Source organism: Cribrihabitans neustonicus, from assembly GCF_048820895.1.
GTDB lineage: Bacteria > Pseudomonadota > Alphaproteobacteria > Rhodobacterales > Rhodobacteraceae > Cribrihabitans_A > Cribrihabitans_A neustonicus.
This window is the reverse complement of the sequence record NZ_JBMERQ010000017.1, coordinates 1-46,655: the sequence shown is the minus strand read 5'-3', so window position 1 is coordinate 46,655 and position 46,655 is coordinate 1. Positions and strand designations below refer to the sequence as shown.

Below are 46,655 nucleotides of genomic sequence, written 5' to 3'. Positions count from 1 at the left end.
TAGCGCTGCGAAAGGCTGGGATGCAGCCGCAGGGCAGGGGGCTGCGGGCTTTCCTTGATGATGGCCTCCAATCCGGCTTTCTTCGCTTCCAGTTCCGACATCTTGGCCTTCAATGACGCATGGTACATTCCGTCTTCAATGACGCATGGTACATTCCGTCTTCAATGGCCGTCAGAATGCCCGCGATCTTTCCCTCCACCTTCTTCAGGGAGGCTACCGCCTTCTGGCGCTCCTGGCTGGCTCCGGCAGCGTGAGCTATGAGCTACCCCCCGAATTTCGGACACTGACCTAAGCTACGATTTGCTGTCTGCTGATCTTCGACGAAGAGGAGATCAGAGATGTCGAAACGGAAGAACCATTCGCCTGAGTTCAAGGCTAAAGTGTCGCTGGAAGCGCTGATGGGTGAACAGACGGCGGCCGAGTTGGCGAGCCGGTTTGGTGTTGACCCGACGATGATCCACAGCTGGAAGCGGGCGCTGCTGGAGGGGGCATCCGGTGTGTTCGAGCGTGGCAGCAAGAAAGGCCCGGAGATCGGCGAAGAGCGGGTCAAAGAACTGCATGCCAAGATCGGGCAGCTGGCAGTTGCCAACGATTTTTTGTCACGAAAGCTCAAGCCGTGGATCGGCAAGTGAGGCGCAAGATGGTCGAACCTGCCAATTCTGAGCTGTCTATCGGCAAGCAATGCAGGCTGCTGTCGATCCCGCGGTCGTCGTTCTATTACACGCCCAAGGGCGAAACGGCTCTGAACCTGATGCTGATGCGGCAGATCGATGAGCAGTTCCTGGAAACACCGTTCTCCGGTGTTCGCCAAATGACCTGGCACCTGCGCAATGAAGGTCATCTGGTGAACAAGAAACGCATCCGCCGTTTGATGCGGCTCATGGGCCTGATGCCGATCTATCAGAAGCCCGACACCAGCAAGGCGGCAAAAGGACACGAGACATACCCTTATCTGTTGCACGGTCTGCGCGTGACCCGCCCAAACCAGGTCTGGGCGGCCGACATCACCTACCTGCCGATGCGCAACGGGTTCCTGTATTTGGTGGCGGTCATTGACTGGCACACGCGCAAGGTGCTGGCCTGGCGCATCTCGAATCCGCTGGAAGCCGGCTTCTGCGTCGAGGCGGTGAACGAGGCAATCCACCGCTTCGGCCCGCCCGATATCATGAACACCGATCAGGGCTCGCAATTCACCTCCTTCGCCTGGACGGACAGACTGCGCCGAGCTGGCGTGCGCATCTCGATGGACGGCAAAGGCCGGTTCCTTGATAACATCTTCGTGGAACGGCTATGGCGGCCTCTGAAATACGAATGCGTCTACCTGCACGCTTGGGCAACCGGATCGGAGGCAAGGGCAGGCGTCGGAAAGTGGGTGGAATTCTACAATCGGAAGCGCCCACATTCCGCCCTTGGCGGCAGACCGCCAGCCGTGGTCTATTGGCTGAGAAAAGACGAAACCCAACCCGGTCAGCAGAGGCAGAGAGTAGTTCAAATTACGCCGGAAACTGTCCAACGATTGGGGACCACCTCAGTTTGACCGCAGAGAGGGCCATCAGTGACAAGAAACCGCCAAGCGGGAATTCGCTGGTGGCCAGCAGGAGCCCGCCGCAGCAGGCGAGTTTCAGTGCGGCCAGCGCAGCTAGAGGGCCTTTTCTGCCATCGTCCGCCATCATCGCTCCTTATGGTTGCTCAGAGATACTTGCCCCCGCGCTCCGTGACAGCGATGACACCCAAGGCGCCAATTCCGATCATTGCACCAAGCCATTTCCACCCCTGGCTTCCGAGGTCCGCAACCCCATACCCCTGTGTCAGCACAACCAGCGCCATCGCCAGAAAGATTGGCCCGGTCCGGAAGCAATGACGCCGCCCGCAGTTCCAAAGCCAGGCCGCCCCCACCCAGGCGAGGGCCCCGGCCCAAACCCATGTCTTGACCGGATGCGCTCTGCCGGACACGGCGAACAACATGGCTGCCTCCGGAGCCCTCCAACCTGCCAGCGCATCATGGCAACTGGAAAGAAGATCCGTGGTGTTCCCGCGCCTCACTTCGTCACCCGGCACAGCAGCTCAGTTTCGCCACATCCTTGTCGAAGGTCTGTGCCGCGAGTTTCAGCCCCTCGACCGTGGTCAGATAGGGAAAGAGCGTCTCGCCGAGCGCCTTGGTGGTCATGCCGAACTTGAGCGCCATGGCCAGCGTCTGAATCGTGTCGGAACCCTCCGGTGCTGCGATCTGACCACCCAGCAGACGGTCGGTCCTGGCATCCGCCACCAGCTTGATCACGCCGCGGGTATCGCGCGCTGCCGCAGCACGCGGAACGTTGCCGAGCGAAAGCACGCTGGTCTTAACCTCGTGCCCGGCCATTTTTGCCTCGGCCTCCGAGAGACCGGCGCCAGCTACTTGCGGATTGGTGAACACCACCCAGGGCATCGCGGCATTGTCGTAGTGCATTGGCTCCAGCCCCAGAGCGTTGCTGATCGCGACCTTGGCGCCATAGGCCGCCATGTAGACGAATTGGTCGCGGTCAGTGACATCGCCTGCCGCCCAGACGCCCTTCCGTGTGGTGGCCATGTCTGGGCCGACCTTGATCGACCCGCGCGCATCGGTTTCGATGCCCAGGTCTGCCAGTCCAAGCCCGTCGGCGTTGGCCACCCGGCCGGTGGTCACAACTAAACGTTCCGCTGTCCGCGTGTCGGTCTTGCCATCGCGTTCGATGGTCAGGGTGACACCGTCCGTTCCTTGCGCGACCGATTTGTAAGCCAAGCTGGTTTCGACCGCGATGCCTTCCGCCTTCAGCGCCTCGGTCAGCGCCTCGGCCACCTCTGGTTCCGCCCCGGGCAGTAGACGCGAACGGGTGACAAGCGTGACCTTCACCCCGAGCCTGGACGCCAGCTGCGCCAGTTCGCAGCCGATATAGCCCCCACCCAGCACCATGATGCTGGCAGGACGCGCGGGCAGGGTCAGAAGGCCGGTGGAGTCCAGTACGTCCACCTCGGCGAGGCCTTCGATTTCCGGCAGTTGAGGGCGCGACCCGGTGGCGATCAGGACGCGGGGAGCGGAAAGCAAACGGCTGCCCGCTTGAACCCCGCCCTCGACGAGACGTGCGGCACCTTCTTCTATGTAAGTCACATTGTCATAAGCTGGCAGCAGATCGAGGTATTTCTTCTGCCGCATTTCGACGACCAGATCGGCCGTGCCTTGCACCACCGCGCCCCAGTCGACTGCGTGGCTGCACGGCCCGACGCCTGGGAAACGTGCCGCCGATGTGCCGCCATGTACTGCTTCGGCGGCGCGGATCATCGCCTTCGACGGCACGCAGCCGACGTTCACGCAGGTGCCGCCGATCGTACCGTATCCTACAAGCGCCACTCGCTTGCCGGCCTCGGCCGCGGTGATCGAGGCGGAGAAACCTGCCGAACCCGCACCCACCACGATCAGGTCAAATGTCCTGCCATCAGTACCTGCCGGGCCGCAACAATCATGGGTTTCGACTTTTTGCTCCATCGTCATCTTCCTTATTTTCCTAAAAGAAGCCGCCACGTCTGTGCGCGGTGGCATGTACTGTCAGGTCACAGGTGACCGTTCCGGTGCTGGCGGGACGTTCCACAGTGACAACAATTTCGTTGCTCTTCTGCGGGACTTTCAAAACCTTGGCTTGTGTGCGCAGACCTGCGCCAGGGTCTTTGGCCGCCTCAACCAGCCACAGCCCATCATTTGCGGTGCCATCTGCATCATATCGCCTAAAGGGGGCCACCCTCGCCTAGTTCCTTTGCGATTGGGTATTGCGAGCTTTCTTTCGGCTCAGGGCGTAGACCGTCAGCAGGATGAAAATCCCGAGCGCAGGAAGCAGCACTAAATCTAAGGATCCGGCGACGGCGGCAAGACCGACGGCGCCGAAGAGGACGACAAGAACAGGTGTGAAGCAGCAAAGCGCCGCGATGACCGTACCGATGAGGCCGACCTTCAGGAGGCCATTCGAGGATTTTTCTTCAGTATTCATGTATCTTCTGTTTCCAAGCCTGCGGAAAACCCGCCTGGCGAAGAGGCTGTTTTCCTGATCAAATGGACACGGCCACTGCAGCGACGGCCTATGAAGTCCGTCCGCTTTGCTGCCGGTTCGCGTTTTCGGCAGAGTCGAGGCTGGCTTTCGCGTCATGCCGACAGCAAGTGTCTTCTGGCGCGCTGCCGGCGTGTGCCGGGCGTCTCCGTTTGAACTCTCGAAAGACCAGCATGGCACCGACGGCAGCGATCACAGTTGCAATCCAGCCGAGCCCCGACAGCCAGCCAGTCAGCCCGCCCAGTAAGCCAGAGAGGACAACGGCACCGCCTCCGCAACAGATCACCATAACCGGAGCGGCAATGACGAAGGCCAGAAGACCTCCCATGTGCCTGTCCCTCATGGCCTTCCCCTTCCTTCAAGCCTCAGGAACCGCCGGGCTGAAGGATTTCAGCCGGGTAGCCATTGGCCAGAACCGCGTTGACGATCATCTCAGGGGTCGCCGCCTCGTCGTCGTAGGCCACCACATAAGTTCCTTCGCCCCAGGACTGACCTTCAAGAAAGTCGACGATCTCGACGGAGGGAACGCCGCGCATGGCCGCCGCCACGGTGAAGGAACAGGAGGGACAAGTCAGTTTGCCGACCCCGACATTGATACGCTGTTCGCCGGCACTGGCGGGAGCCGCCGCGAGTACTCCCAGAGCTGAAAGAGTAAGAAAGATGTTCTTCATGATGCGGGCCCTTCAGTAAGACAGGATGTATGGGGTGAGGTAGGGAAAGATCACCGCAACGGCGATGATGACCGCCGCAATCCAAAGAATGGATCGCATGAGCGTCCGGTTCATGGGGCGCGCGCAGGTTCCATCGGCGCAGGCCTCTGCCGGTATTGGGCGGTAGGCCTTGTAAAAGCCGTAGCCAATGAACGCTGCGCTCAGCGCAAAGGTTATCCACTTGTACTGATAGAGCGCGCCCAACTGGGCAATGAAAACGCCGGTGACGCCGAAGCTGACCAGCACCAGTGGCAGAATGCAGCATGAAGTCATGGCCAATGCACCGAGTACCCCCAATCCGGTAGTCGCCCAAACCTTCCGGTCGGCATCCGGTTTTTCCTTGCGTGCCGTTGCCCGGCCTGCGGATGTGGTTTCAGTCATGTTTCGAGTTGTCCTTGCCTGGTTGATGACTTCAACCTAAGGTCTGTAGCTCATACAGGCTCAAGGGGGGGCGACGCGGAAACTCATCACAGAATGGTGAAGGTCATACGGCGCGGGGATTTGGCGCGAATGACAGGATGCAACTTGGAGACCACGCGGTATTACGAAAAAATATGGGGCATGCCGGAACCACCCCGAACATCCAAGAACTACCCCACCTGCGATGAAAGCCATCAGAATGATCGCGGCCGCAGGCAGCGCAACCCGGAGCCGCGATATTTCGCAGCTTCCTTCCAGGTTGAATGACCGCATCCCGGCATTCCCTCTTACCAGGCAGCGTTTCGCGTCATTAGCCTCATTACATAAGGGTTATGAGAAAGTCGTTGATCTGAGCTTCATTCACAACGATGATCCATGATATCGCGATTAATACTGTGCTGCCCGTCAACCACCACTTTAGGTGGGAAATCGAGCCCCTTCGGTACGAAACAGCCCATGCCGAAAGTAAGACTGCGGTTGAAATACCAAGGACGTAGTAGCTTGCGGCGGCGATTTTCCCGAATATTGCAAGCCAGCTTCCACCGAGTCCGAACAAAATCAGTGTCATCGGCAAGACGCAGCACGCCGCAACACCAAGTGATGAGAGCGATCCAATATAGCTGGCCCAGATTGATTTCTTCACGGATTCACCTCTCGCCAAAGAGCGGACATACCATGGGAACGCTTATGCACCCTGTAGCAGCCACAGGATCAAGGAGAGATTCTTCACGTGATCGCGACTGAAGAAACGGCACTAATCGGCGGCGGCGGAAAAGCCCGTGGCAGGTCAAAGGCTGTAACGGCCGCACTGCCGCAGGACGGGCCGAAGCGCGCCGCATCCTGCGCGTGAGCATGCCGACGCAGCTGGACGGACAATCGCCTCATGCCGTGCGCCTGTCAGGTTCGGTCACCCCTGCGTTGCCGGGACCGGAGCGGAAGAAACCGGGGATCATAGCTTCAATGGTTTCCCGTCGGGGCCAAAGCGGTGCAGATGCGCATCCATCGGGCGGATAGCGACCGTGCGGCCGAGCGCGTCCTGCAGCTTGCCGGGCTGACGGACCAGCACCGGCTCCTCCGCGCCGATGTCGACAAACAGGAAATGGTCGGACCCGAGGTCCTCCGCATGAACGATCTCGCCATGCCAGGTGCCCTCGCCGTCGGAAGCGATCTCCATGTGCTCGGCGCGGATGCCCAGCGTGGTGCAGCCGAAGGCGGCGGCGCGCTCGCCGTTGAGGAAGTTCATCTTGGGCGAGCCGATGAAGCCCGCCACGAAGACCGAATTGGGGCTGTCGTAGAGCTCGGCCGGGGTGCCGACCTGTTCCACCGCTCCATCGCGCAGCACGCAGATCCGGTCGGCGAGCGTCATCGCCTCGACCTGGTCATGGGTGACGTAGACCATCGTCACGTCCTGCATGTCGTGGTGCAGCTTGGCGATCTCCAGCCGGGTCGCCACCCGCAGCGCCGCGTCGAGGTTCGACAGCGGCTCGTCGAACAGGAACACCCGCGGGTCGCGCACGATGGCGCGGCCGATCGCGACGCGCTGGCGCTGGCCGCCGGAGAGCTGGCGGGGCAGGCGGTCCAGCAGGTGCTCAATCTGCAGCAGCTCGGCCGCCTTGCGCACCCGCTGGTCCATCTCCGCCTTGGAGGATTTCGACAGCTTCATGCCGAAGGCCATGTTGTCGTAGACATTCATGTGCGGGTAAAGCGCGTAGCTCTGGAACACCATGGCGATGCCGCGTTTCGACGGCACGATGTTGTTCACCCGCTCGCCGTCGAAGTTGAGATCCCCGCTGGTGATCTGCTCCAGCCCCGAGATCAGCCGCAGAAGCGTGGACTTGCCGCAGCCCGAGGGGCCGACGAAGACCATGAACTCGCCCTTGCGGATCTCCAGGTCGATGCCCTTGATCACCTCGACCGCGCCATAGGACTTGCGGACGGCTTTCAGTTCGATGTGGGCCATGAGTATTCTCCGATCAGCCTTTGACACCGCCCGCGGTGAGGCCCGCGACGATCTTGCGTTGGAAGATGAGCACCAGCACGATAAGCGGCACCGTCACGATGACGCTGGCCGCCATGATCGGCCCCCAGGGGATTTCCTGGACGCTGGCGCCGGACAGAAGCGCAATGGCCACGGGCACGGTGCGCTGGGTTTCCGAAATGGTGAAGGTGAGCGCGAAGAGGAATTCGTTCCACGCGCCGATGAAGGCCAGAAGCCCGGTGGTGACCAGCGCGGGCCACAGCAGCGGCATGAAGACCTTGGTGATGATGACCCAGGGGCTCGCCCCATCCACGATTGCGGCCTCTTCGATCTCCACCGGCAAGTCGCGCATGAAGGTCGTCAGCACCCAAACGGTGAAGGGCAGGGTGAAGATCGTGTAGCTGAGCACCAGCGCCCAGGGGCGGTTGTAAAGCCCCAGCCAGTTGACCAGTTCGTAGAGTCCCGAAAGCACCGCGATCTGCGGAAACATCGACACCCCGAGGATAGTCATAAGCAGCAGCCCCCGGCCCCGGAAGCGCACACGCGCCAGCGCATAGGAGGCGGTGACCGCAAGGAGCAGTGCGAACCCCACCGTGACCGAGGCGATGAACACCGAGTTCAGCACCGAGCGCAGGAAGCTCGACTGGCCCAGCACGTATTCGTAGTTCGCCAGCGAAAAGGCTTCGGGCAGGATGTTGGGCGAGAAGATCGCGGTGCCGGTCTCGAAGCTCGACATCACCGCGTAGTAAAACGGGAAGACCGCTGTCAAGACGATCAGCGCCACGCCGATGTAGAACATGACATTCCAGAAGGGTGAGCGTTCCATCAGTGTTTCTCCCCGGACAGGTCGACGCGGCCGAGCTTTATGTAGAGCAGCACGAACAGCGTGATGATGAGGAACAAGAGCGTCGACATGGCCGAGCCTTCGCCGTAATCGCCGAATTGCTGGAGTTCGCGGTAGCTGAGCACCGACATCGTGACGGTGGCGTCGGACTGCGGGGTCAGCAAGTAAATCAGGTCAAAGATCCGGAGCGCATCCAAGGCCCGGAAGATCACCGCCACCATAACCGCCGGCTTCAGCAGCGGCAGCGTCACGCGGAAGAAGACGCGGACCGGGTGGATGCCATCGATCTTCGCCGCCTCGTACATGTCGCGCGGGATCATCTGAAGCCCGGCCAGGATCAAGAGCGCCATGAAGGGCGTCGTCTTCCAGACATCGACAATCAGCACCGCGATCATTGCGGTATCGGCGGAAGCGGTCCAGGCAATGGGGCGGTCGATCAGTCCGAAGGTCAGCAGGATCGAGTTGATGATGCCGAACTGATCGTTCAGCATCCAGCCCCACATCCGCGCCGACACCACGGTGGGAATTGCCCAGGGGATCAGGATCGCCGCGCGCACCAGCCCGCGGCCCTTGAAGTTGGCGTTCAGCACCAGCGCCACCAGCAGGCCGAAAAACGTTTCCAAGGTGACCGAAATCACGGAAAAGCGCACCGTATTCCAGACCGCGTTCCACCAATCGCCATCCACCAGCACCCCGCGCCAGCGCACCTCGCCGTTGGAGCGCACCCGGCGTTCCAGGTAGTTTTCAAAGCCCACCCATTCGGACTGGCTGTTGAAGATGGTGTTGGCGGTGGCGTCGGTGAAGGAAAAGGCAATGGAGCGGAACAGCGGCCAGGCCGCAACCACAGCCAGCATGACCAGCATCGGCACCAGGAACATATAGGCCGCCCTGACCCTCTGCTGCTGGAGGTTCAGTTCTCTGGGAGGCGACGCGGACGGCTCAACAGCGGCGGCAGGAAGATTAGTAGGGTTCTTAGGATGCGGCATGCCGGGCCTCCTTGGAACGGGGCAGGAAAAGGCCTCCCGCCCGGCCGGATCGGAAGATGCCGGGCAGGGATTTGCCCGGCACTTGGGGGCGGGATTACTTGTCGAGGACGTCTTCGAGCTCGAGCTCAAGCTCTTCCAAAGCAACCGCCGCACTCTCCTCGCCCGAAAGCACAGAGTGCACGGCGGTGAAGAACAGGGTCGAGACCTCGTTGTAATCGCCCCGCGCCGGTGCCGAGGGGCGCGGCACAGCCTGCAGGAACACGTCCTTCCACCGCGGGATGATCGGCTGCGCGCTGGCGATGTCTTCGTCCTCGTAAAGGCTGATGATCGTCGGCAGGCTTGAGGCAATCAGGGCCCGGGTCTTCTGCGCCTCGGCTCCGGCGAGGTACGCCGCAAGGCTGATCGCGGCTTCCTGGTTGTCTGAATATTTCGACACCGCCACGTTCCATCCGCCCAGGGTGGCCGCCGAAGTGTCATGGCCCTGCCCGGTGGGCAGCGTGGTCACGTCGAAGAGGCCCTTCACCGCGGAATCTTCACTGTTTCCGAGGGTATACGCATAGGGCCAGTTGCGCATGAATACAGCGTTGCCGGTCTGCCAGACGCCGCGCGATTCCTCTTCCTGGTAGGCCAGCACTCCCTCCGGCGAAATTGTGCCCGGCCAGGTGGCGGCCAGTTCCAGCGCCGCCGCGGCTTTTTCGTTATTCACGGAAATGGTGCCGTCGGGCTCGATGATCTGGCCGCCGCCGGAGGATTTGATCCATTCCAGCGCATCGCAGGTCAGGCCTTCGTAGGCGTTGCCCTGCCAGACAAAGCCCCAGAGGTCGTCATTGCCCTCGGCGCGTTCAGCGTCCTGGATCATCTGCGCGGTTTCGGTCAGTTCCTCCCAGGTTTCGGGCACCGAAGCGCCGTGTTTTTCCAGAAGGTCCTTGCGGTAATAGAGCGCGGGAGCGTCGGTGAAGATCGGCAGCGCGACAAGGCGGCCATCGACGGTCTGGGATTCGATGATCGAGGGGAAGTGTTCCTTGACCAGATCCCCCGCGGACTCGCTCAGGTCGACGAAGTGATCGGCCAGCTGCGGCGCCCAGATGACGTCGGTCTGGTAAAGGTCGATATCACCGTTGCCGGCCGCCAGCCACAGCCGGTACTGGCCGAACTGGTCGGTGGTGGAGGCGGGCATCGGCACCAGCGTCACGGTGTGGCCGGTGGCCTCTTCCCAGGGCTTCACGATTTCCTTGAAATCCTCCACGGCGTTGCCAACCGCGCCGGACACATAGGTGACTTCGGCGGCGTGGGCTCCGGCGGCTGCCATCAGCGCCGCGGCGGCAGTGCCCATGAGTGCCGTCTTAAGTGTCTTTGTCATGTCTTGTGATCCTCCCTGTTATTGTGCCGCGCCTGCAACCAGGCGTAGAACATCAACGCATCCCGCCGCACGCTGCGCAGCCCGAAACGTTTCGGTAGGTTAGCGATAACAGCGGAATTGCGTCAATGAAATTATGCACAGCTCGGGGCGAAGCGGCCAGCTTCTTGAAAACGGGCCTAAATGCCGGCGACCGACTGGCCTTGTCTGAAGCGGTGGCGGCTGACTTTCTGCGCCTTCTTCGGCGATCCGCCCTTGATCACCGAATCCAGGCTGGCCGCAAGCTCGCCCCAGGCTTCATGCAGCGGCGCCACAGTCGAGGTGAGCGCGACCGGAAAGTCTTCGGCGCCCACCAGCGGGATGCAATCGTCATGCACGACCAGCGACAGGTCCTGCGGAATCCGGAGTCCCAGAAGCTGCGCCGCCTTCGTGACGCCTTTTGCAATCAGCATATGGCTGGCAATGATCGCGGTCGGCTTTGGGCCGGCGGACTGGAACAGCCGGATCGTCTCCAGCAGGCCAAGCTCCTGCGTCATGCGCCCGCCGACGTGGAATTCCGGGTGCTGTACAATGCCGTTTTCCCGCAGCGCCTGGATGTGGCCCTCATACCTGCGCTGTACGAACGACGCATCCAGCTGCCCGTTGATGAAGGCGATATCACGATGGCCGCGCCGGGCCAGATGCGTGGTCAGATCGTATGCCACCGCGTAATTGTCGATGTCGTAATAGGCATAATCCGGGTCATCCATGGTCTGGCCGTGCAGGACGAAGGGCACCTTGCGTCTGCGCAGGTAATCGACTCGCGGATCCTTGGCTTGCGGCAGGATTACCACGAATCCGTCGATCGACCGGCTGGTAATCAGCCGGTCGTAGACATCCAGTGCCGCCGTCTCGTTGTCCGCCATGTTGAGCATGAATTGCAGTCCGAGACGGTTGAATTCCGCTGACAGCCCGCTCACGAACTGGGTGAATATCCAGCTCTCCGACGGCTCCGGTACGCCTTGCCAGATCAGCCCGACACTGCCGGAACGCCCGGTCTTCAACCTGCGCGCCATGACATTTGGCTGATAATTCAGTGTTTTGGCAGCTTCCCGCACCCGCGCCTTGGTCTCCGCACTGACATCGTCATGGTCGTTCAGCGCCCGGCTGACCTGGGTCACGGACAGGCCAAGGTGCTGGCTGAGGTCTTTCAGAGTTGCCATAGGATGTCTGCAGTTCCGCGGTTGAGAAAAATCATATTGCCAACCCGAAACGTTTCGGGCAACCGTAAAGGGAACCGAAACGTTTCGGGGCAGGAATCACCCTGCCGAGACTTCCCCAAAGGAGATCATCATGGCACAGGCTCAGGACTGGTGGCGCGGCGCCGTCATCTATCAGATCTACCCGCGGTCCTTCATGGATGGCAATGGCGACGGGATCGGCGACATTCCCGGCATCACCGAGCGGCTCGGCCAGATCGCAGATCTTGGCGTGGACGCGATCTGGCTCAGCCCGGTCTTCACGTCCCCCATGGCCGATATGGGCTACGACGTTGAAAACTATACCGATATCGACCCGGTTTTCGGCACGATTGCGGATTTCGACGCGATGATCGCAAAGGCGCATGCGCTCGGCCTGAAGGTGATGATCGACCAGGTGCTTTCGCACTCTTCCGACCGCCACCCGATCTTCCAGCAGTCGCGCCAGTCCCGCGGCAACGACAAGGCCGACTGGTATGTCTGGGCCGATCCGAAACCCGACGGCTCCGCCCCCAACAACTGGCAAGCCGTATTCGGCGGCATCGCCTGGGAATGGGAAGCGCGGCGCGGGCAATATTACCTGCACAACTTCCTGAAGGAACAGCCGGACTGGAACTTCCACAACCCGGAGGTGCAGGAGTATCTGCTCGGGACAATGCGTTTCTGGCTCGAGCGCGGGGTGGACGGTTTCCGCCTCGACACCGCCAATTTCTATTTCCACGACAAGCTCCTGCGCGACGATGCCGCCAGCCCGCGCCCGGAAGATCGGAACGAGCCGGTTCCCTACCGCCGCCAGTATCACCTGTTTTCCAAGAATCAGCCGGAGAACCTTGTGTTCCTGCAGAAGATGCGCGCGTTGCTCGATGAGTTCGAGGGCCGCACCCTGGTGGGCGAAATCGGCGAGAGCCACCACCCGATCGAGATCATGGGGCAGTACACCAGTGATAACCGGCTGCACATGGCTTATTCCTTTGAGATGCTGGACAAGAAGTTCACCGCCAGGCATTTCCGCCAGCAGATTGAGGGCTTTTTCGGCGGCGCGCCCGCGGGATGGCCATGCTGGGCGTTTTCCAACCACGATGTGATCCGCCACGTGACGCGCTGGCAGGATCACGGCGCGGATCAGGACGCGCTGGCCAAGCTGTCCGCCGCCATGCTCTTGTCGCTGGAAGGCTCCATTTGCCTCTACCAGGGCGAGGAGCTGGGCCAGACCGAGACCGAGCTGGAGTACAGCGAGTTGACCGATCCCCAGGGGCTGCGGTTCTGGCCGGAGGACAAGGGCCGCGACGGCTGCCGCACACCGATGGTATGGGATGCGGACGCGCCCAATGGCGGCTTCTCCACCGCGGGCCGCACTTGGCTGCCGGTCAAAGACCCGCAACTTTCCCGCGCCGCAAACGGGCAGGACGTGCGGGCGTTCTACAGGAGGATGCTCGCTTTGCGCCGCGACGAACCCGCGCTGCGCCAGGGCAGGACAGAGTTTCTCGACACACCGGAGCCGGTGCTGGCTTTCCGCCGCGGCAAGAGCCTGCTCTGCGTGTTCAATCTTTCCCCCGCTGATACGGAACTGGAGCTTCCGTCGGGCGTCGAGGCGCTGGTGTCAGAACGCTCCGCAGTGAATGGGACCCGGCTGCATCTGCAGGGAAATGGCGTTCTGATCGGGAAACTGGCCGCCTGATGACAATCATGCCGCGCGGCCTCACCCGGCCGCGCGCAGATCCCGGAAAACCGCTGGATGGGGGTACGGCGAAAGTTTCATGTGCATACAGGCAGGTTAACTCAACTCAGAATTTTTTAAGGCGGCAGCGGATCTTTTTCGTTTTGGATTCGCATCCCGCCTTTGTAACGATCCCGCTGCAACAGAAGCTACAGGCAGGTCAGCGTGGCGGACTACGACTACATTATCATCGGCGCGGGATCCGCAGGCTGTGTGCTGGCGGAGCGGCTAAGCGCTTCGGGGCAGCACAAGGTGCTGGTGCTGGAGGCGGGCGGGCGCGGCTGGTCGCCGTGGATCGCGCTGCCGCTGGGCTACGGCAAGACTTTCTTTGACCCGGCGGTGAACTGGAAGTACCAGACCGAGCCGGAAGAGACTCTTGCCGGGCGCTGCGGTTACTGGCCGCGCGGCAAAGTAGTGGGCGGATCGGGTGCGATCAACGCGCTGGTCTATGCCCGCGGGCTGCCGCATGATTTCGAGGACTGGGCGGCATCCGGCGCCACCGGCTGGGGGTGGGACACGGTGCGCCTGACCTTTGAGGCCATGGAGACCCGGGTCAGCGCCCGCGGAGAGCGCGAGGGCAGCGGACCGCTGCAGGTGCAGGATGTCTCCGACCAGATCCACCCGGCCACCCGGCACTTCTTCGCCGCCGCGGATCAGCTCGGCCTGCCGCGCACCGATGACCTGAACGGCAGCACGGGCGAGGGCGCGGCGGTCTACCGGATCAACACCAGCCGCGGGCGCCGGATGCATTCGGCGCGAGCCTTCCTTGCGCCGGCGCTGAAACGGGCCAACATCACTCTGATGACCGGTGCGCTGGTGGAGCGGATTGCATTCGAGGGCCGCCGGGCCGCCGCCGTGCAACTGGTGCACCGGGGCAGGACGCTGACACTGCGGGCCGGCCGCGAGATTATCTTGTCGGCCGGGGCCGTGACCTCTCCGCGGCTGTTGCAGCTGTCGGGCATCGGCCCGGCGGAAATGCTGAAATCCCACGGTATCACGCCGCTCGTGGATGCGCCGCATGTGGGCGGCAACCTTCAGGATCACTTAGGAATAAACTACTACTTCCGCGCTACCGAGCCGACACTGAACAACGCGCTGCGGCCGTTTCTGGGAAAGGTGCGGGCGGCGCTGCAATACGGGCTCACCCGGCGCGGGCCGCTGGCGCTATCGGTGAACCAGTGCGGCGGATACTTCCGCTCGGCGCCGGATCTGGGCCGGCCGGACCAGCAGCTCTACTTCAACCCGGTCACCTACACGACTTCGCCCGATGGCAAGCGCACCGTGGTGCAGCCCGATCCCTTCCCGGGCTTCATCATCGGCTTCCAGCCGTCCCGTCCAACCAGCCGCGGCCGCATCGACATCAGCGCCGCTGACCCGGCGGCGCCGCCGCGCATCCGGCCGAACTCCCTGGCGACCGAGGAAGACCAAGCGCAAGTGGTGGCCGGCGGACGGCTGTGCCAGCGCCTGATCACCACCAAGGCGCTGGACGGGCTAGTGGAGTCGGCGATGGACCCGGATCTGCGCCAGATGGACGATGACGCGATCCTTGCTGACTTCCGTGTGCGCTGCGGCACCGTCTTCCACCCCTCTGGAACCTGCCGGATGGGTTCGGACCCGGCGGCCTCCGTGGTGTCTTCCCGGCTGAAGGTGCACGGGGTAGAGGGCATCCGGGTGGCCGATGCCTCGGTCTTTCCGAACATCACCTCGGGCAACACCAACGCCCCCACCATGATGCTGGCGCACCGCGCCGCCGATCTCATTCTGGAGGACGCATGAGCACGCCTTATTCCATGTCCGGCGCGGTGCCGGTTTCTCATGACCGCGGCAAGGACGATGCCGGGCCGCGCATCCGGGCGATCGAGACCTTCTGCACCCCGCTGATCGGCTTCGTGCGGGTCACCGCGGAGGACGGCTCCACCGGCTGGGGGCAGGTTTCGACCTACAATAGCGATCTGACGTGCGAGATCCTGCACCGTCAGGTGGCGCCCTGGGCGCTGGGCCGCGGGATGGACGCGCTGGAGGACGTGATCGTCGAAATCCCGCTGCGCGAGCACAAGTTCCCTGGCACCTACCTGCGCCGGGCGATGGCCGGGCTCGACACCGCGGTCTGGGACTGGCGCGGCAGAGTTGCGGAGAAGCCTGTGGCGGCACTCCTGGGCGGCTCGGCGGGGCCGGTGCGGGCCTATGCGTCCTCCATGCGGCGCGACATCACGCCCGGGGAGGAGGCTGCACGGATGCAGCGCCTGCGCGATGAATACGGCTTTGACGCTTTCAAGGTGCGCGTCGGCGCCGAATGCGGCCAGGACCGCGACGAGTGGGACGGCCGGACCGAGGCGATCATCCCGGAAATCCGCAACGCGCTGGGCCCGGAGGCCGCGCTGCTTGTCGACGGCAACTCCGGCTTCAGCCCTTCCCGCGCTATCAAGGTCGGGCGGATGCTGGAGGCGAACGGATACGAGCATTTCGAGGAGCCGTGCCCCTACTGGGAGCTGGGGCAGACCGCCGAGGTCACTCAGGCGCTCGAGATCGACGTGGCGGGCGGCGAGCAGGACTGGGACCTGCAGCAGTGGAAGCGGATGATCGCGATGCGCGCGGTCGACATCATCCAGCCCGATATCCTCTACCTCGGCGGCATGGCGCGCAGCATGGAGGTGGCCCGCATGGGCGATGCCGCGGGCCTGCCCTGCACGCCGCACTGCGCGAACCTCTCGCTGGTCACGCTCTTCACCATGCACATGCTGAGGGCCGTGCCGAACCCGGGCCGCTACCTGGAGTTCTCGATCGAGGGCGACGGCTACTACCCCTGGCAGCGCGGGCTGTTCCTGAACGATCCTTACACCATTTCCGGCGGCCAGGCCGTTGTGACCGAGGCCCCCGGCTGGGGCGTCGAGATCAGCCCCGAATGGCTTGCTAAATCCGCCTACAAATGCAGTGAAGGGGCCTGATGACCTCCGACTGCCGGGATTTCTCCTATTTATAGGCAGGCGCCCTGCCGGACCTGCCGGGGATCACTTTGCCGGCGGCCGGTTCGTGGCATCTGAATGCAGCAACCGGATGGCGAGCTTTGATCCTGGACCGGACATGGCTGCTGCGGCGTCTGCCGCAGGCACGGAGGCGACGCCGGTTGGGTCTTGACTAGCGCGGCGTACGTCACTGGCAGCAGGAAGTCAGGATTCGGCCGCGGGAAGGAGTTGAAAGGGCTTGCCGCCTGCACCCGTTCCAAGGCTGTCACGCTCGCCGTCCAAGCGGCTGGCGGTACGGCCGTTTCCGCCCGCGGGCGATGCGCATTGCGCCGACTGTACGGTCTGTGGGGGCAGAGTGATTGTTCCCCGCGCGGAACAAGGCCGAAAGCCGCCGCGCATTGCTGCCGTGCCCCCGACGCGGCAGCGATCTGGCTGGCGCTGGCCGGCCAGGAACTCGAAATGGAACCGGCCGCGGCCCCTCTGCCAGCCCGCGCAATAGGCAGGCTGGCAGAGGGAGCGCGGCCGTAAACCGGAGCCTTGAACAGGCCTTAGAAGTGCGCCGTGCGGGTTCCGGCGGGTTTTTCCACCGGCGGGGCGAACTTGGTCAGGTCGATGCCTTCCACGGCGGTTTTATACTCCTCCGTGCTCGGCGTCCGGCCCAGGATCGCGGAGAGAACCACCACCGGGGTCGAGGCGAGCAGCGATTCACCCTTCTTCTCGGCCGAATCCTCCACCACGCGGCCCTGGAAAAGGCGGGTCGAGGTGGCGAGAACCGTGTCACCCTTGGCGGCCTTCTCCTGGTTGCCCATGCAGAGGTTGCAGCCCGGACGCTCGAGGTAGAGAATATTCTCATACTCGGTGCGCGCCTTGGCTTTCGGCGCCAGATCGTCGAACTCGAAGCCCGAGTACTTCTGCAGGATCTCCCAGTCGCCCTCGGCCTTCAGCTCGTCGATGATGTTGTAGGTCGGCGCCGCAACCACGAGCGGGGCCTTGAACTCCACCTTGCCGGCGCCTTTCTCGAGGTTCTTCAGCATCTGGGCGACGATCTTGATGTCGCCCTTGTGCACCATGCAGGAGCCGACGAAGCCCAGGTCCACCTTCTTTTCCGCGCCGTAGTAGGACACGGGGCGGATGGTGTCGTGGGTGTAGCGGCGCGACGGATCGGCGTTGTTCACGTCCGGATCGGCGATCATCGGCTCGACGATCTGGTCCAGGTCGACCACCACTTCGGCCACGTATTTGGCGTTCGCATCCGGGGTCAGCGCGGGCTTCTCGCCCGACCTGATCTCGGCGATGCGCTTGTCGGCCTTGGCGATCAGCTTGGCGAGCATGCCGTTCTCATGCTCCATGCCCTTGTCGATCATCACCTGGATGCGGTCCTTTGCCAGCTCCAGCGAGCTGATCAGGGTTTCGTCGTTGGAGATGCAGATTGACGCCTTCGCCTTCATCTCGGCGGTCCAGTCGGTGAAGGTAAAGGCCTGGTCGGCCAGCAGCGTGCCGATATGCACCTCGATCACGCGGCCCTGGAAAACGTTGTCGCCGTGCTGCTGCAGCATCTGTGCCTGGGTGGCATGCACCACGTCGCGGAAGTCCATGTGATCGGCCATCTTGCCCTTGAACGTCACCTTGACGGACTCGGGGATCGGCATGGTCGCCTCGCCGGTCGCCAGCGCCAGCGCCACGGTGCCGGAATCGGCGCCGAAGGCCACGCCTTTGGACATGCGGGTATGGCTGTCGCCGCCGATGATGATGTCCCAGTCGCTGACGGTGAGGTCGTTCAGCACCTTGTGGATGACGTCGGTCATCGCGTGGTAGACGCCTTTCGGGTCGCGCGCGGTGACCAGGCCGAAGTCGTTCATGAACTTCATCAGGCGCGGGGTGTTGGCCTGTGCCTTGAGATCCCAGACGGAAGCGGTGTGGCAGCCCGACTGGTAGGCCCCGTCCAGCGAGGGTGACAGCACGGTGGCTGCCATCGCCTCGAGCTCCTGGCTGGTCATCAGGCCAGTGGTGTCCTGGCTGCCAACGATGTTCACCTTCACGCGCACGTCCGAACCCGCATGCAGGGTCTTGCCGGGGGTGGTGCCGACGGCGTTGGCGTTAAAGATCTTCTCCACCGCAGTCAGGCCCTGGCCCTCGTGACTGACTTCCTTGGAGGGCGCAAAGACCGGCGCCGGTTCGACGCCCAGCGTCTCGGCTGCGAACGTTTGCAGCTTCTTGCCAAAGACCACGGCGTAGGAGCTGCCGGCCTTCATGAATTCGACTTTTTGAGGCGTGAAGGAGGCCGACACATCGGTCAGCTCTTCGCCCTCTGCGGACTTCAGCTTCCTGGACTTTGTGTCGATCTTCAGCACTGTGCCGGTTTCAACGGAGTACTTCTGTTCGAGGATCGGGTTGCCCTCGTTGTTGAGCATCGGCTTGCCGTTCTCGTCGAGCTTCTTCACCCAGTTCTTCAGGTCGAGACCGATGCCGCCGGTCACGCCCACGGTGGTGAGGAAGATCGGCGAGATGCCGTTGGTGCCTGCGACGATCGGCGCGTAGTTGACGAAGGGCACGTAGGGGCTGGCCTTCTTGCCGGTCCACAATGCCACGTTGTTCACGCCCGACATCCGCGAGGAGCCCACGCCCATGGTGCCCTTTTCGGCGATCAGCATGACGCGTTTGCCCGGGTGCTGCAGCTTCAGCGCCTCGATTTCCTTCTGCGCCTGCTCAGAGATCATGCACTTGCCGTGCAGTTCGCGGTCCGCGCGCGAGTGCGCCTGGTTGCCGGGCGACAGCAAGTCGGTGGAGATGTCACCTTCGGCGGCGATATAGGTCACCACCTCGATCTCCTCGTCAAGGTCGGGCAGCTTGGTGAAGAACTCGGCCTCGGCGTAGCTCTCCAGAATGCCGGTGGCTACTGCGTTGCCGGACTTGTGCGCCTCGGCCAGCCGTTCCATATCCGCCTCGTAGAGGAAGACCTGCGTCTTCAGCACGTCGCCCGCCTGTCCCGCGATCGCGGCGTCGCCGCCCAGGGCCAGGTCCAGCAGCACCTTGACGGAGGGGCCGCCCTTCATGTGCGAGAGCAGCTCGAATGCGAAGCCGGGGGTAATTTCCGGCACAACCGCATCGCCGAGAATGATCTTCTTCAGAAACGCCGCCTTGACGCCCGCGGCGCTGGTGGTGCCGGGCAGGGTGTTGTAGATGAAGAAGTCGAGCGAGTCCTTGCGGTGCGCGTTGCCTTCATCCTCGATTTGCGCGATCAGCTCTGCAACCAGCGCGCCATCGTCGATCGGTTTCGGGTGCAGGCCCTCGGCTTTGCGCGCTTCGATTTCGGTCAGGTAGTCTGTGTAAAGGCTCATGGCTGTCCCGGCTAGTAAGCGTTAAAAGGCTGGCGCACCGGGCCTCAAAGACACCTGAAAACCCGGGATGCGTCGTTTGTATGCGGCGGTATACCAAACTGTTCTGCTTTGCAAGATGTTCAGCGATGGCAGTTTGCCACACCTGCTTGCACCCAAGCCGTTGTGCCAGCCCCGGGACAGAAGGGGCCGGCGCGGGCCGCGCGCTCAGTGACCCGCTGCCGCCATTCGCCCGATGGCGGTTTTCGGATAGGTCACGATGATGGCGGCGCAGCCCGCGACGGCTTGCCGTTCCATCGCCTCAGGCAGCTCTGCCAGGGGGCAGACCAGCGTACGCGCCGTAGGTTTGGAAACATCGGCGGCGACGGTCACAGGCGTGGAGGGCGGCAGGCCGGCGCGCAACAGCCCCTCCCGCAGGCGGGATGCCTGGCCTGCGGACATGTAAAAGACCGCGGTCGTGCCGGGCAGCACGTGCCGGGTGCAGTCGGGCAGCGGATCGCCCGCCCGGCAGACCGCGGTCGTGAGCACCAGCGTGTCCGCAACCCCCCGTTCGGTCAGCGAAATGCCGGTCTGCGCCGCGGCGGCGCAGGCGGCAGTGACGCCGGGCACGATCTCGGCTTCGATCCCGGCCGCGCGGGCGGCCTCCAGTTCCTCCGGCAGGCGGCCGAAGATGCCGGGATCGCCGGACTTCAGCCGCACCACCCTGCGGCCCTTCAGGGCCTCCGCGACGATCACCGCGCTGATCTTCTCCTGCGGCCACGCATGGGCGCCCACATGCTTGCCGACAAAGACCTTCTTGGCTGTTGCAGGCGCTAGCTCCAGCACCTCCGGGTCGACCAGCCGGTCATAATAGACGGTGTCGGCGGCTTGCAGCTTGCGGATGGCGCGCAGGGTAAGCAGGTCGCTCGCGCCCGGCCCGGCACCGACAAGGGCGAGGGAGCCGCGGGGGGTATCGCAGTTGGTCATGCGCAGGTCTCCTATTCCGCCGCCTGTTTCAGGCCCTGCCGGTCCACCAGTGCGGCGATTTCCGGCCGGCAGGAGCCGCAGTTGGTCCCGGCCTGCAGCGCCGCGCCGATCTCCGCCACGCTGTTTAGGCCGCCTGTTCCGATGGCCTGCAGGATCGTGTTCACCCCGACGTTGAAGCAGGCGCAGACCACCGGGCCGGGGTCGGGCTGATCCGCCGCGGGCAATCCGGTAAGCGCCGCGGGGGCGAAGGTGCCCGGCAGCCCGGCCACGTATTCCCGCCGCACCGCCACCGGCTCGGGCGCGGTGAACAGCGCCGCGGCAAGGGTACCGTCTTCGAACAGGGCCAGCCGGGCGCCGCCGCGGCTGTCGGCCACCGTCTGCACCTCGGCGTCTGGCAGCCCGAACATCTCTCGCGCGGCGGCCTCCAAATCGGTGACTAGGGACAAACCAGCAAGTTCTGCCCGGTAGCCCGCTGCGCTGCGCGCCACGGCCCAGTAGTCGGCCTGCGGCGCAATCGGAGTGCGGGAGACGGCAAACCCGTACCAGGCAGCCTCGAACCGCGCCGCGGCCACAACGCTGGCCTTGCTTTCGGGCTGGCCCGAAAGCGGATCGGTGGCCCCGGCAACCAGCGCGCTGATGCGCGCGCTGGGCGCGGTCTCGCCGGTCCAGTGGATCGGCGCGAAGAGGTCTCCGGGCTGCACATCCGTGGTGACCCGGGCGCGCAGGATCGCGGTGCCGTGCGGGCTTTCAAGGCGTAAGAGGTCCGCAGGTTTCACTCCCAGGCGCCGGGCGTCATCGGGGTGGATGTCGGCGAAGGGTTCCGCCAGATGCCCCGACAGGCGCGGCGCTAGCCCGGTGCGGGTCATCGTGTGCCACTGGTCGCGGATGCGCCCGGTGTTGAGGCGGAACGGGTAGCGGCGGCCCTGTACGGCGGCCGGGGGGCGGTGGCGCACGGGCAGCATCCGCGCCTTGCCATCGGCGTGAAAGAACCGCCCATCCGCAAAGAACCGCCCGCCCTCACGGGAGGCACTGACCGGCCAGCGCTGGGGCGCGAACGCGGCGTAGTCCGCATCGGAGAGATCAGCCAGGCCGGAAATGTCAAAGTCCAACCCGAACCCGCCTGCGATCCCCGACAGCGCGGCATGTTCGCGGAAGATGTCTGCCGGGCTGTGGAAGCCGAAGGCCTTCACCCAGCCCATGCGGCGGCCCGCTTCGGCCAGGATTGCCCAGTCAGGCCGCGCCTGCCCGGGGGCGGGCAGCAAGGCGCGCTGGCGGCTGATGGTGCGGTCGGAGTTGGTGACGGTGCCGTCCTTCTCGCCCCAGGCTGCGGCGGGCAGCAGCACATCGGCGAGCCGCGCGGTGTCGGTCGCGGCGGTGATGTCGCTCACCACGGTGAAGTCGCAGGCATCGATCGCGGCGCGCACGGCGTCGGCCTCGGGCAGGGTGGCGGCGGGGTTGGTGTGGATGATCCACAGCGCCTTGATCCGGCCGTCGCCCGCAGCGCGGAACATGTCGGCCGCCTTCAGCCCGGCCCGTTCCGGCATCCGCGGTGCTGCCCAGAAGCCCTGCACCGCGGTCCGGTGGGCGGGATTCTCGAGATCCATGTGGCAGGCCAGCATGTTGGCGAGCCCCCCCACTTCGCGCCCGCCCATCGCGTTGGGCTGGCCGGTGACAGAAAAAGGCCCGCAACCGGGCTTGCCAATGCGGCCGGTTGCCAGGTGGCAATTGAGGATCGCGTTCACCTTGTCTGTGCCGGAGGTGGACTGGTTCACGCCCTGGCTGAACACGGTCACCACTTTTTCGGTGCGCATCCACAGGTCGCAGAACGCCGCGATTTCGGCCTCCCCCAGCCCCGTCACCGCAGTGTCGGAGGCAAAGGCCGCTTCCAGCGTCTCGCCCAGCCCCTCCACATGGCGCAGATACTCCGCATCCAGTGCGCCGCCCTCGTAGAGCGCGGCCAGCAGGCGGTTGAACAGCGCCACATCGCTGCCCGCGCGTAAGCGCAGGTGCACGTCGGCCTGATCGCAGCTTGCCGTGCGGCGCGGGTCGATCACCACCAGCCTGGTGCCGCGCGCCGCGCGGGCCGCCAGAATGCGCTGGTGCAGCACCGGGTGGCACCAGGCGAGGTTGGAGCCGACCAGCACGATCAGATCCGCCTCGTCCAGATCCTTGTAGGTGCCGGGCACGGTGTCGGTGCCAAAGGCGCGCTTGTGGCCCGCCACCGTGGACGCCATGCAGAGCCGCGAATTGGTGTCGATGTTGGCCGTGCCGAGGAAGCCCTTCATCAGCTTGTTGGCGACGTAGTAGTCCTCGGTCAGCATCTGGCCCGACAGGTAGAAGGCGACACTGTCCGGGCCGTGGGTCTCAACCGCCTCGCGGAACTTGACGGCAACGAGGTCCAGTGCGCTGTCCCAATCGGTGTCCCGCCCGTGCACGCGCGGTGCCAGCAGGCGGCCCTCCAGCCCCAGCGTCTCCCCCAGCGCCAGCCCTTTGGAGCACAGCCGCCCGCGGTTGGCCGGATGCTCCGGGTCGCCGCGCACGTTCAGCCCGCCCTTGCCGTCGGGGCGCAGCAGCACGCCGCAGCCGGTCCCGCAATAGGGGCAGGCGGAGCGCACCTCTGCCGGAGTGCCGCCCGTCATCACGCCGCGCTCCGCTTGCCGATGGCCGCGCCGTCGATCAGCAGGCGCCCGGCTTCGATGCGCAGCGGATAGGTCTCGATCCGGCCCGCGTCGGCCCCCTGCGCCTCGCCCGTGTTAAGATCGAACACCCAGTTGTGCAGCGGGCAGGTCACGCTTTGCCCGTGGACGATGCCTTCGGACAGCGGGCCGCCCTTGTGCGGGCAGCGGTCGGAGGCGGCAAAGACCTCCGCCGCGCCGGTGCGGAACAGGCCGACGCAGCCCACGGGCGTCTTCACCACCCGCGCACCGTGCAGCGGGATGTCGTCGATGTGGCCAATGTCGATCCAGCTCATTCGGCAGCCTCCAGTGTGAGATTGGCAAGCGGCGCGTATTGCGCGCGCGTGGTGCTGTCCTGCGCGTGCTCTGCCCAGGGGTCCTTGCGGTAGACGGATTGCGACAGTTCGAACCGGGCGGCGAGCGCCTTGCGGTTTTCCACGTCATCGACGATCTGCGCCTTGACCCAGTCGAGCCCCACCTTGGCCAGCCATTTGTAGATCCGGTCCAGGTACTTGGCGTTCTCGCGGTAGATCTGGGTCATGGCCGAGATCACTTCGATCGCCTCTTCTTCGGTCGTGACTTTGCAGAGGAGTTCGGTGCCCTTGATCTCCATGCCCGCCGCGCCGCCGACGTGGATCTCATAGCCGCTGTCGACGCAGACCACGCCGATGTCCTTGCAGGTGGCCTCGGCGCAGTTGCGCGGGCAGCCGGAGACCGCAAGCTTCAGCTTGTGCGGTGTCCAGGAGCCCCAGAGGTGCTTTTCCAGTTTGATGCCAAGGCCGGTCGAGTCCTGGGTGCCGAAGCGGCAATGGTCGGTGCCGACGCAGGTCTTCACCGTGCGCAGGCCCTTGGAATAGGCATGGCCCGAGACGAGGCCCGCCTTGTTCAGGTCGGCCCAGATATCTGGCAGGTCCGCGCCCTTCACGCCCAAGAGGTCGATGCGCTGGCCGCCGGTGACCTTGACCGTCGGCACGTCGTATTTGTCGGCAGCATCGGCGATGGCGCGCAGCTCGTCGGGTGTGGTGATGCCGCCCCACATCCGCGGCACCACCGAGAAGGTGCCGTCCTTCTGGATGTTGGCGTGCTTGCGCTCGTTCACGAAGCGGCTTTGCGGGTCGTCGCGGTATTCCAGCGGCCAGTCGGCCAGGAGGTAGTAGTTCACCGCCGGGCGGCAGACGTGGCAGCCGTTCGGGGTGTTCCAGCCGAGCTCCTGCCAGACCGCGGCCTGGCTCTTCAGCTCCTGAGATTTGATCAGGCGTCGGACGTCCTCGTGGGTGAGATCGGTGCAGCCGCAGACCGGCTGCGCCTGCGGCATCTGGAAGTCGTCGCCCAGCGTCACTTGCAGCAGCTGTTCCACCAGCCCGGTGCAGGTGCCGCAGGAGGCGCTGGCCTTGGTTTCAGAGCGGATCGCGCCGAGGTCGGTTGCGCCGCCGTCGATGGCGCTGGTGATCTGTCCCTTGCAGACGCCGTTGCAGCCGCAGATCTCCGCCTCAGGCGGCAAGGCTGCAACGGCTGACAGAGGGTCCGCGGAGGCGCCCCCCTGGAAGGCCGGGCCGAAAATCAGCGTCTCGCGCATCTCTTCGATGCCGGTGCCGTCCTTGATCAGGCCGAAGAACCAGCTGCCGTCGGCAGTGTCGCCGTACATCACAGCGCCGACGAGCCGGTCGTCCTCGATCACCAGCCGCTTGTAAACCCCGCGGGAAGGGTCGCGGAAGACGATGTCTTCGCGCCCCTCGGCTTCGGCAAAATCCCCGGCGCTGAACAGGTCGCAGCCGGTGACCTTCAGCTTGGTCGCCAGTTCCTTGACCACGAAGGCGTTGGGCTGGCCCAAGAGGCTGTCCGCCAGCACCTTCGCCTGATCGTAGAGCGGCGCGACAAGTCCGAAGAGGTGGCCGCCGAACTCCACGCATTCGCCGACTGCATAGATGTCCGGGTCGGATGTCTGCATTTGCGCGTTCACCTCGATGCCGCGCGCCACCTCCAGATGCGCGTCCGTGGCGAGCCGGGTTTCCGGGCGGATGCCCACCGCCATCACCACCAGATCGGCGCCCAGCGTTTCGCCGCTTTCCAACAGCACTGCTTCGGCGCGGTCCGCGCCCAGGATTGCCTTGGTTGATGCCTGGGTCTTCACCGTGATACCGCGTGCCTCCAGATCCTTGCGCAGAAGGTATCCCGCGGCCTCATCCAGCTGGCGCTCCATCAGGTGGCCCATCAGGTGCAGCACGGTCACCTCCATGCCGCGCTCCTTGAGGCCCGCCGCGGCTTCCAGGCCCAAGAGCCCGCCGCCGATCACCACTGCCTTGCCGCCCTTGGCGGCGGCCTCGATCATCGCGTTGGTGTCGTCCAGGTCGCGGTAGGAGATCACCCCCGGCAGGTCGTGGCCGGGCACCGGGATGATAAAAGGGGCAGAGCCGGTGGCGATCACCAGCTTGTCGTAGGGCACATGACCGTTTTCGCCTTCGACCACCTTCATCTCGGGGTCGATCCTCACCACATGCTCTCCGAACCGGCATGTGATGCCGCGTTCCGCATACCACGCGTCCGAATGGGTGACGATTTCCTCGTAGGTTTTCTCGCCCGACAGCACCGGGCTCAGCATGATGCGGTTGTAGTTGCCGCGCGGCTCGGCGTTGAAAAGGGTGATGTCGTAGGCGCTGGGGTCCGCATCGAGCAGATGCTCGATCACCCGGCCGGAGGCCATGCCGGCGCCGATGATGACGAGTTTCTGGGTCATGTCCTTACTCCGCTGCAATCTTGTCTTCAGCCGGTTTCGGCTTGGGGGCTGCCCCGTGCTCATACTCCTCGAGGAAATCGAGCACCTCCTGCCGGTAGGCGTAGTAGTTCGGGTGCTCCAGCAGGGCCTTGCGGGTGCGCGGGCGCGGCAGCTTCACCTCGGTGATCTTGCCGAGGGTGGCCTGCGGGCCGTTGGTCATCATCACCACCCGGTCGGCGAGCAGGATCGCCTCGTCCACATCATGGGTGACGCAGATCGCGGTCACCTTGGTGCGGCTCCAGACCTCCATCAGCACTTCCTGCAGCTCCCATCGGGTGAGGCTGTCGAGCATGCCGAAAGGTTCATCCAGCAAGAGCAGCTTGGGCGACAGCGCAAAGGCGCGGGCGATGCCGACCCGCTGCTGCATGCCGTTCGACATGGCGTTTGCGGGCTTGTCCATGGCGTCTGCAAGGCCGACACGTTCGAGGTAGTATTCCACCACGTCCTGCCGCTCCGCCTGGGACGCCTTGGGGTAGACCTTGTCGACGCCGATGGCGCAGTTCTCCCGCGCGGTAAGCCAGGGGAAGAGGTTCGGCGACTGGAACACCACCGCGCGCTCCGGGTCGGCGCCCTCCACATGGCGGCGGTCCAGCTTGATCGCGCCCTTGGAGATCGCGTTCAGCCCTGCGGCCATGGTCAGCACCGTGGACTTGCCGCACCCGGAATGGCCGATCAGCGAGATGAACTCGCCCTTGTCGATCTTGAGGTTGAAATCCTCCACCACCGTGAGCGGCCCCTTGGGGGTGGGGTAGATCTTGTGCAATTGGGAAAAGTCCAGGTAGCGCTCGTCCACCATCGACTTGCCGGCCTCTGCCACGGCGCTGGGCAGCCCGTGCAGCGGGGTCACATCGGGCAGCAGTCGGCTGCCCTCCGCCCTGGCCTCGATGCCCGCGTCCATCAGGTAGCCGGTGACCGCGGCGCGCAGGCGCTTGAAGCCTTCGTCGTGGTTCATCGCGCTGCGGTCGCGGGGGCGGGGTAGGGTGACCTTGAATTCCTCACCCAGAGTGCCATCGGGGTTCAGCGCGATGATGCGGTCGGCGAGCAGGATGGCTTCATCCACGTCATTGGTGATCAGCACGCAGGTCTTCTTGTCGGCCTGCCAGATCTCCTCGATCTCCTCGGCCAGGTTGCCGCGGGTGAGCGCGTCGAGCGCCGAGAGCGGCTCGTCCAGCAGGAGCACCTCCGGGTCCATCGCCAGCGCCCGCGCCACGTTCACGCGCTGGCGCATCCCGCCCGACAGCTCCGCCGGGCGGCGGCTGGCGGCGTGGGAGAGGCCGACCATCTGGACATAGCGGCCGGCCTTTGCCGTACGCTCGGCCTTGGAGAGAGCGGGGAACACCGCCTCCACCGCCAGTTCGACATTGCCGGTCACGGTGAGCCAGGGCATCAGGGAATAGTTCTGGAAGATCACCCCGCGCTCGGGGCCCGGGCCAGTGATCTTCTTGCCCTTGAAGGTGACGCTGCCGGAGGAGGGGGCTTCAAGCCCCGCAATCAGGTTGATCAGCGTCGTCTTGCCGGTGCCGGAGAAGCCAAGCAGCACCAGAAACTCGCCTTCCTCCACGCTGAGGCTGATGTCCTTCAGCACTTCGCTGCGGTCCTTGCCTTCGCCGAAGCCCTTGCTGACATTGGTAAACTCAAGAATGCTCATGGCAGGTCACCGGTTGTTCGAGAAGGTGAAGAGCGATTGCAGCGCGTACATCACCCGGTCCAGGAGGAAGCCGATGATGCCGATGGTGAGCACCGCGACGATGATCTTGGCGAGCGAGGAGGAGGAGCCGTTCTGGAACTCGTCCCAGACGAATTTCCCGAGCCCTGGATTCTGCGCCAGCATTTCGGCGGCGATCAGCACCATCCAGCCCACGCCAAGCGACAGCCGCAGCCCGGTGAAGATCAGCGGCAGGGCGGCGGGCAGCACCAGCTTGGTGATCTTGGCGCGGGTGCTCATCTTCAGGACCTTGGAGACGTTCACCAGGTCCTTGTCGATGGAGGCGACACCAAGCGCCGTGTTGATCAGCGTCGGCCAGAGCGAGCAGAGCGTCACGGTGATGGCGGAGACCAGGAAGGACTTGGCGAACAGCCCGTCATTGGTGGCGTAAAGTGCCGAGACCACCATGGTCACGATCGGCAGCCAGGCCAGCGGTGAGACCGGCTTGAAGATCTGCACCAGCGGGTTGATCGCGGCATTGGCCACGGGGGAGAGGCCGGCCAGGATGCCCAGCGGGATCGCCACCGCCGCAGCAATTAGAAAGCCGAAGAACACGGTCTGGATCGAGGTCCAGATCTGATCGTAGTAACTGGGGGCACCGGTATAGGGGATGTCCTTCACCCGGTCGGCCTTGCCCTGGGCCACCAGCCGCTCGTTGCGCTTCTCCACGCGTTCGTAGAATGCGGCTTCCTTCGCGGCCTTCTGGCGGGCGTCCTGATGCAGGGTCACCGCCTCTTCCCAGACCTGGACCGGGCCGGGAATGGCGCCAAGCGAGGTCTGCACGCGCGGAGCCAGGCTGCCCCAGAGCAGGAGGAAAGCGAGGATCGCCAGCAGCGGCACTGCGAGCAGGCGCCAGATCTCCTTGACCTGGGCGCGCGGGTTGTCGCCTGCGGCGGCCTTCAGGATGGGGGTGATCCAGGCGAGGCCCAGAACCCGGAACCAGGCGTCAGCCTTGGCGATGCGGGCGAACAGCCGGGCGCGGCGGGCCTCGTTGCTGATGGATGCGGGGTCAACGGTTGTCATTGGAACTTTTACCTTGGCTAAGTGCTGGGACGGCAGGGGCTGGGAGGGGGGCGGCGCTCGCTCCTGGCGGAGCCTCGCCCCGCCCGCCCTCCCGCAGGTTCAGCCCTGGACGGCCTCGCCCACGACAGTCTGGCTGCCCTTGAGGCCAATCGGCAGGCTGTCGAGGTAGGCGTTGGGCTGGCGGCCGTCGTAGGGAATGGCGTCGATGATGTCGGCTGCCGGTGTGTGCGCCTTGTAGCCGTCGCTCTCCCAGGGGAAGTCGGCCTCTTCCGCCAGACCTTCTTCGACCAGCAAACGGGCGGCTTCCAGGTAGATGTCCGGCTTGTAGACGGATTTGGCTACCTCATCGAACCAGCTGTCCGGCTTGGGCTCGGCGATCTGGCCCCAGCGGCGCATCTGCGTGAGGTACCAGACCGCATCCGAGTAGAAAGGATAGGTCGCGTGGTGGCGGAAGAAGACGTTAAAGTCCGGCACCGCGCGGGTGTCGCCCTTCTCATACTCGAAGGTGCCGGTCATCGAGTTGGCGATCACCTCGTAGTCGGCGCCGACGTATTCGGGGCGGCTGAGGATTTCGACGGCCTCGGGGCGGTTGGCGTTTTCGTTCTCGTCCAGCCACATCGCTGCGCGGATCAGCGCCTTCACAACGGCGAGCGTGGTGTTTGGGTTTTCCTCGGCAAACTCCGCGGTGATGCCGAAGACCTTTTCCGGGTTGTTCTTCCAGATCTCGTAGTCAGTGATCACCGGCACGCCGACGCCCTTGAACACCGCCTGCTGGTTCCAGGGCTCGCCCACGCAGTAGCCGGAGATGGTGCCCGCCTCCAGCGTCGCGGGCATCTGCGGCGGCGGGGTCACCGACAGGAAGACATCGGCGGCGATCTGGCCGGTCACGTTCTCGGGGCTGTAGTAGCCCGGGTTGATGCCGCCCGCCGCCAGCCAGTAGCGCAGCTCGTAGTTGTGGGTGGAGACCGGGAAGACCATGCCCATGTTGAAAGGCTTGCCGCGGGCGTTGAACTCTTCGATCACCGGCTTCAGGTGGGAGGCCGAGATCGGATGCGCGATCTTCCCGTCGGCATCGGTGGGCAGGCCCGGCTTCATCATCTCCCACACCTCGTTTGACAGGGTGATGCCGTTGCCGTTGAGATCCATCGAGAAGGGGGTGACGATATGCGCCTCGGTGCCGTAGCCGATGGTGGCGGCAAGGGGCTGGCCCGCGAGCATGTGGGCGCCGTCCAGAGTACCGTCGATCACCCCGTCGAGCAGCACCTTCCAGTTGGCCTGCGCCTCCAGCGTGACGAACAGGCCTTCATCGTCGAAGAACCCCTGTTCATAGGCGACGGCAAGCGGTGCCATGTCTGTGAGCTTGATGAAGCCGAAGGTCAGCACGTCCTTTTCCAGGTCGAGCGGCGCGGCCAGCGCCGGGCCGGTCAGTGCGGTGGAGGCTGCGAGGGCGAAGATCAGTTTCTGCATCGGGAGGGTTCCCCTTGGTTGCTGCGTCCGGGCGCGGAGGGCCGGACAGAAAAAAGCCGCTGACACGCACCGCCGGGAGGAGTGGCGGCGGGTCGAGCGGCTTTGCTCAATGACACCCGGTCTTCGGGAAGATTTGTCTGGCGGGCGCCATTGCCTGCCTGGGACCAGACTGCCGCAAGCGGGGCCTGGGCCAAAGGGTTGTTTCGCGTTTGCGGCATTTTTTGCTGCGATGCGGCAAGGCGGGGCGGCGGGATGCCCGCTTTTTCATCACCCGGCGGTGCTGGGGTCAAAAATCCGGCCATCGAAGAATTGGTTTTCCAGCAGGGTGAGCGCCTGCGATTCCCCCGCAGCCGGGGTTTCGGCCGCCAAAGCACCTTCCAGCTTGGAGGAGGCACCGGGCAAAACCGCCCCGGTGCCTTCGAGCGCGCGGCGGTAGAGATCGCTGCGGAAAATCTGCGCCGCCTTCGCCAGCGCGGGGCCCGGCGCGAGCCCATTTCGGCCGGCGAGCTGCAGCGCGATCCATTGCGCCTGGCTCTGCCAAGGAAAGCCAGCGGCGCCGCGGTGGAACTCGGCAAAGCCCGGTGCCTGGCGCTGCAGCCCATGCGGAGTGACGGTGAACTTGCCGGTGAGGCCGCGCTCAATGATCTCTGGCGGGAGGTCGAGGTAGCGGCGCGCGGCCAGGATTTCAGCGGCAAGACCGGCGCTCGAGGGATCGGAGAGCCAGCGCGCAGCACGCCAGAGAGCACGGATCAGGCGGCAGGCGAGGGCGCTTTCGGCGTTCGCCCAGTTGCGGCGCACCGCCAGCACCTTTTCCGGCGCGCAGGACCAGATTGCGCGGCCGGGCAGCAGCAGCGATGCGGCGCCTTGCTCAACGGCGAGCGAGCCCCAGGGTTCGCCGACGCAGAAGGCATCGATCTCTTCTTCGCGGACCGCCTGGGCCATTTGCGGGGGCGGCACAGTGTGGACGGTGAGCCGCTGCGCGGCGCCCTTGAGCCAGTAATGCAGCAGCTCGGTATGCATTGAGAAGGGAAAGGGCACGCCAATGCGCAATTCGCCGCCCGCGGCGGCGAGGAAGGCGCGGCCCGCGATGGCGGCGTCGTCAAAGCCGAAGGCGTGACCGGCATCGGCGAGCCGTGCGGCCAGGCGGTTGCCGATGCCGATGGCGGTTCCGTTGACGGAGAGCACGGAGAGCACCGAGAACGCCGCATTGGCGCCGCCAAGCCCCAGTGCGGAGGCCACCGGCAGCGGCGACAGCATATGCGCGGCATCGACCTGACCGAAGGCCAGCATGTCGCGCAGCGCCGACCAGGAGGGCGCGCGGCGCAGGTCGAGCGCCAGCCGTTCCTCGGCGGCAAAACCCATTTCCTGGGCGATGATCAGCGGCGCGGCATCCGCAAGCGGCACAAAGCCCGCAGGCACGGTCGTGACGGTCATGACAACAGCCCCGCCGCGGTCACCAGCGCCTGCGCCACCTCGGCCACCCGCTTGTTCTGGTCCATCGCGGCCTTGCGCAGGAGCGCGTAGGCCTCGTCCTCGGTGATGCCGCGGGCCTTCATGATCATGCCCTTTGCGCGATCGATCACCTTGCGCTCTTCCAGCGCGCGCTTGGTTTCGGCGAGCTCGGTGCGCATGCGCTGCACCAGCCGGAAGCGCGCTATGGCGGCGTCCAGCACCGGCTTCAGCCGTGCAGGCTGCAGCCCGTCCACCACATAGGCCGACACCCCTGCCTCCACTGCGGCAGCCGTCAGCCCGTCGGCGCTGCGGTCCACGAACATCGCCACCGGGCGCTCCTGCGGGCCGGAGGCCAGCGCCAGTTCCTCCAGCACATCGCGGGACGGGTTTTCGATGTCGATCAGTACGACATCAGGGTTGCGGGTTTGGATCTTGCGGGCCAGCCCTGAGGGTTCGGCGATGATGTGAATGTCGAAGTCGCCGGCCTCGCGCAGACCGTCCACAATCATGAAGGCGCGCTCGGGGTCGGTTTCCACGACGATGATGGAGAGGGGCTCGGCCATGGGGAGACCATCGCTGGTTCTGCAGCGCAGCGTAAGGGCAGAGACCCGGAGCCGCGGCCAGCATTGGGGGGTCTGCTGAAACAATGGGCAGGTTGCCCGTACTTCGGGCAGGGTGCGAAACGCGCAGCTCCGCTCCTCTTGGTCTGCCGCGCGGCGGCGGTCATCCCGCAAAAGACCCAAGAAGCAGACTGGCAAATACCGCAGCCGCAAAGAACAAACGAAAGCGGGACCTCTTATCGCGGCGCACGGCTGCGTCAACTATTGCCTCGCTGGCTGCCCTACCGGAAATGGCCGAGGTTGTCGGACCCGAAGAGACTAATGAAACCTGGCAAGGCGGCGCGGGTTTGTTTCGCCAAAGCGTGGCGCTGGGCTACGGCACGGTCGCCCAGGCGGGCCGCCCCATCACGCTGACGCCGCAGCGGCTGGCGGGGCGGAGTCGGCCGCTCCGGCGCCCGGAACGGCGGGCAGAAGATAGTATGACGAAAGTGCCGGCGCCCGCTGCTCTGTCAAGTGGCGCGCATGGCGATGGCACGGGGCCTTGCCCAGTCCGCCTGCAAGCTGGCCAGGGTCTGAAGCAGGACCGTTTTGTTGATGGGTTTGGCGAGGAAGTGATCCATTCCGGCTTCAAGGCAGGCCTCGCGGTCGCTGGTGAAGGCGTTTGCTGTCAGCGCCACAATGGCCGGCTGGGGGATCGGCATGCGGCGTATCTCCTTGGTAGCAGCTATGCCGTCCAGCTCGGGCATCGACATGTCCATCAGGATGATGTCGGGTTTGAGCTCGCGGCAAAGCTCAACGGCCCGCCTGCCGTTCTCGGCCTCTACCAGTTGTACTGGCTGGCCGCGCAGGTACTTTCGGATCAGGAGCCGGTTGGTGCGGTTGTCCTCGGCCAGCAGCACCAAACAATCTTCCAGGGGTGCTGCGTGCGAATACGGAGTGGAGTCGGGAGCTCCGGCGCCCTGCAGCGGGGGGGCCATCTGCACCTCCAGCCGGAAGCAGGCGCCTTCGCCCGGGGCGGATCGAACCGAGATCCTGCCCTGCATGCGTTCCGCCAGCAGGCGCGAGATCGTCAGCCCCAGCCCGGTGCCGCCGAATGCGCGGGTGGTGGCCGTATCTGCTTGGGTGAAGCGGTCGAAGATATGGCGGGCCTGCTGCTCGGATATGCCGATGCCTGTGTCCTCCACCTCGATCTGCAGCCGGTAAGGGTCGTCCTCCGCGCAGCCTACCCGAACGCCGACCGTGCCGGCATTTGTGAATTTCACCGCATTACCGATCAGGTTCACCAGTATCTGGCGCAGGCGGCCGTCGTCGCCGTGCAGATGCGCGGGCAGATCTGGGGCGTAGCTCACCCGCAGTGCCAGCCCCTTTTCGCCGGCCTTCGGCTGCAGCAGGTTAACGGTGCCGCCGATGCAGTCTCGCAGGTCGAAGTCAGCCGGTGCAAAAGCCAGCTTTCCCGCTTCCAGCCGCGACAGGTCCAGGATGTCATTGATGATCTTCAGTAGCGCTTGGGAAGAGTTGCGGATGGTCTCGACATTCTGGCGGTTGTCCTCGTCCAGCGGGGCCTCCGCCAAGAGGTCCGCCATACCGATGATGCCGTTCATTGGGGTGCGGATCTCGTGGCTCATGTTGGCGAGGAATTCAGTCTTGGCCCGGTCAGCCTGTTCGGCGGCCAGCTTGGCCTCTGCGAGTTCCTCGGCCCGGGCGCGGGCCTGCGTAATGTCACGCTCGATGCCGATGACCAGATCCAGAGATCCATCCTCGCCCATCACCGGGACGATATTGGTGTCGAACCAGCGCTCCTCGCCGGATTTGGTGTAAGTGATCATTTCCGTGTGGAAGGGCAGGCCCCGGCTTTTATGCCGCTCGATCTCGCGGATGATGGCAGGGTCGGTTTTGGGCCCGTCCAGCAGGTCCCCCGGTTTCGCTCCAATCGCCTCTTCGGCGCTGTAGCCGGTGAGCCGCGTGAAGGAGTCGTTCACCCAGACAATGCGGCGGTCGGGACCGCTGAGCACGATGCTGTCGGAAGCGTGTTTGGCCACCAGAGACAGCAGGTGCAGCTCGTCCTGGTTCGCCTGCAGCTCGGCATGGGCCTTCTCCAGCGCCAGCTTGCCCTCGTTCAGCTGCGCGTTGCGCTGCGACAAGGTCTGGTTGATGCGGATGAGCGCTTCGCGCAGGCGCACGTCCTCCGAGACATTCCAGTTGACCCCGATCATCCAATGCTGCCCGGCACCGTCAGTGAAGGGGCTGGCGAGGGCGCGGATATGCTTTTCGTTGCCATTGTCTGCGATGATGCGGAAATCGGCCGAGAAGTGCGTGCGGTCCGTCATGGCGGCCTGGAAAGCTGCGGTGACCCGCTCCTTGTCCTCCGGGTGAACCCGGCTCTGCCAGTCGGTGAAGACCACTGGGCCGCCGTCGCGGGGAAGGCCGTAGAGTTCCCGCATGCGGGCATCCCAGATCAGCTGGCCGCGGCTGACGTTAAATTCCCAAATTCCGATCCGGGAGGTCTTCACCGCAACCTCAAGCCGCCGGGTGACCGCATCCAGCTCGTGCTCGCGGCGGCGCAGCGTGCCGATCGCGGTCTGCCGTGCCGCCGACAGCCGGCCGGCCAGGAAGGTCGGAAAGACGATCAGCGCGCCGGCCGCCAGCAGCCCGAACCGCAATTTCCACAGGTTGGGGGGCGCATCCGGCCAGCCGCCCCTGGGCCGCATGGCCAGCAGCCAGGTGCCCTGGGGCAAATGGATATCCATCAGTACCGGATCGTCTTTCAGCACCCCCCGGGAGCCGTAGAACAACTCGCCAGCCGCGCCCTTTCCGTCCTTCCCCATAAGCGCCACGTCGATTCCTATATCAGGAGCCGACAGCTGGGCATTGGCGTAGAGCGCTTCGACGTCGATGACGGCTGACAGGATCCCCCAAAATTCCCGTTCGGGGCCGGTGCCGGAAAAAATGGGCAGCCTGTAGATAAAACCGCGGCCGCCTTGGATCAAGTTCACTGGACCGGCCAGAACCATGTTGCCGCTGTCACGCACTTGGTAGGCGGCCTCCCGCTGGGCGGCATTCCGGTTGTAGTCCAGGCCGAGAATAGCTTCGTTTCCCTGCACCGGATAGACGAGCGAGACAACCAGATCCGGTGCTGCCGCCACGTTCCTGATTTCGCTCATATCGACTACGACCCGGCTGGCAAGCTCGGCAAACCGTTCCTGCTGCATGCCGGGTTCGGTGCTCATCACTGCGGCAAGGCCCAGCAGGAGCTTGTGATCCGCGTTCATCCGCCCTTCCAGATGGGAGCGTATTATGCCGGCCTCATGCTGAACGTGCGCCCGCTGGTTCTGGTAATGAATAGTGGCATTCTGCTTATCGGCATAGAATGAGGCTATGCAAACCACCGCCAAAGCCAGCAGCGCGGGCAGGTAGGTTCGATTGTATAAGGACCGCGCCACGGTCTTGGATATTCGGTGAGCGGCCATCGTGGCACCTCTGAAGTCCGGCGAATCTTTAAAGTATCACAACCCCAAACAACACGATGAACCTTCGGCTTTCCTTAACGGGTGTAAAATATCCGCACGGAATGTGGCTTTTTTGAAACTTGCCGCATTCCGGGTGCCGCGCCGGGCAGGAACTGCGATCTTGCTTTGGGGGCACCGGAGGCAGAGGTGCTTGCCGTCCCGCCACGGCGCCAGTAGATCCCGGTATCCCTTCCAGTGGTCTGCCCGCAGGGGGCGGCTCGCATGTTCCGGAATGACTCAGTGATCAGCAGGCACCTGGAGGCGGGGGGGCGCCGCAGACATGACAGCTTCCGGTCCCGGCTGCGATTCGGCGGCATGGGCTTGATCCGGAAGCGAAGGCGCCGCCGATGGTTCAATGCCAGGACTAGCTTCCGGTCGTAGCGGCCGCAAAGGACCCCTGCGGAGGCCATGCGCGATAGACCCATACCAGCACCTGTGCGCACTAAGGTCAAACCGGTGTCAATCCGCGCAATTCGCTACACTTGGGGGCAACGCTTTGAAAACAGTATGTTTTGGGAAATGGTGCTGCTGGAGAGAATTGAACTCTCGACCTCTCCCTTACCAAGGGAGTGCTCTACCTCTGAGCTACAGCAGCGCCGGTGAGGGGGCTTTTAGGCATAAACGCGGAGGGGCGCAAGAGCATTCTGGACGGTTTTTTTGCACTCCGTTACAGAAGGTGCATGTCAGAGAAGAAAACCCCCAAAAGCGGCAGTTCTTCCGCCTCTCGCGAAGACCGGCTGAAGGCCGCGCTGAAGGCAAACATGGCGCGGCGCAAGGCCCAGGCCAAGGCGCGTGCGGAAAAACGGGACCAAGAAATCAAAAAGAGCGGAGAGTAAGGCAGATGGATTCGATTCTGGTGACGGGCAACGGCCCGCTGAACGGGCAGATCCCGATTGCGGGCGCCAAGAACGCCTGCCTCACGCTGATGCCCGCCACGCTGTTGAGCGAAGAGCCGCTGACGCTGACCAACGCGCCGCGGCTCAGCGACATCAAGACGATGACGCAGCTGCTGCAGTCCCTGGGGGCCGAGGTCTCCAGCCTGCAGGACGGCCAAGTGCTGGCGATGTCGAGCCATGATCTCACCAGCCACGTCGCCGACTACGATATCGTGCGCAAAATGCGCGCCTCCAACCTGGTGCTGGGCCCGATGCTGGCCCGGCTGGGGCAAGCGGTGGTGTCGCTGCCGGGCGGCTGCGCGATCGGGGCGCGGCCGATGGATCTGCACATCCACGGGCTGGAGGCGCTGGGCGCGGAGATAGAGCTGAAGGACGGCTACCTTCACGCCAAGGCGCCCAAGGGGCTGAAGGGGGCTGTGGTGGAGCTGAGCTTTGCCTCGGTCGGCGCCACCGAGAACATCATGATGGCGGCCACGCTCGCCAAGGGCACCACGGTGATCAGGAACGCTGCGCGCGAGCCGGAGATCGTCGACCTCGCCGACTGCCTGCGCAAGATGGGAGCCCAGATCGAGGGCGACGGCAGTCCTGACATCACCATCCAGGGTGTCGACCGCTTGCATGGCGCCACTCACCAGGTGGTGACGGACCGGATCGAACTCGGCACCTATATGCTGGCGCCGGCCATCTGCGGCGGCGAGGTGGAGCTGCTGGGCGGCCGCATTGGTCTGGTCGGCGCCTTCTGCGAGAAACTCGACGCGGCCGGTATCAGCGTCGAGGAAACCGAGAAGGGCCTGAAGGTCAGCCGCAAGAACGGCCGTGTGCGGGCGGTGGATGTGGTCACCGAACCATTCCCGGGCTTCCCCACCGACCTGCAGGCGCAGATGATGGCGCTGATGTGCACCGCCGAAGGCAGTTCGGTGCTGGAGGAGCGGATCTTCGAAAACCGCTTTATGCATGCGCCGGAGCTGGTGCGCATGGGCGCGCGGATCGAGGTTCACGGCGGCACCGCCAAGGTGGCGGGGGTGGAGAAGCTGAAGGGCGCGCCGGTGATGGCCACCGACCTGCGGGCGTCGGTTTCCCTGATTCTCGCAGGGCTCGCGGCAGAGGGCGAAACCGTGGTGAGCCGGGTCTACCACCTGGACCGGGGCTACGAGCACGTGGTGCGCAAGCTCTCCGGTGTCGGCGCGAAAATCGAACGCATCCGGGAGCAAACATGAGCGACGCACGCTTCCACGAGGGCGGTGAGGCACCGCTGAACCTCGGCGCGCTGGAGGCGGAGGATCTGCAGGTGATCTCCGCCCTCGCGCAGGACGCGGTCTTCCCAGTGACGGAGATGTGCTGGCGGGCGGCTGAGCGCCGCTTTGCCCTCCTCCTCAACCGCTTCCGCTGGGAGGATCTGCCGGCTGCCGAACGGCGCGGCCGCCCCTACGAGCGGGTGCAGTCGCTGCTGGTGATCGACAACGTGCTGGGGGTGGCCTCGCAGGGATTCGACCGGCAGGACAAAGATCTTGTGCTGTCGCTCCTGTCCATCGGCTTCGAGCCGGGCGAGGATGGCGCGGGCCATGTGCTGCTGACCCTGGCCGGCGACGGCGCGATCCGCCTTTCGGCGGAGGCACTGGAAGTCTCCCTGCGCGATGTGACCCGCCCTTACCAGGCTCCCTCGGGCCACGTTCCGCACCACGGCGCCTGATGCGTCCGCTGGCCGCTTTCTGACCCGGAATACCCCGAGGTGAGATGGCCGCAGGCCAAGAGGGGCAGCGCCCCTGCAATGGCCGTCACACTTTTCCCCGCGGCGTCCGGTCCCGCCGCCGCGGGCTTGAGGCTCTCCGGCCAAGCCGCTATTGCGGGCGCAAAGGAGACCCATCGATGCCGCAGTTCCTCAACACCGCCGATGCCGATTTCGAACAGGCCTTCACCGCGCTTCTGGGCGCCAAGCGCGAGGACAGCCCTGATGTGGACGCCGTCGCCGGAGAGATCATCGCCGATGTGCGCGCCCGCGGTGATGCGGCGCTGCTGGAGCTCACCGCGAAATTCGACCGGCTGGAGCTGACCGCAGATCAGCTGCGGTTTTCCGAAGCCGAAATCGCTGCCGCCGTTGCCGCGGTGCCGGAGGAGGAGCGCAAGGCGCTGGAACTGGCGGCAGCGCGCATCCGGGCTTATCACCTGCGCCAGCTGCCCGAGGATGCGCAATGGACCGACGAGACCGGCGCCACCCTCGGCTGGCGCTGGTCGGCGGTGCCTGCGGCCGGGCTCTACGTGCCGGGGGGGCTCGCATCCTACCCGTCCTCGGTGCTGATGAACGCCATCCCGGCCAAGGTCGCGGGCGTCGAACGGCTCGCGGTCACGGTGCCGGCGCCGGACGGGCAGGTGAACCCGCTGGTTCTCTTGGCGGCACAGCTCTCCGGCGTCGACGAGATCTACCGCATCGGCGGCGCCCAGGCGGTGGCGGCGCTGGCCTATGGCACCGAAACCGTGGCCGCCGTCGACAAGATCACCGGCCCTGGCAACGCCTTTGTCGCCGCCGCCAAGCGGCGGGTGTTCGGCAAGGTGGGCATCGACATGATTGCGGGGCCTTCCGAGATTCTGGTGATTGCCGACAGGAACAACAACCCGGATTGGATCGCGCTCGACCTGATGAGCCAGGCCGAACATGACGAAAGCGCTCAGTCGATTCTGATCACCGATGACGCGGAATTCGGCCGCGCAGTGGCGGAAGCGGTGGACAAGCGGCTGGAAACCCTGGAGCGCCGTTCCATTGCGGGGCCCTCCTGGCGCGATTATGGCGCGGTGATCTCTGTGCGCGACCTGGACGAGGCGGCGGCGCTGTCGAACCGGATCGCGCCGGAACACCTTGAGCTTTGCGTCGCCGACCCGGTAGCCCTGAGCGGAAAGACCGTGCACGCGGGCGCCATTTTCCTCGGCCAGTACACGCCGGAGGCCATCGGCGACTACTGCGGCGGCCCCAACCACGTGCTGCCGACTGCACGCTCGGCCCGGTTCTCTTCCGGCCTGTCGGTACTGGACTTCCTCAAACGCACCACGCTCAGCCAGATGACCCCGGACGCGCTCCGCGCTATCGGCCCGGCGGCGGCGGCGCTGGCGGAAAGCGAAAGCCTGGAGGCGCACGGGCTGTCGGTTTCGGTGCGGCTGGACGCGCTGAACGGCTGAGCCTGCGCGTGCAAGAAGGGGCGCTAAGGGGGCGGCCCCTCTGCGCCTTTCGGCGCCTTCACCCCGGGGTGTTTTCCGTCAGAAAGCGATGTGGTCAGTAATGGCTGGTGTAGCCGCCGTCGACTGCCAGCACCTGGCCGGTGACGTAGGAGGCCGCGGGTGATGCAAGGAAGAGCACGGCCGGGGCCAGCTCCTCCGGCTCGCCCCAGCGGCCAAGCGCAGTGGCGGCCTGAAGCCGGGCGGCGACGGCGGGGTCAGCCGCGGCTTTCAGGTTCGGCGCGGTCTTGAAGAACCCCGGCGCCACCGCATTCACGGTGATGCCATGGGGTCCGAGTTCAGCTGCCAGCGCCCTGGTCATGCCATTGATCCCCGCCTTGGCGGTGGTGTAGGCGGCATCGCCGCTCTGCGCGATCAGGCCCGCGATGGAGGAGATGCTGATGATCCGGCCGCGGCCCTTGGGAATCATCTGCGCGGCGGCCATCTGAGCCAGGCGGAAGGGGGAGACAAGATCGACCTCCCACAGGGCCTGCAGGTCATTGCGGGTGAATTCCGCCAGCCCGCGCCGGTCGCGCTGGCCGACGTTGTTGACCAGGATATCGAGCCCGCCCGCATCCGCGATCTGCGCAAATGCCGCTTGCCCCGCGGCCTCATCCGCGACGTCGAAGGCCAGCGGCTGCGCGTCTGCGCCGATCCGCGCGGCGGCGTCCTGGCAGCGTGCGGCATCGCGGCCGTTGATCCAGACCTCCGCCCCGGCGCCTGACAGCAGTCTGGCGGTGGCGAAACCCAGCCCGCTGGTGGCGCCGGTCACCAGCGCGCGCTGTCCTGCCAGCGAAAAGGGCTCATTGCCTGTCATTTTGCGCTCCGTCCTAGCTGCCGGCAGGCTGCGGAGCACAAGGCAGCGTGTCAAGCCTTGCCGCAAGGGCGGCTGGCGCGGGCTCCCGCAGCTCCATTGCCCCGGCGACGGCGGTGCGGTACTGATTCTGCCAACGCCTTTGCGCATATGAGACCGGAAGACATGAGCCGCATCAGCCATATTGAATTGGACGACCGCAACCTGCCGCCCCCGACGCCCGAAATCGAGCAGGAGCGCAAGGTGGCGATCTACGACCTGATCGAAGACAACACCTTTGTGCTGCCGGAGCGTGGCGGCCGCGGTGCACCGGAGGGGCCCTACCGCCTGGGCCTGGCGATCCGCGACAAGCGCCTGGTCTTCGACGTGAACACCGAGGACGGCGGCAAGGCAGCGGAGTTCCACCTGTCGCTGTCGCCCTTCCGCCAGGTGGTGAAGGACTACTACCAGATCTGCGAGAGCTATTTCACCGCAGTGAAAACCCTGCCGCCCAGCCAGATAGAAACCATCGACATGGCCCGGCGCGGCATCCACAACGAAGGCAGCCGGGTGCTGCAGGAGCGGCTGGACGGCAAGGCCGAGGTCGATGATGATACTGCCCGCCGTCTTTTCACCCTGATCTGCGTGCTGCATTTCGGGGGCTGATGCGTGGAGGAGCTGCCTCAGTCCGTTCTGTTCTGCTGCGACTACAATTCCGTCCGCTCGCCCATGGCGGAAGGCATTATGAAAAAATTCTACGGCACCGGCACCTATGTGCAATCCGCCGGTGTCCGGAATGACAGGGAAATCGACGGCTTCTCCATTACAGTCTGCCAGGAAATCGGAGTGGAGCTGTCCCGGCACCGGTCGCGCTCCTTTGACGAGATGGAGCGCTGGGGCGATGATCTCTCCTCTTTCGATCTGGTCGTGGCGCTGTCACCTGCCAGCCAGCGCCGGGCGCTGGAACTCACCCGTTATTTTCACCTCGATGTCGAATATTGGCCAATAATGGACCCTACCGGGCTCGGCGAGACGCGCGATGCCAAGCTACAGGTGTACCGGCAAGCACGGGACCAGATTGTCCAGCACCTGAAAGCCCGCTGGGGCGAACCGACGGAGAGACCATGACCGATACCATTGCGCGCTATTTCGCAGCCTTCAACGCAGGCGATACCGATGCCATGCTGGGGTGCCTTTCTGAGGATGTGGCGCATCACGTGAACGAGGGCAAGATCCGGATGGGCAAGGAGAAATTCGCCGAATTCTGCGCCCACATGAACCGCTGCTACAAGGAGGAGCTGACCGATCTGGTGATCTTCTCCGCCGAGGAAGGCCGCCGGGCCGCCGCTGAGTTCACCGTGAACGGCAGCTACTTGCAGACCGATGCGGGCCTGCCGGAGGCGCGCGGCCAGAGCTACCGCCTGCCGGGCGGTTCGTTCTTCGAGCTTGCGGATGGCAAGATCACCCGGGTTACCACTTATTACAACCTCGCCGATTGGATTGCGCAGGTCTCCCGCTGATGGCTTTGCGGGTCGAGGTCCTGACTGGCACGGCGCTGGAAGACGCGCTGGAGCAGGTGGCGCGGCTGCGCATCGAAGTGTTCCGCGCTTGGCCTTACCTCTACGATGGCGACCTGGCTTACGAACAGGCCTACCTGCAGAGCTATCGCGGCAGTGCCCGCGCCATCGTGGTGGGAGCCTTTGACAGCGGACGCCTGGTGGGGGCCTCGACCGGGGCGCCGCTGGCGGATCACGCGGAGGACTTCGCCGCCGCCTTTGCGGGCAGCGGCATCGCGCTGGAGGACGTGTTTTACTGCGCCGAATCGGTGCTGATGGCGGAATATCGCGGGCAGGGGCTGGGGCATGCGTTCTTCGATGCGCGCGAGGCCCATGCGCGCGCCCACGGCTTCGCCAAGTCCGCCTTCTGCAGTGTGCAGCGCTCCGCGGATCATCCGCTGCGGCCCGAACGCTACCTGCCGCTGGACGGGTTCTGGAGGAAACGCGGCTATGCGCCGCTCGAAGGGGCGGTCGCCCGGTTTTCCTGGAAGGACGTAGACCGGGAGACCGCGACGGAAAAGCCGCTGCAATTCTGGATCCGCGACTTGTAACTTGCGCGGGTGCCGGAAAATGTGAATTTTTCGGCCAAAATTCCTGCAAGAATATTGCGCCCGGCCGCGGGCCGCGCGCCTAGGAGGATACGCCATGAAGATCGCAACCGCTGCCTATCCGCTCGACGCGCTGGAAAGCTGGGCGCAGTATGAAGATAAGATCGGCTCCTGGGTGGCAGAGGCTGCGGGCAACGGCGCCGATCTGCTGGTTTTCCCCGAGTATGGCGCGATGGAACTGGCAACGCTGGACGGCGCGGCGGTGGCGGGGGATCTGCAGGCTTCGATCCGCGCGGTCTCGGAGAAGATGGAGGATGCGGCAGAGCTGCACCTGAGGCTCGCAGCCGAGTATGGCGTGCATATCCTCGGGGCCTCGGCTCCGGTGGAAGGCGGCGGGCCGCTGCCGGTGAACCGGGCGCAGCTCTATGCGCCCTGTGGCAAGCGCGATCACCAGGACAAGCAGATCATGACCCGCTTCGAGCGCGAAGACTGGGGCATCGCGGGCGGCGGCCCGCTGAAGCTCTTCGACACCGCGCTGGGCCGCATCGGCGTGCTGATTTGCTATGACAGCGAGTTCCCGCTGCTGGGCCGCGCGCTCAGCGAGGCGGATGTTATCCTGGTGCCTTCCGCGACCGAAGCGCTGGCGGGCTACTGGCGGGTGCGGATCGGCGCGATGGCGCGGGCCCTGGAAAACCAGTGCGTGACTGCCATGGCCTCACTGGTGGGCGAGGCTGCCTGGTCCGAGGCGGTGGATGTGAGCACCGGCATGGGCGGCATCTTCGGACCCCCCGATACCGGCTTCCCCGGCACCGGCGTGCTGGCCGAAGGCAAGCTGAACGCAGCAGGCTGGACCTACGGCGAGGCGGACCTTGCCGCCATCGCCGCGGTACGTGCGGACGGGGTGGTGCTGAACCGGCGCCACTGGGAGGAGCAGCTGCCCCGCGCCAATTCGATCACAAATGCGGGCACGACCTCATTGCGCCCTTGAAAATCGGGTGAAATGCGCCCATTTAAGCGCACGGCCCGCAGTTTGCCGGGCTAACACAACGATGGAGACAACATGGCCAAGGAAGATACGCTCGAATTTCCCGGTGTCGTGAAGGAACTCCTGCCTAATGCGACGTTTCGGGTCGAGCTGGAAAACGGCCATGAAATCATTGCTCATACGGCAGGCAAGATGCGCAAGAACCGCATCCGTGTTCTGGCTGGCGACCGGGTCCAGGTGGAAATGACCCCCTATGACCTGACCAAGGGCCGGATCAACTACCGCTTCAAGTAAGCCGCTGATCCGCCAAGACATGCAAAGCCCGGCACTGCGCCGGGCTTTTGTTTTGCAGGAACCGGCCTCGCGGCCGGTGCCTCCGGCGGGAGTATTTCCGGCAAGATGACATTAGCGCCCGCCTCCTTCGCTCCCGGGTTCCGGTGGCAGCCGGGAGGCTTTATGAGGGGCGCGAAACAAGGCGAAGGGTGACAGCATGGCATTCATTCTGGGATCGGGCAGCCCGCGGCGGCTGGAGCTTCTGGCACAGCTCGGCGTGCGTCCTGACGCGGTGCGCCCGCCGGAGATCGACGAAACCCCGCAGAAGGGTGAGCTGCCGCGCGGCTATTGCGCCCGGGTCACGCGTGAGAAAGTGGCCGCGGTGCAGGCGGAGGCGGATGATCTGGTGCTCTGCGCAGATACCACGGTGGCGCTGGGCCGCCGCATCCTCGGCAAGCCGCGCGATGCGGGTGAGGCGGCGGAGTTCCTGCTGGCGCTGTCCGGCCGCCGCCACCGTGTGATCACCGCCGTCGCCTTGCGCCGCGGTGACCGGATCTGGGAGAAGGACGTGGTGAGCCAGGTGAAGATGAAGCGCCTGTCGGACGAGGAGCTGAACGGCTACCTCGCCACCGGCGACTGGCAGGGCAAGGCAGGCGCCTATGCCATCCAGGGCCCGGCGGGGGCCCTGATCCCCTGGATCAGCGGTTCTTTCACCGGAATTGTCGGCCTGCCGCTTTCGGAAACCGCAACCCTGCTGCGGGCCGCGGGCCTGCCGCTCTATCAGGAGGCCGCCGCATGAAGGGCCGCAGTATCATCCTCGACCACATCCAGGGCCGCGAAGCCGCCGCGCTGATGGTGAACGGCACGCTGGAGGATTTCCTCATCGCTTCCGACGCGCCGGCGCCGGGCACCGTCTACCGCGCCCGCGCCGACCGCCCGGTGAAAGGGCAGGGCGGCATGTTCCTTACCACTCCGGACGGGCCGGCCTTCCTGCGCCAGGTCAAAGGTCTGGCGCCGGGGCAGATGATCCTGGTGCAGGTCTCGGGCTACGCCGAGCCGGGCAAGGCGATCCCAGTGACCCAGAAGCTCCTTTTCAAGAGCCGCTATGCCATCGTTACCCCCGGCGCGCCGGGCCTGAACGTCTCGCGCAGCATCCGCGACGAGGAGGAGCGCGACCGCCTGCTGGAAATCGCCCATGAGGAAATGGGCGAAGGTGACCACGGGCTCATCCTGCGCTCGGCCTGCGCCGGGGCGGCGCCTGAGGATATTGCCGAGGACATCGCTGCCATGACTGCGCTGGCCGCGCAGGTGCTGGAAGATGACGGCAACGAGCCGGAAGTCCTGGCCGAGGGCGACGGCCCGCACGTTCTTGCCTGGCGCGACTGGGTGGAGCCAGCAGACGTTGAGCGCGCGCCCGGCGGGTTCGAGCGCCTCGGGGTGCTGGAGGCATTGGATACGGCCCGCGGTATTCGCGAAACGCTGCCGGGCGGCGGCTTTCTGTTTATCGAACCGACCCGCGCCCTGGTGGCGGTAGATGTGAACACCGGTTCCGATGCCTCTCTGGCGGCCGGGCTGAAGGCGAACATGGCCTGCGCCAAGGCGCTGCCCCGGGTGCTCCGCGTGCGCGGGCTTGGCGGGCAAATCGTGCTGGATCTCGCGCCGATGCCGAAGAAGGACCGCCGGACTTTTGAAACCTCCCTGCGCGCCGCCCTGCGCGCCGATTCGGAGGAAACAGTGCTGGCGGGCTGGACCAACCTCGGCCACTACGAGCTGCAGCGCAAACGCGGCCGCCCGGAACTGCGCGAGGTGCTGAAATGAGCTGCCCGATCTGCGGCGCGGAAACCGTGCGCGCCTTCCGCCCCTTCTGCTCCCGCCGCTGCGCCGATATTGATTTGGCCAAATGGATGAACGGCGCCTACGCGGTACCGAGCCGGGACCCGGAAGACATTGAAAACGCACTGGAAGAAGCCGAGCGCGCTCTGCGGGGCGAGGAGAATGGCCGCAAACCGCGGCATTCGTGAATTTCATTGAAAAAGCCTCTGGACACCGCCGCGCGCAGCGCATAGAAGGCCCACACCCAAGGCAAACAGCCTTACCCGTGCCCGGGTAGCTCAGGGGTAGAGCAGTGGATTGAAAATCCTCGTGTCGGTGGTTCGATTCCGCCCCCGGGCACCATTTTTCGGGAAAATTATAAAGAATTTCAGTGCGTTAGGCGCTAAGCCTGCCTGTCGGCCCCACTAAGCGCCCTACTGACTGGTTTTGATACCTAGGTTCTCCGTAAGTGTCTGGGAAGCATCCGCGGTTACCCGTTCCAGGCAGAAGCGCGGTGCCTGCTATGAAAAAGCCGTTGCTGGGCAAAGTCCTGATGCAGGGCTACCAGCCAGACGTTGCACCCCCACCCCTATTGGCAAAATGGTGTCAGTGAAAATGAAGCGGGGGCACGGGTGTACCCCAAGCCTACATTGTAGAGTTTTTGCCTCCCCCCCCATCGCCGCGGTGGTTGAGGCTCAAGCTCGACTTGGCTGTCCGCGTGTGATCCTCCCCCAGTGAAGTGGTCCGCCGTTATGTTTAGGAAAACGGAGGATCAGAATGGGAACGAAGCGGCACAAACCTGAAGAAATTGTCACGAAGCTGCGGCAGGTTGAGGTGCTTGTCGGGCGAGGGATGGCGCGG

Annotated in this window: 38 protein-coding genes and 2 tRNA genes; 18 read left to right on the top strand and 22 right to left on the bottom strand. The window is 64.8% G+C overall.

Features of this window, described 5'->3' with window-relative positions; genetic code table 11:
* Window positions 1-338: 338 nt before the first annotated feature.
* Window positions 339-1,537, top strand: a protein-coding gene (locus tag ACOHWE_RS19125; RefSeq protein ID WP_420668329.1) for an IS3 family transposase whose coding sequence is annotated in 2 segments (ribosomal slippage) — window positions 339-600 and window positions 600-1,537 — 1,200 coding nt in all. Because the reading frame shifts where the segments join, the coding sequence is not laid out codon by codon here.
* Window positions 1,538-2,047: 510 nt separating this feature from the next.
* Here ACOHWE_RS19125 and merA read toward each other — a convergent pair.
* The 4 genes from merA to ACOHWE_RS19105 all read right to left on the bottom strand — a co-directional run bounded on the left by merA (window position 2,048) and on the right by ACOHWE_RS19105 (window position 5,143).
* Window positions 2,048-3,499 (bottom strand): mercury(II) reductase, encoded by a 1,452-nt coding sequence (gene merA / locus ACOHWE_RS19120; RefSeq protein WP_475682160.1) that lies wholly within the window; start codon window positions 3,497-3,499, stop codon window positions 2,048-2,050.
* A 256-nt stretch (window positions 3,500-3,755) separates the two neighbouring features.
* Window positions 3,756-3,995 (bottom strand): mercury resistance system transport protein MerF, encoded by a 240-nt coding sequence (merF, locus tag ACOHWE_RS19115; protein WP_420668327.1) that lies wholly within the window; start codon window positions 3,993-3,995, stop codon window positions 3,756-3,758.
* Between the two features lie 422 nt (window positions 3,996-4,417).
* A complete protein-coding gene (locus ACOHWE_RS19110; protein ID WP_420668326.1) occupies window positions 4,418-4,723 on the bottom strand; it encodes a heavy-metal-associated domain-containing protein in 306 nt (101 codons plus the stop codon).
* Window positions 4,724-4,735: 12 nt separating this feature from the next.
* Complete coding sequence (locus ACOHWE_RS19105; RefSeq protein WP_420668325.1) at window positions 4,736-5,143, bottom strand: mercuric transporter MerT family protein; 408 nt, start codon at window positions 5,141-5,143, stop codon at window positions 4,736-4,738.
* Between the two features lie 223 nt (window positions 5,144-5,366).
* On the opposite strand from ACOHWE_RS19105, the gene ACOHWE_RS19100 reads away from it, so the two are divergent.
* On the top strand, window positions 5,367-5,561 hold the full coding sequence (locus ACOHWE_RS19100) for a hypothetical protein (protein WP_420668323.1): 195 nt from the start codon (window positions 5,367-5,369) through the stop codon (window positions 5,559-5,561).
* Between the two features lie 570 nt (window positions 5,562-6,131).
* Here ACOHWE_RS19100 and ACOHWE_RS19095 read toward each other — a convergent pair.
* The 5 genes from ACOHWE_RS19095 to ACOHWE_RS19075 form a co-directional block, all read right to left on the bottom strand.
* Window positions 6,132-7,142 (bottom strand): ABC transporter ATP-binding protein, encoded by a 1,011-nt coding sequence (locus tag ACOHWE_RS19095; RefSeq protein ID WP_420668322.1) that lies wholly within the window; start codon window positions 7,140-7,142, stop codon window positions 6,132-6,134.
* Between the two features lie 13 nt (window positions 7,143-7,155).
* Window positions 7,156-7,986, bottom strand: a complete 831-nt coding sequence (locus ACOHWE_RS19090) for a carbohydrate ABC transporter permease (protein WP_420668321.1) — start codon at window positions 7,984-7,986, stop codon at window positions 7,156-7,158.
* Window positions 7,986-8,882 (bottom strand): carbohydrate ABC transporter permease, encoded by an 897-nt coding sequence (locus ACOHWE_RS19085; RefSeq protein WP_420668320.1) that lies wholly within the window; start codon window positions 8,880-8,882, stop codon window positions 7,986-7,988. Before ACOHWE_RS19085 ends, ACOHWE_RS19090 begins: the two co-directional genes overlap by 1 nt.
* A 202-nt stretch (window positions 8,883-9,084) precedes the next feature.
* The gene (locus ACOHWE_RS19080) at window positions 9,085-10,350 is read right to left on the bottom strand and encodes an ABC transporter substrate-binding protein (RefSeq protein ID WP_420668319.1); all 1,266 of its coding nucleotides are present in this window, start codon (window positions 10,348-10,350) and stop codon (window positions 9,085-9,087) included.
* Between the two features lie 176 nt (window positions 10,351-10,526).
* Window positions 10,527-11,549 carry a LacI family DNA-binding transcriptional regulator gene (locus ACOHWE_RS19075; protein ID WP_420668318.1) on the bottom strand — a complete coding sequence of 341 codons (1,023 nt, stop codon included), beginning with the start codon at window positions 11,547-11,549 and terminating at the stop codon, window positions 10,527-10,529.
* A gap of 130 nt (window positions 11,550-11,679) precedes the next feature.
* Here ACOHWE_RS19075 and ACOHWE_RS19070 point away from each other — a divergent pair, with 130 nt between their 5' ends.
* The 3 genes from ACOHWE_RS19070 (at window position 11,680) to ACOHWE_RS19060 (ending at window position 16,247) form a co-directional block, all read left to right on the top strand.
* The gene (locus ACOHWE_RS19070) at window positions 11,680-13,263 is read left to right on the top strand and encodes an alpha-amylase family glycosyl hydrolase (protein ID WP_420668317.1); all 1,584 of its coding nucleotides are present in this window, start codon (window positions 11,680-11,682) and stop codon (window positions 13,261-13,263) included.
* Window positions 13,264-13,467: 204 nt separating this feature from the next.
* A complete protein-coding gene (locus ACOHWE_RS19065) occupies window positions 13,468-15,078 on the top strand; it encodes a GMC family oxidoreductase (protein ID WP_420668316.1) in 1,611 nt (536 codons plus the stop codon).
* Window positions 15,075-16,247, top strand: a complete 1,173-nt coding sequence (locus tag ACOHWE_RS19060) for a mandelate racemase/muconate lactonizing enzyme family protein (protein WP_420668315.1) — start codon at window positions 15,075-15,077, stop codon at window positions 16,245-16,247. Before ACOHWE_RS19065 ends, ACOHWE_RS19060 begins: the two co-directional genes overlap by 4 nt.
* A 566-nt stretch (window positions 16,248-16,813) precedes the next feature.
* Here ACOHWE_RS19060 and ACOHWE_RS19055 read toward each other — a convergent pair.
* The 12 genes from ACOHWE_RS19055 to ACOHWE_RS19000 all read right to left on the bottom strand — a co-directional run bounded on the left by ACOHWE_RS19055 (window position 16,814) and on the right by ACOHWE_RS19000 (window position 36,322).
* On the bottom strand, window positions 16,814-19,603 hold the full coding sequence (locus ACOHWE_RS19055; RefSeq protein ID WP_420668314.1) for a bifunctional aconitate hydratase 2/2-methylisocitrate dehydratase: 2,790 nt from the start codon (window positions 19,601-19,603) through the stop codon (window positions 16,814-16,816).
* Window positions 19,604-19,807: 204 nt separating this feature from the next.
* A complete protein-coding gene (cobA, locus tag ACOHWE_RS19050; RefSeq protein ID WP_420668313.1) occupies window positions 19,808-20,566 on the bottom strand; it encodes a uroporphyrinogen-III C-methyltransferase in 759 nt (252 codons plus the stop codon).
* Between the two features lie 11 nt (window positions 20,567-20,577).
* Window positions 20,578-23,205, bottom strand: a complete 2,628-nt coding sequence (locus tag ACOHWE_RS19045) for a molybdopterin-dependent oxidoreductase (RefSeq protein ID WP_420668312.1) — start codon at window positions 23,203-23,205, stop codon at window positions 20,578-20,580.
* Window positions 23,205-23,537: a nitrite reductase small subunit NirD gene (gene nirD, locus ACOHWE_RS19040; protein WP_420668311.1), complete on the bottom strand. Its 333-nt coding sequence runs from the start codon at window positions 23,535-23,537 to the stop codon at window positions 23,205-23,207. Before nirD ends, ACOHWE_RS19045 begins: the two co-directional genes overlap by 1 nt.
* A complete protein-coding gene (gene nirB / locus ACOHWE_RS19035) occupies window positions 23,534-25,975 on the bottom strand; it encodes a nitrite reductase large subunit NirB (protein ID WP_420668310.1) in 2,442 nt (813 codons plus the stop codon). Before nirB ends, nirD begins: the two co-directional genes overlap by 4 nt.
* 4 nt (window positions 25,976-25,979) lie before the next feature.
* Window positions 25,980-27,662 (bottom strand): ABC transporter ATP-binding protein, encoded by a 1,683-nt coding sequence (locus ACOHWE_RS19030; RefSeq protein WP_420668309.1) that lies wholly within the window; start codon window positions 27,660-27,662, stop codon window positions 25,980-25,982.
* A gap of 6 nt (window positions 27,663-27,668) precedes the next feature.
* Window positions 27,669-28,742: an ABC transporter permease gene (locus ACOHWE_RS19025; protein ID WP_420668307.1), complete on the bottom strand. Its 1,074-nt coding sequence runs from the start codon at window positions 28,740-28,742 to the stop codon at window positions 27,669-27,671.
* Between the two features lie 99 nt (window positions 28,743-28,841).
* A complete protein-coding gene (locus ACOHWE_RS19020; protein WP_420668306.1) occupies window positions 28,842-30,209 on the bottom strand; it encodes a CmpA/NrtA family ABC transporter substrate-binding protein in 1,368 nt (455 codons plus the stop codon).
* Between the two features lie 267 nt (window positions 30,210-30,476).
* The gene (locus ACOHWE_RS19015; RefSeq protein WP_420668305.1) at window positions 30,477-31,643 is read right to left on the bottom strand and encodes an ABC transporter substrate-binding protein; all 1,167 of its coding nucleotides are present in this window, start codon (window positions 31,641-31,643) and stop codon (window positions 30,477-30,479) included.
* The gene (locus ACOHWE_RS19010) at window positions 31,640-32,224 is read right to left on the bottom strand and encodes an ANTAR domain-containing response regulator (RefSeq protein ID WP_420668304.1); all 585 of its coding nucleotides are present in this window, start codon (window positions 32,222-32,224) and stop codon (window positions 31,640-31,642) included. The genes ACOHWE_RS19015 and ACOHWE_RS19010 overlap by 4 nt, the downstream gene beginning before the upstream one ends.
* Window positions 32,225-32,730: 506 nt before the next feature.
* Entirely contained in the window at window positions 32,731-35,490 is a 2,760-nt protein-coding gene (locus ACOHWE_RS19005; protein WP_420668303.1) for an ATP-binding protein, read from the bottom strand.
* Between the two features lie 757 nt (window positions 35,491-36,247).
* A tRNA-Thr gene (locus ACOHWE_RS19000) sits at window positions 36,248-36,322 on the bottom strand.
* Window positions 36,323-36,568: 246 nt separating this feature from the next.
* Here ACOHWE_RS19000 and murA point away from each other — a divergent pair.
* The 3 genes from murA to hisD all read left to right on the top strand — a co-directional run bounded on the left by murA (window position 36,569) and on the right by hisD (window position 39,791).
* A complete protein-coding gene (gene murA, locus ACOHWE_RS18995) occupies window positions 36,569-37,840 on the top strand; it encodes a UDP-N-acetylglucosamine 1-carboxyvinyltransferase (RefSeq protein ID WP_420668302.1) in 1,272 nt (423 codons plus the stop codon).
* A complete protein-coding gene (locus ACOHWE_RS18990) occupies window positions 37,837-38,313 on the top strand; it encodes a DUF2948 family protein (RefSeq protein ID WP_420668301.1) in 477 nt (158 codons plus the stop codon). The genes murA and ACOHWE_RS18990 overlap by 4 nt, the downstream gene beginning before the upstream one ends.
* A gap of 176 nt (window positions 38,314-38,489) precedes the next feature.
* Window positions 38,490-39,791 (top strand): histidinol dehydrogenase, encoded by a 1,302-nt coding sequence (hisD, locus tag ACOHWE_RS18985; RefSeq protein ID WP_420668300.1) that lies wholly within the window; start codon window positions 38,490-38,492, stop codon window positions 39,789-39,791.
* 94 nt (window positions 39,792-39,885) lie between these two features.
* On the opposite strand, the gene ACOHWE_RS18980 is transcribed toward hisD, so the two are convergent.
* Window positions 39,886-40,644: an SDR family oxidoreductase gene (locus tag ACOHWE_RS18980; RefSeq protein WP_420668298.1), complete on the bottom strand. Its 759-nt coding sequence runs from the start codon at window positions 40,642-40,644 to the stop codon at window positions 39,886-39,888.
* Between the two features lie 162 nt (window positions 40,645-40,806).
* Here ACOHWE_RS18980 and ACOHWE_RS18975 point away from each other — a divergent pair, with 162 nt between their 5' ends.
* From ACOHWE_RS18975 to ACOHWE_RS18930, 10 genes are all read left to right on the top strand, one after another.
* Window positions 40,807-41,286 carry a UPF0262 family protein gene (locus tag ACOHWE_RS18975; protein ID WP_420668297.1) on the top strand — a complete coding sequence of 160 codons (480 nt, stop codon included), beginning with the start codon at window positions 40,807-40,809 and terminating at the stop codon, window positions 41,284-41,286.
* 3 nt (window positions 41,287-41,289) lie between these two features.
* Window positions 41,290-41,748 (top strand): arsenate-mycothiol transferase ArsC, encoded by a 459-nt coding sequence (locus tag ACOHWE_RS18970; RefSeq protein ID WP_420668296.1) that lies wholly within the window; start codon window positions 41,290-41,292, stop codon window positions 41,746-41,748.
* Window positions 41,745-42,140, top strand: coding sequence for a ketosteroid isomerase-related protein (locus ACOHWE_RS18965; protein WP_420668295.1), 396 nt, complete (start codon window positions 41,745-41,747; stop codon window positions 42,138-42,140). Before ACOHWE_RS18970 ends, ACOHWE_RS18965 begins: the two co-directional genes overlap by 4 nt.
* Window positions 42,140-42,727, top strand: coding sequence for a GNAT family N-acetyltransferase (locus ACOHWE_RS18960; RefSeq protein WP_420668294.1), 588 nt, complete (start codon window positions 42,140-42,142; stop codon window positions 42,725-42,727). Before ACOHWE_RS18965 ends, ACOHWE_RS18960 begins: the two co-directional genes overlap by 1 nt.
* Before the next feature lie 94 nt (window positions 42,728-42,821).
* A complete protein-coding gene (locus ACOHWE_RS18955) occupies window positions 42,822-43,712 on the top strand; it encodes a carbon-nitrogen hydrolase family protein (protein ID WP_420668293.1) in 891 nt (296 codons plus the stop codon).
* A gap of 72 nt (window positions 43,713-43,784) precedes the next feature.
* Entirely contained in the window at window positions 43,785-44,003 is a 219-nt protein-coding gene (gene infA / locus ACOHWE_RS18950) for a translation initiation factor IF-1 (protein ID WP_005620785.1), read from the top strand.
* 196 nt (window positions 44,004-44,199) lie between these two features.
* A complete protein-coding gene (locus tag ACOHWE_RS18945) occupies window positions 44,200-44,781 on the top strand; it encodes a Maf family protein (protein ID WP_420668291.1) in 582 nt (193 codons plus the stop codon).
* Window positions 44,778-45,800: a ribonuclease E/G gene (locus ACOHWE_RS18940; RefSeq protein ID WP_420668290.1), complete on the top strand. Its 1,023-nt coding sequence runs from the start codon at window positions 44,778-44,780 to the stop codon at window positions 45,798-45,800. Before ACOHWE_RS18945 ends, ACOHWE_RS18940 begins: the two co-directional genes overlap by 4 nt.
* Window positions 45,797-46,003, top strand: coding sequence for a DNA gyrase inhibitor YacG (locus tag ACOHWE_RS18935; RefSeq protein WP_420668289.1), 207 nt, complete (start codon window positions 45,797-45,799; stop codon window positions 46,001-46,003). Before ACOHWE_RS18940 ends, ACOHWE_RS18935 begins: the two co-directional genes overlap by 4 nt.
* A 79-nt stretch (window positions 46,004-46,082) precedes the next feature.
* Window positions 46,083-46,157, top strand: a tRNA-Phe gene (locus ACOHWE_RS18930).
* The last annotated feature ends 498 nt before the right edge of the window (window positions 46,158-46,655 follow it).

Bases quoted from the DNA above. Each gene is read 5' to 3' on its own strand.
- ACOHWE_RS19080 (WP_420668319.1), bottom strand. From the start codon at position 10,350: ATGACAAAGACACTTAAGACGGCACTCATGGGCACTGCCGCCGCGGCG.
- ACOHWE_RS19010 (WP_420668304.1), bottom strand. From the start codon at position 32,224: ATGGCCGAGCCCCTCTCCATCATCGTCGTGGAAACCGACCCCGAGCGC.
- ACOHWE_RS18980 (WP_420668298.1), bottom strand. From the start codon at position 40,644: ATGACAGGCAATGAGCCCTTTTCGCTGGCAGGACAGCGCGCGCTGGTG.
- ACOHWE_RS18965 (WP_420668295.1), top strand. From the start codon at position 41,745: ATGACCGATACCATTGCGCGCTATTTCGCAGCCTTCAACGCAGGCGAT.
- ACOHWE_RS19055 (WP_420668314.1), bottom strand. From the start codon at position 19,603: ATGAGCCTTTACACAGACTACCTGACCGAAATCGAAGCGCGCAAAGCC.
- infA (WP_005620785.1), top strand. From the start codon at position 43,785: ATGGCCAAGGAAGATACGCTCGAATTTCCCGGTGTCGTGAAGGAACTC.
- ACOHWE_RS19100 (WP_420668323.1), top strand. From the start codon at position 5,367: ATGAAAGCCATCAGAATGATCGCGGCCGCAGGCAGCGCAACCCGGAGC.
- ACOHWE_RS19005 (WP_420668303.1), bottom strand. From the start codon at position 35,490: ATGAACGCGGATCACAAGCTCCTGCTGGGCCTTGCCGCAGTGATGAGC.
- ACOHWE_RS18955 (WP_420668293.1), top strand. From the start codon at position 42,822: ATGAAGATCGCAACCGCTGCCTATCCGCTCGACGCGCTGGAAAGCTGG.
- murA (WP_420668302.1), top strand. From the start codon at position 36,569: ATGGATTCGATTCTGGTGACGGGCAACGGCCCGCTGAACGGGCAGATC.
- ACOHWE_RS19105 (WP_420668325.1), bottom strand. From the start codon at position 5,143: ATGACTGAAACCACATCCGCAGGCCGGGCAACGGCACGCAAGGAAAAA.
- ACOHWE_RS18945 (WP_420668291.1), top strand. From the start codon at position 44,200: ATGGCATTCATTCTGGGATCGGGCAGCCCGCGGCGGCTGGAGCTTCTG.
- nirB (WP_420668310.1), bottom strand. From the start codon at position 25,975: ATGACCCAGAAACTCGTCATCATCGGCGCCGGCATGGCCTCCGGCCGG.
- ACOHWE_RS19085 (WP_420668320.1), bottom strand. From the start codon at position 8,882: ATGTTCCTGGTGCCGATGCTGGTCATGCTGGCTGTGGTTGCGGCCTGG.
- ACOHWE_RS18940 (WP_420668290.1), top strand. From the start codon at position 44,778: ATGAAGGGCCGCAGTATCATCCTCGACCACATCCAGGGCCGCGAAGCC.
- ACOHWE_RS19095 (WP_420668322.1), bottom strand. From the start codon at position 7,142: ATGGCCCACATCGAACTGAAAGCCGTCCGCAAGTCCTATGGCGCGGTC.
- ACOHWE_RS19025 (WP_420668307.1), bottom strand. From the start codon at position 28,742: ATGACAACCGTTGACCCCGCATCCATCAGCAACGAGGCCCGCCGCGCC.
- ACOHWE_RS19045 (WP_420668312.1), bottom strand. From the start codon at position 23,205: ATGACGGGCGGCACTCCGGCAGAGGTGCGCTCCGCCTGCCCCTATTGC.
- ACOHWE_RS18960 (WP_420668294.1), top strand. From the start codon at position 42,140: ATGGCTTTGCGGGTCGAGGTCCTGACTGGCACGGCGCTGGAAGACGCG.
- nirD (WP_420668311.1), bottom strand. From the start codon at position 23,537: ATGAGCTGGATCGACATTGGCCACATCGACGACATCCCGCTGCACGGT.
- cobA (WP_420668313.1), bottom strand. From the start codon at position 20,566: ATGACCAACTGCGATACCCCCCGCGGCTCCCTCGCCCTTGTCGGTGCC.
- ACOHWE_RS19030 (WP_420668309.1), bottom strand. From the start codon at position 27,662: ATGAGCATTCTTGAGTTTACCAATGTCAGCAAGGGCTTCGGCGAAGGC.
- ACOHWE_RS19070 (WP_420668317.1), top strand. From the start codon at position 11,680: ATGGCACAGGCTCAGGACTGGTGGCGCGGCGCCGTCATCTATCAGATC.
- ACOHWE_RS18975 (WP_420668297.1), top strand. From the start codon at position 40,807: ATGAGCCGCATCAGCCATATTGAATTGGACGACCGCAACCTGCCGCCC.
- ACOHWE_RS18990 (WP_420668301.1), top strand. From the start codon at position 37,837: ATGAGCGACGCACGCTTCCACGAGGGCGGTGAGGCACCGCTGAACCTC.
- ACOHWE_RS19075 (WP_420668318.1), bottom strand. From the start codon at position 11,549: ATGGCAACTCTGAAAGACCTCAGCCAGCACCTTGGCCTGTCCGTGACC.
- merA (WP_475682160.1), bottom strand. From the start codon at position 3,499: ATGGAGCAAAAAGTCGAAACCCATGATTGTTGCGGCCCGGCAGGTACT.
- ACOHWE_RS19090 (WP_420668321.1), bottom strand. From the start codon at position 7,986: ATGGAACGCTCACCCTTCTGGAATGTCATGTTCTACATCGGCGTGGCG.
- ACOHWE_RS19015 (WP_420668305.1), bottom strand. From the start codon at position 31,643: ATGACCGTCACGACCGTGCCTGCGGGCTTTGTGCCGCTTGCGGATGCC.
- ACOHWE_RS19020 (WP_420668306.1), bottom strand. From the start codon at position 30,209: ATGCAGAAACTGATCTTCGCCCTCGCAGCCTCCACCGCACTGACCGGC.
- ACOHWE_RS19060 (WP_420668315.1), top strand. From the start codon at position 15,075: ATGAGCACGCCTTATTCCATGTCCGGCGCGGTGCCGGTTTCTCATGAC.
- hisD (WP_420668300.1), top strand. From the start codon at position 38,490: ATGCCGCAGTTCCTCAACACCGCCGATGCCGATTTCGAACAGGCCTTC.
- ACOHWE_RS19110 (WP_420668326.1), bottom strand. From the start codon at position 4,723: ATGAAGAACATCTTTCTTACTCTTTCAGCTCTGGGAGTACTCGCGGCG.
- merF (WP_420668327.1), bottom strand. From the start codon at position 3,995: ATGAATACTGAAGAAAAATCCTCGAATGGCCTCCTGAAGGTCGGCCTC.
- ACOHWE_RS18935 (WP_420668289.1), top strand. From the start codon at position 45,797: ATGAGCTGCCCGATCTGCGGCGCGGAAACCGTGCGCGCCTTCCGCCCC.